Below are 41262 nucleotides of genomic sequence, written 5' to 3'. Positions count from 1 at the left end.
GGGACCGGCCCGACCCGGAGGGACGATGGGACTGACGGGAAACCCCCATACCCCTCCCTGATGCCGCCCGGCCGGCTCCCGCCCCCGAAGCCCCCGCCCAGCCCCGCCCCGCCCCCGCCTCGCCCCCCGCCCCCCGCCCCCGCCTCCCCTCAAGTCCCGGTAGGACACACGCGAGAAACAATTCTGCAATTTCTTGCGCAAGGTATTGCAGGGCTGTTGGTGGGCCCATACGGTCGCCTGCAATCCCCACCTCTCCGCCAGGAGGCCCCACATGCCCAGCACCGCAAGGAACGGCAGAACCCTGCAGAGCGCACGCGCCGTCGTCGCGGGTGCGCTCGCCGCCGCCACCCTCACGGCCGTCGGGCCGCCGGCCGCCGCCGTGCCGCCCGGCGAGAAGGACGTCACCGCCGTCCTCTTCGAGTGGCGCTTCGACTCCGTCGCCAAGGCTTGCACCGATGCGCTGGGACCCGCCGGATACGGGTACGTGCAGGTGTCGCCGCCGCAGGAACATGTGCAGGGCGGGCAGTGGTGGACCTCGTACCAGCCCGTGAGCTACAAGATCGCCGGACGGCTCGGCGACCGGGCCGCCTTCAAAGCCATGGTCGACACCTGTCACGCCGCCGGGGTGAAGGTCGTCGTCGACTCCGTCATCAACCACATGGCCGGTCCGGCGGACGCGGGCGCCACCTTCACCGGGACCGGGGGAACTTCGTACACGAAGTACAACTATCCGGGGCTCTACTCGGGCGCCGACATGGACGACTGCCGGGCCTCGATCTCGAACTACCAGGACCGGGGCAATGTCCAGAACTGCGAGCTCGTGCAGCTCGCCGACCTGGACACCGGCGAGGAGTACGTACGCGGGCGCATCGCCGGGTACCTGAACGACCTGCTCTCGCTCGGCGTGGACGGCCTGCGGATCGACGCCGCCAAGCACATGCCCGCCGCCGACCTCGCCGCCATCAAGTCCCGGCTCACCAAACCCGGTGTGTACTGGAAGCAGGAGGCGATATACGGGGCCGGGGAGGCCGTCTCGCCGAGCGAGTACCTGGGGAACGGCGACGTGCAGGAGTTCCGGTACGCCCGGGACCTCAAGCGGGTCTTCCAGAGCGAGAACCTGGCCTACCTGAAGAACTTCGGCGAGGCCTGGGGGTACATGCCCAGCGGGCAGGCCGGGGTCTTCGTCGACAATCACGACACCGAGCGCGGCGGCGACACCCTCACCTACAAGGACGGGTCCGCCTACACGCTGGCCAGTGTGTTCGCACTGGCCTGGCCCTACGGGGCCCCGGACGTGCACTCCGGCTACGAGTGGAGCGACAAGGACGCCGGTCCGCCCAACCGGGGCACGGTGAACGCCTGTTACTCCGACGGCTGGAAGTGCCAGCACGCCTGGCGGGAGATCTCCTCCATGGTCGGCTTCCGCAACGCGGCCCGCGGTCAGGGCGTCACGAACTGGTGGGACAACGGCGGCGACCAGATCGCCTTCGGGCGCGGCACCAAGGCGTACGTGGCGATCAACCACGAGGGTTCCGCCCTGACCCGGACCTTCCAGACCTCGCTGCCGAGCGGCGACTACTGCGACGTGCAGAGCGGGCGGACCGTCACCGTCGGCTCGGGCGGGCAGTTCACCGCCACGGTCGCCGCCGGGACGGCGGTGGCCCTGCACGCCGGGGCCCGTACCTGCTCCGGCACCCCGGCAGGCTCCGCGGGAGCCTCCTTCGGGGTGACCGCCACCACCGTGCCCGGACAGAACATCTACGTCACCGGTGACCGTGCCGAACTCGGCGGCTGGAACACCGGCGCCGCCCTGAAGCTCGACCCGGCCGCGTACCCCGTCTGGAAGCTCGACGTGACGCTCCCGGCCGGGACCGCGTTCTCGTACAAGTACCTCCGCAAGGACGCCACCGGGAACGTCACCTGGGAGAGCGGAGCCAACCGCACCGCCACCGTCCCCGCGAGCGGCAAGGTCACGCTGACCGACACCTGGCGCAGCTGAGCCACCGCTCCACCGACCAGGGCCGTCCGGCACCATCCTCCCTGCCACGCCGGGCGGCCCTCATCCATGCGACACGTACACAAGGAGACCTGCCTTGATACGCCCTGCCGCAGGAGTGCTCGCCGCCGCCCTGGCCGTGACCTTCCTGCCCGCCCTCCCCGCCGCGGCCGCACCGGCCGGGCCACCCGCCCCACCCTCGGACGCGAAACTGGCCGCCGAACCGGCCCGCCACGACCTGACCCGGGAGCAGTTCTACTTCGTGCTCCCGGACCGGTTCGCGAACGGCGACCCGCGCAACGACCGGGGCGGACTGACCGGCTCGCGCCTGGAGACCGGCCTCGACCCCACGGACAAGGGCTTCTACCAGGGTGGTGACCTCAAGGGACTCACCGACCGGCTCGACTACATCAAGGGGCTCGGCACCACGGCCATCTGGCTGGCGCCGATCTTCAAGAACCAGCCGGTGCAGGGCAAGGGAGCCGATGCCTCCGCCGGCTACCACGGCTACTGGATCACCGACTTCACCCAGGTCGACCCGCACTTCGGGACGAACGCCGACCTGGAACGGCTGATCGACAAGGCGCACGGGAAGGGGATGAAGGTCTTCTTCGACGTCATCACCAACCACACCGCCGATGTCGTGGACTACCGGGAGGCGTCGTACTCGTACCTGTCGAAGGGGGCGTTCCCCTACCTCACCAAGGACGGCGTGCCGTTCGACGACAAGGACTATGCCGACGGGAAGGCGAAGTTCCCGAAGGTCGACGGGGAGTCCTTCCCGCGGACCCCGTTCGTGCCCGACGCGAAGAAGAACCTCAAGGTGCCGGGCTGGCTCAACGACCCGACGATGTACCACAACCGGGGTGACTCCACCTTCGCCGGCGAGTCCTCCGAGCAGGGCGACTTCGTCGGTCTCGACGACCTGTGGACCGAGCGGCCCGAGGTCGTCGACGGGATGGAGAAGATCTACGAGAAGTGGGTGCGGGACTTCCGGATCGACGGCTTCCGGATCGACACGGTCAAGCACGTCAACACCGAGTTCTGGACGCAGTGGGCGACCGCCCTCGACACCTACGCCGCGAAGCGCGGCCGCGACGACTTCTTCATGTTCGGCGAGGTCTACTCCGCCGACACCGCCGTCACCTCCCCGTACGTGACGCGCGGGAAGCTCGACGCCACGCTCGACTTCCCGCTCCAGGACGCGATCCGCGCCTACGCCTCCCAGGGCGCGCCCGCCGGCCGGCTGGCCTCCGTCCTCGGTGACGACTACCGGTACACCTCCGGCAAGGCCAACGCCTACGAGCAGGTGACCTTCCTCGGCAACCACGACATGGGCCGCTTCGCCACCTTCCTGAAGCAGGACCGGCCGGGAGCCGGGGAGCAGGAACTGCTGGAGCGTTACCGGCTGGCCAACGAGCTGATGTTCCTCTCCCGGGGCAATCCGGTGATCTACTCCGGCGACGAGCAGGGCTTCACCGGCGCCGGTGGCGACAAGGACGCCCGACAGCCGCTGTTCGCCACCCGGATCGCCGACTACCTGGACGACGACCAGCTCGGAACGGCGCGTACCCACGCGAGCGACGCCTACGATCCGGGACACCCGCTCTACCGGCAGATCAGTGCTCTCTCGAAGCTGACGAAGGCGCATCCGGCCCTCCGGGACGGCGTCCAGAGCGAACGTTTCTCCGACGGCTCCGTCTACGCCTTCGCCCGCACCGACACCAAGACCCGCACTGAGTACCTGGTCGCCGCCAACAACGCCGCCGACTCCCGCACCGTCGACATCGACGCCCCGGCCGGCGCCCAGTACCGCACCCTGTACGGCGGCACCGCGCTGATCCGCGCCTCGGCGGCCGGCAAGCTCACCGTCCCGGTCCCGGCCCTCGGCTCCGTCGTCCTCCAGGCCGTGACCCCCGCCGCCAAGCCGGCCGTCGAGCCCACCCTGACCCTCAAGGCCCCGGCCCCCGGCGCCTCCGGCACCGTCGAGCTCTCCGCCGACGTCAGCGGCGGCGGCCTGAACCGCGTCGTCTTCGCCGCCCAGACCGGCAACGCCACGTGGCAGGTGCTCGGCTCCGCCGACCACGCCCCCTACAAGGTCACCCAGCACCTCGACGCCACGACCCCGGCCGGCACCGCCCTGCGCTACAAGGCCGTCGTCGTCGACTCCGCCGGCCGCACCACGAGCGCCCTCGCCACCTCCACCACCGGCCAGGCCCCGCCCACCGAGATCCCCACCGCCACCCAGCGCGACCACGCCGTCGTCCACTACAACCGGCCCGACGGCGACTACACGAACTGGCGGCTCTACGCCTGGGGCGACCTCGCCGAGGGCGAGGCCGCTCCGTCGAAGGCACAGCCCGCCGGCCACGACTTCACCGGCCGCGACGCCTACGGCGCCTTCGCGTACGTCAAGCTCAAGCCCGGCGCCTCCTCCGTCGGCTACCTCGTCATCGACAAGGACGGCAACAAGGACGTCGCCGCCGACCGCACCATCGACGTGACGAAGACCGGCGAGATCTGGCTGGAGCAGGGCAAGGAGCCCGCCCGCACCGACCGCCCCGCCTACCCGCCGCAGGACCGGACCAAGGCCGTACTGCACTACCAGCGCCCCGACGGCGCCTACGACGGCTGGGGCCTGCACGTCTGGACCGGAGCCGCGAACCCCACCGACTGGTCCAAGCCGATCCTCCCCACCCGCACCGACTCCTACGGCGCGGTCTACGAGGTCCCCCTCGCGGCCGGCGCCACCAGCCTCAGCTACATCCTCCACAAGGGCGACGAGAAGGACCTCCCCACCGACCAGTCCCTGGACCTGAAGGCCACCGGCCACGAGGTGTGGATGCTGGGCGGCCAGGAGAAGTACCTCCTTCCGCAGCCCGCCGGATCCGCCGCCGCCCTGGACCTCACCAAGTCCCAGGCCGTGTGGATCGACCGGGACACCCTCGCCTGGAACGCCCCCACCGCCGCCGCCTCCGTACAGCTCCTCGCCTCCCGCGAAGGCGCCGTCAAGGCCGAGAACGGCACCCTGACCGGCCACGCCTCATGGCTGCGACTGGGAGCCAGGGCCGAACTGACCGCCGCCCAGAAGCAGAAGTTCCCGCACCTCGCCTCGTACGGCGCCTACCCCGTCGACCCGCGCGACCGCGACCGGGTCCGCGAGGCCCTGCGCGGCCAGCTCGTCGCGAGCGCCCGCGCCGCGAACGGCGCCGTCCTCGCCGCCACGGGCGTCCAGCTCGCCGGCGTCCTCGACGACCTCTACGCGACCACCGCTTCCCTCGGCCCCGTCTTCAAGGACGGCCGCCCCACGCTCTCCGTCTGGGCCCCCACCGCCCAGCAGGTCTCCCTCGAACTGGGCGGCCGCACCGTGGCCATGCGCCGCGACGACGCCACCGGCGTCTGGTCGGTGCGCGGCGAACGCTCCTGGACCGGAAAGCCCTACCGCTTCGACGTCACCGTCTGGGCCCCGAGCACCCGCCAGGTCGTCCGCAACCTCGTCACCGACCCCTACTCCACCGCCCTCACCGCGGATTCCGTCCACAGCCTCGTCGTCGACCTGGCCGACCCCAAGCTCGCCCCGCCCGGTTGGAAGACCCTGCGCAAGCCCGCGCCCGTCCCCTTCACCTCCGCGCAGATCCAGGAGCTGCACGTCCGTGACTTCTCCGTCGCGGACCGCACCACCAGCCACCCCGGCCAGTACCTGGCCTTCACCGACACCGCCTCGGCGGGCATGCGGCACCTGCGCGACCTGGCCGCCGCCGGCACCTCCTACGTCCACCTGCTGCCGGCCTTCGACATCGGCACCATCCCGGAGAAGGCGGCCGACCGCACCGAGCCCGCCTGCGACCTCACGGTGTACGCGCCGGACTCGCAGGAACAGCAGGCCTGCGTGGCCGCCGCGGCCGCCAAGGACGCGTACAACTGGGGCTACGACCCGCTGCACTACACCGTCCCCGAGGGCAGCTACGCCAGCGACCCGAACGGCACGGCCCGCACAGTCGAGTTCCGCAGGATGGTCCAGTCCCTCAACGGGTCCGGGCTGCGGACCGTGATGGACGTGGTCTACAACCACACCGTCGCCGCCGGCCAGGCCGACAAGTCGGTCCTCGACCGCATCGTCCCCGGCTACTACCAGCGCCTGCTGGCCGACGGCAGCGTCGCCACCTCCACCTGCTGCGCCAACACCGCCCCCGAGAACGCCATGATGGGACGCCTGGTCGTCGACTCGATCGTCACCTGGGCGAAGGAGTACAAGGTCGACGGCTTCCGCTTCGACCTGATGGGCCACCACCCGAAGGCCAATATCCTGGCCGTCCGCGCCGCCCTCGACGGACTCACCCTCGCCAAGGACGGGGTCGACGGCAAGAAGATCGTGCTCTACGGGGAGGGCTGGAACTTCGGCGAGATCGCCGACGACGCCCGCTTCGTCCAGGCCACGCAGAAGAACATGGCCGGCACCGGCATCGCCACCTTCTCCGACCGGGCCCGTGACGCCGTCCGCGGCGGCGGCCCCTTCGACGAGGACCCGCGCGTCCAGGGCTTCGCGTCCGGCCTGTTCACCGCCCCGAACGCGTCACCCGCGAACGGCACCGCCGAACAGCAGAAGGCCCGCCTCCTGCACGCCCAGGACCTGATCAAGGTCGGACTCTCCGGCAACCTCGCCTCGTACGCCTTCACCGACACCACCGGCCGCCGCGTCAAGGGCGCCGAACTGGACTACAACGGCGCCCCGGCCGGCTACGCGGCCGCCCCCGGCGACGCCCTCGCCTACGCCGACGCCCACGACAACGAATCCCTCGCCGACGCCCTGACCTACAAGCTCGCGCCCGGCACCAGCCCCCACGACCAGGCCCGCATGCAGGTCCTGGCCATGGCGACGGCCACCCTCTCGCAGGGCCCGGCCCTCTCCCAGGCGGGCACCGACCTGCTGCGCTCCAAGTCCCTGGACCGCAACTCCTACGACAGCGGCGACTGGTTCAACGCCATCCACTGGGACTGCCGGGACGGCAACGGCTTCGGCCGCGGCCTGCCCCCGGCCGCCGACAACGCCTCGAAGTGGCTCTACGCGAAGCCGCTGCTCACGGGACCGGCGCCCAACTGCACGGACATCGGCGCCACCTCGGCCGCCTACCGCGACCTGCTGAGGATCCGCACCACCGAACCGGACTTCGCCCTCACCACCACCGAGGCGGTCCAGTCCCGGCTGTCCTTCCCCCTCTCGGGCAAGGACGAGACCCCGGGCGTCATCACCATGACCCTGGGCGACCTGGTCGTCGTCTTCAACGCGGCCCCCACCGGCCAGGCGCAGCGCGTCCCCGCCCTTTCCGGCACCGCCTACCGCCTGCACCCGATCCAGGCCGCGGGCTCCGACGCCACCGTCAAGCGGTCCACGTACGACGCGAAGACAGGAGAGTTCACCGTCCCCGCCCGCACCGTCTCGGTCTTCACACGCCGGTGAGTCGGTCCAACCGCTTCTCCAGCAGGATCACCCCGTAGGTCCTGCCGTCCTTCCCCTCCTTGTTGGGGAGCTCCCCGACCACCCGGTAGCCCGCACCCCGGTAGTACGCGAGCAGCCGGGGGTTGGTGGAGACGCAGTCCAGCCGAGCCCGTTCCCGACCGGTCCGGGCGGTCCGGCGCTCGGCGTGTTCGAGCAGCCGCCGCCCGGCCCCCGCGGGGGCCACCTCGCGCGCCACCATCAGCCGGTGCACGTAGCCCGCGACGGGCGGCTGGACTCCCCAGGCCTCCTCGTCGGACCACCACAACTCGTAGGCCCCGCACACGCGCCCGTCGGCGTCGCCGGCGAGCCACACCTCACCCTCGCGCATCTTCGATCGGAAGTGCGCGGCGTCCTTCTCGCCGGGCTTCCACTGATCGATCCCGTGCTTGCGCATCCACCGGGCCGCCTGGTCGTACAGCTGCACCAGCGTCCCGGCGTCCTTCTCCTGGGCCGGCCGGAACAGGATCTCGTCGTCAATGATCACGCGGGCATTATCGATGATCATGGGTGGCCGCCACACCCCGTATTCACCGCGGATCCGGTACCTCGGCCGGCACCAGGGCGGCGAGCCGCCCGACCAGCTCCCCGAAGGGCCCGTCGGCGGGTTCGTCGGCCAGGATCCGTACGAGGATCCCCGCCATCTCCGCGTCGTACGCGGCGCTCACGGCGGCCAGCGCCGCGAAGTCGTGCACCAGCTGCAACTCCAGCTCGCTCCGCGGGATCCGGCGCCCGTCCAGCCAGATCAGCGCGGTGGACTCGGCCAGCGACACCCAGGACCGCACCACGAGCTCCATGCGCGCGGGCGTACGGTTCAGCCCGATCCCCAGGTGCGTGAGGATCTGCTCGTACGCCGCCTGCCGGACCTCGTCGATCATCGCGTTCGTGCGGCTGCTGCCGACCGCCGGACCGCCGCGCATCAGCGCCGAGAAGCCCGGCCCGTGGTCGTCGACGAAATCGAAGAAACGCCCCATCACCCGCAGCAGGCGCCCGCCGAGCGGACCCTCCCGGGGCTCCACGAACCGCAGCGCCAGCTCGTCGGCCGCCCGCCGCAGCGCGGCCTCGTACAGACTCAGCTTGCCCGGAAAGTAGTGGTAGACGAGCGGCCGGGATATCCCCGCGGCCGCCGCGATCTCGTCGATCGACACATCGTCGGGCGAGCGGTTGCTGAACAGCTCCAGGGCAACCCCGATCAGCTGCTGCCGCCGCTCCTCGACACCCATCCTGCGTCGCACCCCGGTTGTCATGCGGACACCCTACTGGGGAGCGTTCACAGGTCCAGGACCAGTCGGTCCCCCTTCGCGCGGGACACGCACAGCAGCATCGAGTCCTCGCGCTCCTGGTCCGTGAGCAGCTCGTCGCGGTGGTCCACGCCACCCTCCAGCACCCGGTGTTGGCAGGTCCCGCAGAAACCCTGCTCGCAGGAGTACGGGGTGTCCGGCAGGTCCCGGCGCACCGCGGTCAGCGCGCTCTCGTCCGCCGCCACCTCGACGATCCGGGCCGAGCGGCGCAGTTCGACCGTGAAGGCCCGCGCCGGACCGGGCGCGGCCGACGGCGCGAAGCGCTCCAGGTGCACGGCCGCCGGGTCCTGGGCGGCCTCGATGACGGCCGCCATCAGTGGTTCCGGCCCGCAGCAGTAGACCAGGGTGCCGGGCGCCGAGGCGGCGAGCGGGGTCAGGTCCGGCAGACCCACCTCGTCCTCGGGAAGGACCGTGACCCGGTCGCCGTAGGCCGCGAGGTCGTCCAGGAAGGGCATCGAGTCGAGGGAGCGGCCTCCGTAGAGGAGGGTCCAGTCGGCGCCCGCGGCCGTGGCGGCCCGCAGCATCGGGAGGATCGGCGTGATGCCGATGCCGCCCGCGACGAAGACGTACGAGGCCGCCGGGACCAGCTCGAAGCGGTTGCGCGGCGGGCGCAGCTCCAGCTCGGCGCCCTCGACCAGTTGCGCGTGCGCCTCGCGGGAGCCGCCCCGGCCGTCCTCGATCAGCCGGATCGCGATCGTGTACCGGCCGGCGTCGGCCGGGTCCCCGCACAGCGAGTACTGGCGGACCAGGCCGGAGGGCAGGGTGACGTCCACGTGCGCGCCCGGGGTCCACGTCGGGAGGTCCGGTGACTCCAGGGTCAGCCGCAGCACGCCGTGCGCGGGCTCCGTACGGGAGACGATCAGCGCACGCAGCGCCCGACGTGGGGAGTGGCCCGAGACCGGAGTCTCCAGGGCCGGCAGCGGCCAGAGCGGGGACCTGTCGATGCGGCGCCGCAGGGCGCGCCGGGTCACCCAGGCCGCGCCGGCGACGGCGGTGACGGCGAGGGCGCGCCTCATGCCCGCACCCCGCCGTTCGCGCCGGGGGAGGCGGCCAGATAGGCCACCGCCTGGGCCGTCGAGCCCTCCTGCGAGGGGTGATAGGTGCGGGAGAGGTACTTCGGGATGGACTTCAGCATCGCGCCCGTCGAGGGGAGCACCCCCTGCTGACCGGCCACGAAGAACTTCCCGAAGGAGGCCTTGCCCTCCACCAGATGCGGGTCGTTCTCCATGAAGAAGCGCACGCCGCGCTGCCACAGGAACACCAGCGCCGAGAAGGCGGTCGCCCAGGTGCGGGCCCGGCGACGGTAGTTGCCGTCGACGTGCATGAAGAGGTCGAAGGCCACCGAGCGGTGCTCGACCTCCTCCGCCCCGTGCCAGCGCAGCAGGTCCAGCATGGTGGGGTCGGCACCCCGCCGGTCCAGCGCGTCGGCGTTCAGCACCCAGTCGCCCAGGAACGCCGTGTAGTGCTCGATCGCCGCGATCATCGCGACCCGTTCCATCAGCCACCAGTGGCGGGCCCGGCCCGGCGGCAGGGTCCGGTCGCCGAGGAGCTTCTCGAACAGCCAGTCCACCTGCGCGGTGTAGGGGGTCGGGTCCAGCCCCAGCCGCTTCAGGTGGGGGAGCACGTCGTCGTGCGCGGTGGCGTGCATGGCCTCTTGGCCGATGAAGCCGACGACGTCCGCCCGCAGTCGCTCGTCCTCGATGTACGGGAGCACCTGCTTGTAGACGTGCACGAACCAGCGCTCTCCCGCGGGGAGCAGGAGGTGCAGCACATTGATCATGTGTCCGGCGAAGGGATCGCCGGGCAGCCAGTGGAGTGGGGTGTCCTCCCAGCCGAAGGACACGTTCCGGGGCCTCAGGTCCACGTGTTCCGACGCCACGGGGGCGGGCGCGAGCGGCGTATTAGACATGGCGTCAATGTACTGATGGGTAGATGGCAGGAGAAGCCCCCTGCGCGGACTTCTCCGACATGCCACTGCCCGGGCGCTCGCGCACCCGGGCAGTGTTCGTACCGCTGTCCCGCCGACTACCGCTTGATATGGCCGGTCGAGAGCGCCCACTCACGGTTGAGGGTGCCCAGCGGGATCTTGCGCTCGAAGAGGGGCGTGCCGAACAGTGACAGCTGGAGCTGGAGGTTCCCGCTCAGGTCGAAGCCGCCGTACAGCGCCCACGCGCCGTCCAGGGAGGTCTTGCCGTCGCTGGACGCGGCCGCCTTGATGTCTCCCTCGCCCCGCACGTACGGGGCGAAGTCCGCGGTGACGCCGACGGCCCCGTAGAGACCGACGGAGGCCTCGGCGCCGATCGCGCCCTTGACCTTGCCGGCGGCGGTGACGCTCGCCCGGACCGGCGTGCTCCGCACGTTCGAGGCGCTGACCGGGGTCCAGCCCTTGCCCGTGGCGTAGCTGCCGCCGACCTTGAAGTCGCCCTTGACGTCCTGCTGGACGTCGAGGGTCACGCGACCGTCGGCCTCCACCTGGATGTAGCAGGTCAGGTCGAGGTTGACGACGACCGGCACCGGGCCGACCTGGATGACGGGCGAGCTGTGCAGCTTGGCGAACGGGATCCGCTTGGGCGCCCCGGTGCTCGCGGCGGCGCGGCCCTGGAGCTTCCACTGCGAGGACCAGTCGCCGCTCATGCCGAGGAAGGCGCCACGCGGACCGGGGACGCCGCCGGCGCCGCCGTCGTACGCGAACTCGACCTGCGGGGCGAGCTGGACGAACCCGGACACCGAGGCGCCGGCCGAGGCGGGGGCGTCCGGGGCGGTGTCGACGGAGGCGTTGACGTCGAGCCGCAGGTTGCCGAGCGGCAGCTTCGCGCCCTCGGGGCCGAAGGTCAGGCCCGGACCCTTGGCCCAGGAGAAGGTGACGCCCTTCGTGAGGGGCTCGACGGTGACCGCCGCCGGGTCCACGGGGACCTTGCCGTCGGCCTTGTCGTCGCCGAGTACGGCGGCCAGCGTGGTGGCGGCGGTCTTGACCTCGGTGCCCTTGTCGGTCTTGCCGACGACCTCGGTGACCTTGGCGAGCAGACCCGAGGGGGCGCCGGGGGCCGGTGCGCTGGCGATGACGTCGCCGACGGCGACGGGCTTGTCGGCCTCGGGCGACTTCCCGGCGTCGGGGGACTTCCCGGCCTCCGGGGACTTGCCGGTCTCGGGGGACTTCCCGGTCTCGGACGACTTGCCGGGTGCGGGCGAACGGCCGGGCGTCTGCGCGCCCTTGGCGATGACGGCCCGGCCGGTGGCCTGGTCGTAGGAGGCGACCTTGAGCGCGGTCTTCTCGGTCCTGCCCTTCCCGTCGGCCCGGGCCACGGCCGCGGGCGTGGACGTCCCCTGCGGGGCCGCGGCCACGTCGAGCTGCTGCGAGGTGCCGTCGGACGAGGGGGTGACGGCGGCCGGGGCGGCCGGTTCGGAGGCGCCGGTGTGAGAGGTCGAGCCGCAGCCGGTGGCGGTGAGGGCCAGGGCGGTCAAGCCGGGTATGAGGAGGCGTCGGGCGAGCGTGCGCACGTGGGGTGAACCTTCGGGTGGGGGAGGGGTGTTGGGGGTTACCGCGTGGTAACCGGAATCAGATCATGCCATGTGTCGACTGCGACCGTCATGTCCGGATCCCGCCAACTACCCGACCGTTGCTGACTGTTGAAGCTTCACCCACCCGTGAGGTCCCGAACGACTACCGCAGCACGCCCGCCTTCGTCCCGTCCGTCAACTTGCCCGAAAGGTCCACCTGCGCACCCGCCGGCGCCTTCACCGCCAGCCGGTTGCCGTTCGCCGACCCGCTCACCCCGCCGCCCGACACCGACAGCGAGGCGAACTGCGCGCTGCCCGCCGCCAGGACGTACCACTGGCCGGCCCGGGACTTCCACAGCACGCCCGCCAGCACCCGCGGCTCCCGCGGCCCGCAGGCCGCCGAACCCTCCGACCTCGCCGCCTGCGCCGCCGTCGGGGCACCCGGGGCGAGGAACTGGGCCTGCACCCGGTCCGCCGACCCCTGCCAGGTCTCGGCCCGCGTGCAGAGCCAGGCCGCCGTCCCGTCGCCCTCCGGCAGCGGCTGCTTCGCGTACGTCCACGCGTTGACCGTGCGCACCCCGTGCGAGCGGACCGCCGGCAGCAGGCAGGCGATCCTCGACCAGTCGCCGAGCTCCGCGGCCTCCGTCACATCGCGCTCGGCACCCGGCGCGCCCGACGTCAGCCGGGCGGGGGTCAGTTCACCGAGGTCGGTGATCAGCCGGGTGGCGCCGTCGCCCGTCAGGGCCAGCGCGTTCCAACTCGTACAGTTGCCCGCCGGGGCCGGGCCCGCCACCGGCGGCGTCACCCCGTCCGGGGTCGGCTTCAGCGCCACCACGGGGGCGGTGGGCTTGAGCAGGTCCCGCAGAGCCGTGCCGGTGACCCAGGGCGCGGTGAGGTAGCGGACGTTGCCGTCGACCCGGCTGAGCACCAGCGCGGTGGCGGTGTCCGCCGAGGCGCCGTCGGTCCGGGCGAAGTCGAGCGCGGCGCCCGCGGTCCCGGTCCGCGGTTCGGCGTAGCGCACCACGCGCAGCCCGTCGTACATCAGGACCACGACGGCCTGGTCCACGGCACCCGCGAACAGCAGTTGCGCGGGTCCCATCGGCGGCCCGGCGGGCGTGCCCGGCGTGGCCGAGGTGACCACCGTCGGACCGGGCCGGGCCCACACGGCCAGCGCCCGGCGCAGCAGCTCCGTGTCGCCGGCCCGGTCGCCGCGGGCGGGCCAGGTGGAGTAGTCCGTACGGGAGGACGTGCGCCAGAGGGTGGGCGCGGCCCGGACCAGCTTCCCGGGATCCAGCGCCTGCTCGGCCGCGGCGTTGCGCGAGTACAGCGGGGCGGCGGCCCCGTCCGAGCCCCAGCCCCCACCCGGCAGCGCGAGCAGCGCCCCGCACACGGCGAGGGCGGCCCCGGCGGCCAGCGCGGCCCGCCCCAGCCGACGCCGCCGCAGCAGATCGGTGGGCCGGGCCTGGAGCACGCACGGGTCGAACTCGGGGGAGGAGAACAGGGCGTCGTTCGCCGGATCCCCGGACTCCCGGGCGGCGGCGGCCGGATCCGGGACCCCGGCCTGGTCGAGCACCCGGAGCACCTCCGGCTCGGCCAGCTTCTCCAGGGCCCGCAGGACGCAGGCGGCCCGGCCCGGCCCGTCGAGGGTGGCCAGCCACTGGTCGAGGGCCAGCTCCTCGGCCCCGCCCGAGCGGGGGAACAGCCGCAGCCCCCACACCTGGGGGAGCAGCGGCGGGAGCTGCGCCCGCCTCGGCAGCGCCCGGAAGGTCAGCGGAATCCCCGCCTCCAGCGCGGCGCGCAGCACCCGCAACCGGACGTACGCGTACCCGGAGTCGTCCGCCCCGCCCCGCTGCCCGGGAACCCCGCCCTGGACGGCGGCCGCGGCCGCCGCCGCGTCCCGCCGCCCGCGCGGCAGCGCCCGCTGGACCAGCGAGTGGGCGGTGAGCACCCGCCGGTTGCGGCCGAGGGCGGGCGGCAGCACCAGATAGGCGAGCCGCACCAGCCGGGGGTAGTGCTCGACGATGGCGGCCTCGGCCTGCTCGACGTCCGGCGGCACGGGAGACACGGGAGGCATGGGGCGGGTGGCGGTATCCGGCGCAGTCACGTTCAGCAGAACGAGCGAATCGTCGGATGGTCACCGGTTCGGGCCCCGGCCCCCGTGCCGGGGCGCGGTCGCCGCGCCGGGGTGCGGGTCAGGCCGCCAGACGGGCGCGCAGCGCCTCGACCGTCTCGTCGGCGACGCCGAGTCCCTCACGCACGTACTTCTCCATCGACCCGTACCGCGTCTCGACCTCGTCCAGTGCCGCCCGCAGGTAGGAGGGGAAGACGCCGATCAGCGCGAGCGCGATGTCCGGGTCGCCGCCCGCCGCCGTGAAGCCCTCGATCAGCGGGGCGAAAGCCTGCTTGACCGCGGGATTGACGGACAGATATTCGGCCATCAGCGTCTCGTCGTCCGCGCCCAGCAGCGCCAGGATGATCGTCGCGCCCCAGCCGGTCCGGTCCTTGCCGGCCGTGCAGTGGAACAGCAGCGGGCCCGCGTCGGCGTCGGCGGCCTCGGTGAGCAGCATCCGGTACGCGGCCTGCGCGGAGCCGGAGTGCACGAAGGACCGGTAGGTGTCGGCGAACAGGGCCTGCGCCCGCCCGCCGCCCAGGTGCTTCTCGGCCACGGCCGGGTCCGACAGCAGGTCCTTCAGCTGCGCGGCGGGCACCTTGGCGGAGTTCAGCTTGTCGGCGAGGACGTCGCCGATCAGGACCCGCGCCCCGGCGGGTATCCGATCGGGATGGTCGGCGCGCTCGGCGTCGGTGCGGAAGTCGATGACGGTACGCAGGCCCAGCGCGGCCACCACCGGGTCGGCGTCGAGGTCGAGCCGGTCGAGCTGGCCGGAGCGCAGGACCAGGCCCGGCCGGACGGTGCGGCCGCCGGAGAGCGGGGTGCCGCCGAGGTCGCGGAGGTTGGCGACGGTGGTGGACGGGGTGGCGGTCATCGTGGCAGCTCCTGCTGGGTGTGGTTCATGCAATTTTCTGATGGTTCGCCCCGGAAAGGCAATCGAAGGCGAGCGAGACCCCGATGCCCAGCCCGAGCGCGGCCAGATGCCCGGCGTCCGTGAAGGTCCGCCCGCGCCGCACCAGCGGCGCCGCCGCGAGCGCCAGCAGCCCCACCCGTGCGGCGGTACGGATCGCCCCGCGCGGCAGGGCCGAGGTCAGCGAGCCGAGCACGGCGTTGAACCCGTAGCTCGTCCCCACGTCCACCGCGCGCCGCGTGTGCGGATCGGCGGTCCCGCGCAGGGCGCCGTACACGAGGAGGGTCGCCGCGGCGTGCCCGAACAGGAACACCGCGGCCGCCCACCAGGCCCCGTACGCGTACTCGGCGTACCCGAGGACCGCGACCAGCAGCAGCGCGTACGGCAGCGGCATGGGCTCCTCGACGACGAGGGCGCTGCTCAGCAGCGTCTCCCAGCGTCCGGCGGCGAGATTGTCGACGTTCGTCGAGCAGTCCCGGAGCAGGCGCTCCCGCTCGGCCGCCCCGGTGCGCTCCAGCGCGTAGGCCCCGAACTGCACCCCGCCCGCGTACACCGCTCCCCACGGAATTGGATTCATCTGCTCATGATCGGACAAGCCCCTGGCGGGGACCGAGGCGCCCCGTGCGAACATGTCCCGGCCATGTTCGAATCATTCGCGCCGATGCGCGCCACCCGAGCCGCGATATTCGCGGCGATGTGTGTCGCCCTGGGCGCGATCGGACACTCGGCCATGTCCGGAGCGGACATCCCCCTCTTCGGCCTTCTGGGTGCTTTCGGAGTGACCTGCGGATTCGCCTGGCTCGCCGCCGGGCGGCGGCGGGGCCCCGTCGGCATCACCACCGCGGTGCTCTCCGTACAAGGTGTGCTGCACCTGGTCTTCTCACGGAGCGCGGCCGCCGAGCCCTTCGCCGCTCACGCCCCGATGCACGGCCACCAGCACGTGCCGGGCGCCGAAACCGTCGGCACGGCCGACATCGCCGACATGGCCGGCACCGCGGGGATGGCGGGCATGAGCGGCATGAGCGGCATGGCCGGTCACGGCGCCGGGATGATCGCCGCCCACGTGCTCGCCGGTCTGCTGTGCGCCGCCTGGCTCGCGCGCGGCGAGGCCGCCGTCTTCCGGCTGGCCCGGGTCCTGGCCACCGCCGCGCTCCACGCGGCCCGGCCGCTCGCCCGCGCGCTCGCCCTGGTCCGGGTACGGGTGGCCGCCCTACCGGCCCCGCCCGTCTTCCTCGCCCCGTACGAACGGCCGCGCCGCCTGCGCGGAGCCGTACACGCCCACGCCGTGGTGCGCCGCGGGCCGCCCGGACGCGCTCCGCTCCCGCGTTCCACGGCCCCCGGCCGGCCCGCCCGCGCCTGACCCGGCGAGGCGGCGAGACCTGGGGTCCGCTCCCCATGTCTCCGCCAACCCTGAGGATCCCCATGTCTCTTGACGAGGCTCAAGACGTCCGCACCCCGGACGCCGCACCGGCCGAGCCGGCCAAGAACCGCGGCGGCTGGGCCGCCGTACGCCCGCTGCTCCTGCGCATGCACTTCTACGCGGGCCTGCTCGTCGCCCCGCTGATCTTCCTCGCCGCCGCCACCGGACTGCTCTACGCCGCCTCCTGGCAGGCCGAGAGCATCATCTACTCCGACGAACTGACGGTCGCCCGCGTCGGCGACAGCGCCCTGCCGCTCAGCGCCCAGGTCGACGCGGCGATGGACGCCGCCCCCGAGGGCGATGTCGTGTCCGTGTGGCCCGCCCCCGACACCGAGGCCACCACCCGGGTGATCATGGAGAGCCCGGGCCTCCCCGAGGGGGAGACCCTCACGGTCTTCGTCGACCCGTATACGGCCGAGGTGCGTGGGCAGCTCGCCACCGTCGGCGACGCGCTGCCCCTGCGGGCCTGGCTCAGCGAGTTCCACTCCAGCCTCCAGCTCGGCGAGTTCGGCCGGAACTACAGCGAGCTCGCCGCGAGCTGGATGTGGGTGGTCGCCCTCGGCGGACTCGCCCTGTGGCTGGGTCGCCGCCGTAAGCGCAGGTCGCAGCTGGTCCTCCCGGACCGCAAGGCCACCGGCCGGCGCCGCACCCTCTCCTGGCACGGGGCCGTCGGCCTGTGGGCCGTCGCCGGCCTCGTCGTCCTCTCCGCCACCGGCCTGACCTGGTCGAAGTACGCCGGCGAGAACATCGGGGAGCTCCAGGACAGCCTCGGTGGGGCCACCCCCTCGGTCTCCGCGCAGCTCGGCTCCGGGGCGGACGCCGGCTCCGACGAGCACGCCGGGCACACCATGCCCGACGGCACGCAGATGGCCCCGCCGCCCGCGCCCACCACCGATGTCGGCATCGACAAGGCCGTGGACGCGGCCCGGGCCGCCGGCGTCACCGAGGCGCTCCGCGTGACCCTGCCCGCCGATGGCAAGGGGTACGTCGTCAAGGAGCAGGACAAGCTGGTGCCGGTGCACCTGGACTCGGTCGCCGTCGATCCCGCGGACGCCCGCGTGATGGACGAACTGCGCTTCGCCGACTACCCGGTCCTCGCCCAGATGACCCGCTTCGGCATCGACCTGCACATGGGCACGACCTTCGGGCTCGTCAACCAGATCGCGCTCGCGGCGCTCGCCGTCGCCGTGATGTTCCTCGTCTTCTGGGGCTACCGCATGTGGTGGCTGCGCCGGCCGACGAAGGACCGCACGTTGTCCGTCGGCCGTGCGCAGCCGCGCGGTGCCTGGCGCAAGCTCCCGATCACGGTGCTGCTGCCGGTGGCCGCGGTGACCGCCCTGATCGGCTGGTTCGTCCCGCTGCTCGGGATCAGCCTGGTCGCCTTCCTCGCGGTCGACGTCCTGCTGGGCTTCGTCGCGCGCCGCCGGGCCGAGGCCGTCGCGTAGGACCACGTAGGAGGTGCGTGGCGGGCCCGGTCGGGCGCCGTCACCGACGAGGTGGGCCCGTACTCCCCAGGGGAGTACGGGCCCACCGTCGTCGAGCCGAACCGGCCGCTCAGGGTGCGTACTTGTAGCCGACCCGGCGCACCGTCTGGATCGCGGCGCGGTGGGAGGCACCCAACTTGCGGCGCAGCCGGGCGATGTGGACGTCCACGGTCCGGCCGTCGCCGACGTGCCCGTAGCCCCAGACGGTGGTGACCAACTGGTCCCGGCTGTGCACCCGGTGCGGGTGCTGCACCAGGTGGGCCAGCAGTTCGAACTCCAGGTACGTCAGGTCGAGCACGCGGCCGTCGACCTCGGCGGTGCGCTGCGCCGAGTCGATCCGGACCAGGCCGTCACCCTGCCCGGCCGGGGCGTGGGCGGTGGGGGTCGACGGGACGGCGGCGGCCACCGCCTGCGGGGCGAAGGCGATCGGGGGCTGCTGGTCGGCCGGCACGAGCACCAGGTAGCCGACCATCGGCGGCTGTCCCGGCAGCGTCGGCAGGGTGTGCTGGGGCGCGGGCAGCCAGGTGGCCCCCGGCGGCAAGAGGTCCACGACTCGAGCCACTTCGTCTCGGTCGACGGACCGGAGCCGGTGGCGCGGACTGGGCGGATAGGTCAGGGAAGAGGTCGCAGCGGTGGCGGCGGTGGTGAGGGAGCGGGTGTTCGCCATGAGTGGTCAGCTCTTTCACGCGGAGTGGTCGGCAGGAGACGTGCGTACGTCGTCGATGTCGATACCGCGCAGACCGAAGGCCTCGGGGGAGGTCGGACGGTGGTCCCGGAGGCTTTAGAGGGCCGGCGCGTTCTTCGCGCGGCGACACTCCCGGTCGTAATCGTGATCCTGACGGGACGGCCAGAAAGGCTCGAGGTCGCTGCGACCTGACGAGGTGTGCGAATGGCTGGCCATGGCCCCATTCAAGCAGATGCCATGTCTCCGGGGCAGGCCCCGTCTCACGCTCTGGATCGAAATCTCACATCCCGAACTCGCACCCCTGCCAATCCCGGACAAAGTCGACCCGTGAGCGAGGGGTGGCGGGTCCCCCGCACCACTGACAGCGCCCGCCGGCCCCATGGGGGCGCGGCGGGCGCTGTCAGTGGTCATCGGCCGGACGTGGTCCGGGTGGTGCTGTCCTCGGCTGTGCTGTTCGCGGCTGTGCTTTCCTCGGCTGTGCCGGTTCCGGGACCGGTCCTCAGACCAGGCCGTCCTTCTCCAGGCCCGTGCAGCAGGTGTCCGTGATGAGGCGGGTCACCACGTACGGGTCCACGTTCGCGTTCGGGCGGCGGTCCTCGATGTAGCCCTTGCCGTCCTTCTCCACCTGCCACGGGATGCGGACCGAGGCGCCACGGTCCGAGACGCCGTAGCTGAACTCGTTCCAGGGGGCGGTCTCGTGCAGACCCGTCAGACGCTCGTCGATGCCGGCGCCGTAGTTCTTCACGTGGTCGAGCGGCTTGCTGCCCTCACCCAGCGCCTCGCACGCGGAGATGATCGCGCGGTAGTCCTCGCGCATCGCCTTCGTGGAGAAGTTGGTGTGCGCGCCGGCGCCGTTCCAGTCGCCCTTGACCGGCTTCGGATTCAGCGTCGCCGAGACGTTGAAGTCCTCTGCGGTGCGGTAGAGCAGCCAGCGCGCGATCCACAGCTGGTCCGAGACCTCCAGCGGACCGACGGGACCGACCTGGAACTCCCACTGGCCGGGCATGACCTCGGCGTTGATGCCGGAGATGCTCAGGCCCGCAGCGAGGCAGTGGTCCAGGTGCTTCTCGACGATGTCGCGACCGAAGATCTCGTCCGAGCCGACACCGCAGTAGTAGCCGCCCTGCGCGGCCGGGAAGCCGCCCACGGGGAAGCCGAGCGGACGGATGCCGTCGAAGAAGGTGTACTCCTGCTCGATACCGAAGATCGGCTCCTGGCCGGCGAACTTCTCGGCGATCGGACGCAGCAGCGCGCGGGTGTTCGACTCGTGCGGGGTCATGTCGATGTTCAGGACCTCGCACAGGACGAGGACGTTGTCGCCGCCGCGGATCGGGTCCGGGCAGGAGAAGACCGGGTTGAGCACGCGGTCGGACGCGTGGCCCTCGGCCTGGTTCGTGCTCGATCCGTCGAAGCCCCAGATCGGCAGCGCGTCGCCGTCCCCGATGATCTTCGTCTTGGAGCGAAGCTTCGCCGTCGGCTCGGTGCCGTCGATCCAGATGTACTCAGCCTTGTAGCTCACGGGCCCCATCCTCAGACTCTGCGGGTGCTGCTGGTCGCTGCTTCATCGCTGCGGTGATGACCGCAGCGTGCCCGCCCGCGATTTCTCTTCCGTTGCCCGTGTGTGAACCCCGTGTTACCGAGGTTTGCACCGCAGGTCGGGCGGGTTGTGCGGGTTGGTGACGGCACGCCCGTCCGGGTGGGGCAGACTGACCACGTGAGCATTTCGTCTGATTTGAACTCCGCCGAGGGTCCCGCCGAGAACGCCGCCGCGCGCGTCGCCGACGGTGCCACCGATCAGGCCCCGGCAGGCCGCCGCCCCAGGGTCGGGCTGCTGGGCACCGGCCCCTGGGCGCACCGCACCCATGCCCCCGCCCTCGCCGCGCATGCCGGCTCCGACTTCGTCGGAGTGTGGGGCCGCCGGCCCGAAGCCGCGGCCGAGCTGGCGCACGAGTACGGGGTGAAGGTGTACGAAGACCCCGACGAACTGTTCGCCGAGTGTGATGCCGTGGCCTTCGCCCTGCCGCCCGACGTACAGGCCGCCATGGCCGTCCGCGCCGCCGCCGCGGGATGCCACCTGCTCCTCGACAAGCCCGTCGCCACCACCGTGGAGGACGCCCGGGCCGTCGCCGAAGCGGCCGCGCGCCACCAGGTCGCCTCCGTCGTCTTCCTCACCCTGCGCTTCGCCGAGCCCACCGCGAGCTGGGTCGAGGAACAGGCCGCGCGCTCCGGCTGGTTCACGGCCGCGGCCCACTGGCTCGGCGCCGTCTTCCCGCCCGACGGAACCCCCAGCGCCTACGCCGACTCGCCCTGGCGCAAGGCCAAGGGAGGGCTGTGGGACGTCGGCCCGCACGCCCTCTCCGTCCTGATCCCGGTCCTCGGCGACGTCACCGCGATCAGTGCCACCCGAGGCCCCTCCGACGTGGTCCAACTGGCACTGCGCCACAGCTCCGGCGCGGCCAGCACCGCCGTGCTCAGCCTGGGTGCGCCGCACGCCGCCGCCGGGGTGGGGCTCGAACTGCGCGGCACCGAAGGAGTGCATGAGCTGCCCGGGTGGAGCGACGTGCCGGGCGCCTACGGGCGCGCCCTGGACGCGTTGCTCACCGCGGCCCTGACGGGTGTGCCGGACCCGCGCGGGGCGGAGTTCGGAGCCCGGCTGACGGAGATCCTGGCCGAGGCGGAGGCGCAGCTCCCTACTTGATCACCGCGTTCGCCACGATGATGGCCAGGCCGATCATGGCGTCCGCCATACCGATCGCCAGGGCGGAGCCGAACCGGTGGCCCACGCGGAGCGCGACGAGCGCGCCCCAGGCGAACAGCAAAGCCGTGTTCAGCCCCAGCCCGACGGCGGTCACCGCGTAGGGGTCCCAGCCGAACAGCCCGGCGGCGACCAGCAGCAGGACGGTGGGCAGGGCGGCCACGACCAGCGGCCACTCGTTCCACAGCCCCAGGCCCAGCATCCGCCACCGGTGCCCGGCGGAGTCCCGCAGGTGGGAGGCCATGTGGTGCGAGTAGCCGTGCGCGAGCCCGGCGGTCGCGGCCGTCACGAGCACCCAGCTGGCGTCGTAGTACGGGGTGAACTCCTCGCCCTTCTGGTGCAGCGCGGCCAACAGCGCACTGGCCAGGACGGTCCCGTACACCCCGCCGAACATCCAGTCGGCCCCCCGCCGCCCGGGTCGAGAGCCCGTCTCGGTGGGGAAGCCCGGCTGGGCGGCCTGTACGTGCGGCTGCTGCTCCTCGTTCACCACGGGTCCTTAGGTATGGGTCTTTTGGTCCGATACATCCTCTTTCCTGCTCTGGTCACCCTAGGGGGTGGGAGGTGGGGGTGAGATGAAGAAGGTCGGCGGGCGCGGACCGGCTGGGCCAGGGCCCGCCGACCGTGGGGCTTCAGTGGCTCGACGGGGACCTGCGGTCCAGGCGGGCCGAATGCGCGGTGGTGCCCCGCAGGCCGATGAGGAACGCGGCGACGGGGTCCGCCGCGGCCGGGGCTTCGGCGCGCACGATCCGGTAGCCGTCGACTTCGACGCCGTGGACGGCACGCTGCTGCCACCCCCCTCCCGGGGGCTGTTCCATCCTGTCGGCCTTCCTCTGGTACCGCAGGGAGTCGGCACCGGCGGCGATGACTTCGGCGAGCCGGTTGGCGAAGGTCGCGTTGCACCCGCCGAGACGGACGAAGCCGTGGCCGGCCACCGGCCCGTCGTTGCTCAGGGAGGGCAGCGTCAGGTCCGCCAGCGCGAGCGCCGCCCGAAGGTTGGTGACGGCGTCCACGCCTGCCTGGTAGGCGCTGTCCTGGCGCTGCTTGTACTGGACTCGCTCCGCGTAGGTCAATTCGTACATGCTGCCGACCTTTCGTGATGGGGGTGTGGGGGTGAAGCGCCGGAGCGCGTCGTGCACGCGGTCCGGTGGGGTGTGGCCCTCGCCCGACGCCGCGGGCCTCGTCTTCGGACATGACCGTTCGCCACGGCAGGCGCTCGGCCGCGCCGCGGTGACCGGCCCGCGCGGGGGCGCGGGTGGGTAGACCGTCGGACTGAGTCTGTGTACGGCCCGTGACCATCGGTTTCGATCTTCGTTTCAAGGGTGCAGGCGAGCACCCCTCCGACGTATGGGAAGGACCGGGTTGACCAGGGAGTTGGCGGCTACTACCGCGTTCGCTCTTCGCGGTCGACGCCCGGGGGACGCTCGCCCCTGCTGCGCCGTCGTTCCGACGCCCGGGTGGGACACCGCCACGTGCGTACGAGCGTCATGCGCCGTACCCGAATCCGCGCGTACGGGACGGAGGGCGGACCGTCCTGCCGTCCGCCGCGGGGTAGCCGGGAGGGACGCCGCCCGAGCCACGTCCGGCCGCGGCCGTCTGTCCGAGCGGAACGGACACGGAGGTCGACGGGTTGCGGTGCCGCGGGACGGCCTGGCGAGGCGGTCGCGTGAGGGTGATCTGGCGGACCAGCTGTTGGAAGCAGGCCAGCGCCGCGACCGCGGGCAGGGCGGACGCCGCCCCGGCGGTGATGGTCCTCGGTGCCTCGGCCACGCACAGGAGCGTGGCCAGGGTGGAGAACAGCAGGACGATGGACCAGGAGTGGAGTGCGCGCCGCTGGTGCAGGGCCGATCTGAGGATGGACAGGGAGGCGACCATCCAGGGGCCGTAGATCAGCAGGGGCCACCAGCCGACCACTTCGCGTGCCGTATGGGGCCCGGCGCTGTGGCGCAGGGTGTCGCAGATGGCCAGCCCACTGAGGATGCTCACGAGGGCGGCGATGGCCCCGACCAGCGTGGCGGTGAACAGGCTGCCCGTCTGCAGCAGGGTCAACACGGGCGTCTTCGGGGGGTGTCGGCGGTGTCCTCCAGAGGCGTGCGCGGGCGGCCGCCCGGTGCGGGTGTGCTTCAGTCCTGCGACGAGGCCCAGGGTGGTCGCCGTGTCACCGGTCGTTCCGTAGCCGCCTCGGGTGAGCGGATCCCCCCGCCCGGGTGCGGCGTTCTCCTGGAGAAGGTCGGCGAGTTCCTCCACCGGATCCCGCGGTCGGGGCACCTCGCCGTGCCCGCCGAACGGTTGCCCGGTGGAGGGGGGCTGCGCGTGCTCCGCCGGAACCCAGAACGCGGAGGTATCCGGCCGGGGGTGGGCGACGTCGATGTCCGGGTACCCGTACGGCTCATACACGGGAACTGCCATCCGAACACTCGCCGGCAGCAGCCGTAGCGGCCGCGGCCGTGTGTTCCAACCGCCTGCCGAAGTCGAACTGGATCGTGCTCATCGTCCGGAGGAAGTCCTCGAAGATCGAGGACGAGTAGCTCAGATCGATCTCCAGGCTGTCGTGCTCCAGCGTCGCGTTCTGGGTCACCTCACGGTCGCCTGAGCCCGGGATGAAAGTCCACTTCCCGATCCGGATCGCCCCGGAGTGAATACCGGCTCCCAGTTCGTCTTCCTCCGCAGTCCTGCGGAGGAAGGTGGGGAGCTTTGCTGTTGTCATATTCCATAAACGCTGTCGATGTTGGTCAGGGTATGCGCCATCCGAGTGATGGTCGCCGCTGGGTAAATGTTCGGCCTGCTTAATCGGTTCGGCGAACAGGCCGACCGCACGGTAGGCATGCCCTTTTCGCCTCCCGGACCCGGCGTGATGGATCTGTCTCTGTGACGCGCGGTTCGCCCGGCCGCCCGGCCGGCCGGCCGGCCGGCCGAGCGATCGACCTGCCGTGTGCGCGGGGATGCCTCGCGCGTACCGCCGGCCTTCGGCGCCCCGGGCGGCCGTCCCTGTCTTCCCTCGCGTCGAGCCCCTCGGTGACTCGGTCGACCTCGTCCGGCGGTGGTCGACCGATCATCGGCCGATGCGACGAGATGTCCAGGTCGGTGGATTGCTGCGCATGGCTGCAATCGGAGGACAGGGCGCAACTCGGCATATGCCCCTGCGTTATGCCGGTCGATCGCCGGGGGCTCCGGTCCGACCGCCCCTCGTACTTCAACCTTCGAAAGGACCAGTCGTGGGAGGCATCCTCCTGTGGATCGTACTGATCTCCACCGCGCTGAGCACAGTTTTCGCGGCCTTGGCGTCCTCGGGCACCGCCCGCCTCTGGGGCGTGGACGCCCTTGAACTGAGGCGTCAGCAGCGCTTCAAGAGGGTGCTGTCCCTGCATGTGGACGCCGTGCGGCTCTCTCGCGGCGAAGGCGCGGTGCCGGTGCGGCCGGCGGGGGAGCCCGTCGATGTCTTCGCCTCAGGCTCCTTCATGAGTCATGTCGGTCACCCGTCGCACGAGGTTTTTGCGACAAAATGACACCTTTGCCGGCGGCCGAAGGTGCCCGGCTCGACCTGACGCCTACGGTCCCATCGCCGGGGTGGGCCGTGGCGCGAAGGGCGGGGCGGGGGCCGGGCCGGGGTGCCATTCATTTCTGCACGCCGGTGAGCGAACTGGACGAAAAGAATGATCGATATCGCCGAAAAACCCCGGCAATTCGCACATCGGCGGGTGGGTTCAAAAACCCCGGCAATCCGCCCATTGCTGCTTTCTCTCCACCGCATTGGCTATGTTGAAGCGGCGACGGTCGGTCGCATTCCTGCTCGATTCGCTCCGCGTCGGATATCGAGAGAAAGTAGAAATTTGTCGAAACTGAAAGAATTATCATCGGGTCGGCGTCGGGGCGCTCGCACACCGTCCGCGAGAAGGGTCGCGTGAGGATGCGCCCCCGTGGTGAGCCGGCCGATCATGGCCCATGGGCTGCGGTGAGGCGGCCGGCGTCTTCGGTGCGCGCGGCGCTGACGCGTACGCTCCGCCGCCTGGCCGACATGGGTACGGCCGGCGGAACCGCCCCGCCCCGCACGGGGGTGAGCTCGATGTCGGCACTTCAGGACGAATACAGGGCGGGCTTCTCCCTGTCCCCGCCTCCTCCGATGGGCGCGGAGGGCGACCTCCACGAATGCCCGTGGTGCCGATCCCTCGGAAGACCCGAGCGGAAGGAGCGGCCTTGAAGGAGCCGCCCGAAGCCGGGGACCCCTCACCCCGAGCCGCCCGCCACCTCCGCCAAGGTTGCGAGTGCCCGGCCGAACGCCGAGTCCGGGGGTGCCGCGTAGCCGACCACCAGCCCCTCGCGGGGTGGGGTCGGGTCGGCCGGGTGCCGGTAGGACGAGAGGCCGTCCAGGGCCAGGCCCGCGGTGTGCGCCGCCGCCAGGGCGGGGGACTCCCGGCCCGGAGCGAGCTCCAGTACGGCGTGCAGGCCGGCCGAGATGCCCGTCACCCGGACCTCCGGCGCGCGTGCCGCCAGTACGGCCACCAGTCGGTCGCGGCGGTCCCGGTAGCGCAGGCGCATCCGGCGTACGTGGCGGTCGTACGCCCCGCACTCGATGAAGTCGGCCAGAGCCAGCTGGTCCAAGGTGCTCGCCCAGGACTCCCGCAGGCCCTTCGCGGCCAGGACCTGGTCGCGCAGCCGGTCCGGGAGGACCAGCCAGCCCAGACGCAGCGCGGGGGAGAGGCTCTTGCTCAGCGAGCCCGCGTACACCACGTGTTCGGGGGCCAGACCCTGCAGCGCACCGACCGGTTTGCGGTCGTAGCGGAACTCCCCGTCGTAGTCGTCCTCCACGATCACGGCACCGGTGCCGCGGGCCCATTCCACGGCGGCGGCGCGCCGTGCGGGCAGCAGGCGGCCGCCCGTCGGGAACTGGTGCGCCGGTGTGAGCAGCAACGTAGGTACCCGGGACGGGAGTCCCGTCGTCCGGGCGCCGTCCTCGTCGACCGGGACGGGGTACGGGTGGACCCCGGCGGCTTGGAGGATGCCCTGGTGGAAGGGCAGCCCGTACGCCTCGACGGCCCAGTCGGGGGGCCGGACGGACGTCAGGAGCCGTAGCCCGTTGGCGAAGCCCGAGCAGATCACGATGTTCTCGGGGCCGCAGCGCACGCCCCGCGCCCGGGAGAGGTAGCCGGCCAGGGCCCGCCGCAGCTCGGGGCGGCCTTGCGGATCGCCGGGCCCGAAGGCCTCGGTGGGCGCCCCGGCCAGGGCCCGGCGGGCGCTGGCGGCCCAGGCGGCCCGCGGGAAGGAGGCGGGGTCGGGCTTGCCCTGGAGCAGGTCGTGGCGGGGCCGGTCGGGTACGGGCCCGACCGCGACGGTGGGCGCGCCGGTGGTGGCGACCCCCTCGGCGACGCGGGTGCCGGAACCCTGCCGGGCGGTGAACCAGCCCTCGGCGACCAACTCGGCGTACGCGTCGGCGACGGCGTTGCGGGCCAGCCCGAGGTCGGCGGCCAGCGCCCGGTACGGCGGCAGCAGGGTCCCGCCGGCCAGTCGGCCGCTGCGCACGGCACTGCGCAGGGCCTGGGCGAGGGCGGTCCGCCGGGCGCCCTCGGCGGGGAGTTCCAGGTGCAGGTCGGCACCCCCGGGTCCCGGGTCGGGGGCGGTCATGGGCGCGGCTCCCGTGCGAAGACGGCGTGGGTGGCCGTCAGGAAGCGGCGTACGGTCTCCCGTTCGGCGGGGTCCAAGCCGTCGAGGACCTGGAGCACGCCGTCGATCAGCGGCCCGAAGAACTCCTGGCCCAGGCGGATCGCGGCCGGCTCCACGCGCAGCAGGATCCGGCGCCGGTCGTCGTCGTCGCGGACACGTGCCACGTGGCCGAGTCGTTCGAGGCGGTCGATCAGGGAGGTGGTGCCGGCGGAGTTGAGGCCGAGGCGGGCGCCGAGCAGGCCCGCGGTGGCCGGTTCGTCCGCGCGGGCCGCGTCGAGGAGGCAGATCAGGGCGCGTACGTCGGTGGGGTGCATGTCGTTGCGAGCGGCGAACTCGGCCTGGCGCAGGCCGAACTCCACGGTCACCGCGCGGAGCAGGTGCACCGTTCGAAGGTCGTCGGGTTCCTCGTTCACACAGCCCCCTGGTGGAATCTCTCGCTGAGCGAGATTATCGCTTGGCGAGAGATTTTGGACGAGAGGTTTTCGGGCGAGCGCTGGTGGGCGAGGGGTGGAGGAGACGGTGGATCAGGCATCGGAGCGGGACGTGCGCGGGGCGTCTTCCTTTCGCGTCGCCTACGACGCGGCGCTCGGCCGGTGGCCCGGCCCCGTCGAGCCCGTCGACCTGCCCACCCCCTACGGGGTCACCCACGTCAACCGCTGCGGCCCGGCCGGCGCACCGCCGCTGGTACTGCTGCCCGGCGGCGGGGCCACCTCCACCGTGTGGGGCGCCTGCGTCGCGGCCGGAGCGGCCCGCACCCACCGGGTGCACGCCGTGGACCTGGTGGGCGATCCCGGGCTCAGCGTGCCGGCGGCCGACCGGGCGATCCGGTCCGTCGGAGACCTGATCGGCTGGCTCGATGCCGTCCTCGACGGGCTGGGCGCGCAAGGCCCGGTGACCCTCGCCGGGCACTCGTACGGGGCCTGGATCGCCGCCCACTACGCGGCCCTGCGCCCGGCCCGGCTCGGCCGCCTGGTGCTGCTCGACCCGACCCAGGTCTTCGCGGGGCTGCGCCCGGGCTACGTACTGCGCGCGGTGCCCATGCTGGTGCGGCCCACCCCGGAGCGGGTCCGCTCCTTCCTCGCCTGGGAGACCCGCGGGGCCGCGCTCGATCCGGCCTGGCTGCGGCTGCAGGGGGAGGGCGCAGGCTTTCCCACCGTACGGCCGGTCACCGGCCCGCGCCCGGACCTGGCCGGCCTCGCGCACTTTTCGGGCGGGAACCTGGAGGTCGATGTCCTCTTCGCCGGGCTAGCCCGCTGCCACGACCCCGGCCGCGCGGCCCGGGCGGCGCGCGAGGTGCTGCCGGGTGCGCGTGTCGACGTACTGCCCGGGGTCGCGCACCACGGGCTGCCGCTGACGGCGGCCACGGAGATCGTCAGGCGGCTCGCGATCCGGTAGGGCCGGGTTCGTTCGTGGGTGATCCCGGCCGCCGCCGGACTGTCGCGTGGCCGTCGACGGTGGTGTGCGGGTAGCTGTAGCCGGCGTTCCTACGGGACTTGCGGCCCGCTTGCCGGCCCAGGACCTTGTGTCCGCCGCCGTCGCGGATGCTGCCGAGCTTCTTCATGTCGACGTGCACGAACTCGCCGGGAATCGGATCGCCGTCAACGGGGTTGGTGGGGGACAAACCGTTAGTGGAGGGCCATGCGAGCGATTCAGGTGTACGAAGTGGGCGGTCCCGAGGTGCTGCGGGAGGCCGAGGTGGACCAGCCCCGGCCGGGTCCGGGCGAGGCGGTCGTGGAGGTCGCCGCATCCGGGGTCAACTTCCTCGACGTCTACCACCGGGAAGGCCGGTACAGCCTCCCGCTGCCCTTCACCCCGGGCGCTGAGGGCGCCGGCACGGTCGTCGAGGTGGGACCCGGCGTCGCCGACGTCGCGGTCGGGGACCGGGTCGGTTGGGTGGAGATTCCCGGCACGTATGCCGAGCGGGCCGTCGTGGACTCCTCCCGGCTGGTGCCGCTGCCCGACGACATCGGCTTCGAGACAGCCGCCGCCGTGCTCCTCCAAGGCATGACCGCGCACTATCTCGTCAAGGACGCCTACCCGGTCCAGAGGGGCGACACGGTGCTCGTGCATGCGGCCGCTGGTGGCATGGGGCTGCAGTTGACCCAGCTCATCACCCATCTCGGCGGCAGGGTGATCGGCACGACGTCGACCACGGCGAAGGCCGAGCTGGCCAAGCGTGCCGGGGCCGCCGAGGTGATCCTTTCCTCCGAGGTCGACGATCTCGCGGCCGAGGTCAGGCGACTCAACGGCGGTCAGGGACTGCCGGTCGTCTTCGACGGCGTCGGCGCGCACACCTTCGATGCGAGCCTCGCCAGCCTGCGAACCCGCGGCCATCTCGTGCTCTTCGGCGCGGCAAGTGGTGCCGTGCCGCCGTTCGATCCGATTCGGCTCGCCCACGGCGGTTCGCTGACCCTGATCCGGCCCAGCCTCGGGGACTTCATCGCCGATCGGTCCGAACTGCTCCGACGGGCCGCCGACGTGTTCGAGTGGGTGCGCTCCAAGGCGCTCGAGGTCACCGTGACGGCACGCTACGCATTGTCCGATGCCGCCCAGGCCCACAGCGATCTGGAGGCTCGGCGTACCACCGGCAAGCTGCTCGTCGTACCCTTGCGGCCGCTGTCGGACGCCGCGAGGAGACGCGGAGCTGATCGCGGGTGACGAGGTCGGGGATCTTGGAGGCCGAGATGTCCCAGCGGGTGGGGGCATGGCCGACCGTCATCGCCAAGATCCCCGACAGCGTCAGGCACTCAGCAGGCCAAGATCAAGTTCTGGCGGGTTCCCGGCGTGTCCCCAACCTCACCGGGCAACACACCTAGCCCTTGCGGGACAGGGCCTCGCGGACGGCTTCCTCGGAGCGGCCGACCACGGCCGTGCCGTCCTCGGCGGTGATGATCGGGCGCTGGATGAGCTTCGGGTGGGCGGCGAGGTGGGCGATCCACAGCCCGCGCGCCGCGTCGGTCTCCTCGCGCGGCAGGTCCCTGACGCCGGTCTCCCCGGCGAGCGGGTCCGAGGTGCGCGTGATGTCCCACGGCTCCAGCCCGAGACGGCCGAGCACCTCGCGGATCTCGTCCTCGGAGGGCACGTCCTCCAGGTAGCGACGCACCGTGTAGTCGGCGCCCTCCGCGTCCAGCAGGGTCAGGGCGCTGCGGCACTTGGAACAGGCGGGATTGATCCAGATCTCCATGGCGCCAACCCTACCCAGACCCGGTCCGGCCAGGGGCTTCTGTCAGTGGTCACCGGTAAAATCGAGGGAGAACGACAGGAAGCCAACTACCGTTTGGGAGGCTGTAGATGGCCACTGCCACCACCGTCCAGCACGTCAAGAAGAAGCCGCTGCCGGCGGGACTGCCCCGCGAGTGGTACGAGAGCCACAACCGCCGTCTGAAGGCGATGCGGTTGGCGATATCCCTGCTCGACTCGGGGACGTACGACGCTCGGCGCGCCACCAACCGGAAGATCCGGACGATGGCCGTCCGGACGGGGATCCACCGGCCGTCGAATGTCACCTGCAAGATGGTGCGCGCGTTCATCATGGAGTCGTAGGCGGCAGCCGGCCGCGGGTGTCGGTCGCGGGTCGCCACGGCTCGGCACCCACCGCACGACGAGGGTCCCGACCGGCCGAGCGCCGGCCGGTCGGGGCCGGACCCCGCGGTCCCCCGGACGCGGGCCCGGCCGCGATCCCACAAGATGATCTCCATGCAGCACATCGAGTTCTTCACCTACGCGACCGCCCGCCTGTGGGGCGTCCGCGTCGACGGGGCCGACCTGCGCGTGCACGCCGCGGAGGCCACCCGCCCGCTGTGGCTCCAGGAGGAGAGCGCGTACGAGAGGACGCCGGAGCGCACGGAGGAGTTCCTGCTCAAGCAGTACAGCGGACTGACCGAGGCCGACCTCGGCAACCCGGTGCGCCACTTCCTCGGCGACGCCACCCCGGAACTCCGGCACCCACCGACGGACGCGACCGCGGTCCTGGGCTGCCCCTGCGGGATCTGGGATTGTTGGCCCCTGTTCACCCGCATCACCGCCACCCCCGAGACCGTCACCTGGTCCGGCTTCCGCCAACCCCACCGGCCGGCCTGGGGAGATCTGCCCGTCGGACCGTTCGTCTTTCCCCGGCCCGCTTACGAGCACGCGCTCACGCACGCCGTCCACCACGTCGAGGACCCCCTCACGGCCCTGCCGCCGGCCGGCACGGCCGGCGGGGCGTGACCGCGGACCGCCGGGAACGGCCTACACCGCCGGTTCCCGGCCGTCCAGGGAGAGCAGCAGCAGGGCCACGTCGTCGTTCGGGCCGCCGTTCGTGAAGGCCAACAGGTCCTGCCACACCGCCCCGAGCAGACCCCCCGGATCCCGCGCCAGTACGGGCACGCGGGCGGCCAGCGGGTAGAAGTGCCCCGTCGCGTCGCGGGCCTCCGTCACACCGTCGGTGTGCAGCAGCAGCTGGTCCCCGGGGCGTACCGCCAGCTCCGTCACCTTCGGCGGGCTCGGGCCGGCGAGCCCCAGGCCCAGGGGCGGCCCCGGGTCCACCGCCACCTCCTCCACCTCCGGTCCGCGGACCCGCAGGGCCGAGGGATGCCCGCACGACACGATCCGTACGACGTCCAGCCCGGGTGGGAACTCCAGCAGCACAGCGGTGGCGAACAGCTCCGGATGCTCGACCGAGGCGGCCGCCGCGTCCGCCACCAGCCGACGGTCCAGCCGGGCCGCGACCGCCCCGAGCCCGGCGTCGTCGATCACGGCCTCGCGGAAGGCGCCGAGCAGCGCCCCCACCGTGGCGACCGCCGCCAGCCCGTGCCCCTGTACGTCCCCGACCAGGACCCGCACCCCGTGCGGCCCGGCCCGTACGTCGTACAGGTCGCCGCCGACCAGCGTGCCGCGCTGCGCCGCCCGGTACAGGCCCGAGCAGCGCACCGGACCCACCCGATCGGGCACCGGCGGGAGGACCGCGAGCTGGGCCGCCTCCGCCACCGTCCGTACGCTGACCAGCTGGTCGTCCCGGCGTTGGCGGACCCAGGCGATCACCACGCTGAGCACCCCGACGGCGGCCACCGTGGCCAGGTCCGTACTGCGGGCGTGGCCCACGCCGAGGGACGGCAGGCCCAGGAGCAGCAGGACGATGGCGGCGAAGGACGCGGTCCCGGCCGCCCCGTACGCGAAGGCGGCCACCGGGGGCAGGCCCGCCAGGAAGAACCCGAGCTCCGCGCCAGGGGTCAGCGCCTGGGCGAGGACCAGCGCCACCAAGGCCGCCGCGGGGGCGATCCGGGCCCAACGTGGCGGCGGTTCCCCGCGCAGCCCGCCCGGCTCCTCGCGTCGGCGTCTCACCCCTCCACCCTGGTACGGGGGCCGGGCCGGCGCACCCCGGACCGGCCCGCCGGGTGGCCCCGCGGGCCCCGGGCCGGGACAGTGGGGGCGTGACGGCAGGCGAAGGCGCGGGCAGACGGCCCGGCAAGGCGCACATCGAGGCGCACGGCGAGGGCGACGGATCACAGAGCGCGGAGATCAGCACGCGGCTGAACTGGCTGCGCGCGGGTGTGCTCGGCGCCAACGACGGGATCATCTCCACCGCGGGCCTGGTGGTCGGTATGGCCGGGGCCACCACCTCGCGCTCGGCGATCCTGGCCGCGGGCGTCGCCGGGCTGCTGGCGGGCTCGCTGTCGATGGCGGCGGGGGAGTACGTCTCCGTCAGCTCGCAGCGGGACTCCGAAAAGGCCGCACTCGACCTGGAGCGCTGGGAACTGGCCGAGGAGCCGGAGGCGGAGCTCGACGAACTCACCGACCTGCTCGCCGAGCGGGGGCTCAGCCGGGAGGTGGCCCGGGAGGCCGCCGAGCAGCTGACGGAGCGGGACGCGTTGCGGGCCCACGCCCGGGTGGAGCTGGGGATCAACCCCGACGAGCTGGCCAACCCGTGGCACGCGGCCTTCGCCAGCCTCATCGCCTTCACGGTGGGGGCGCTGCTGCCGCTGCTGGCGATCATCCTGCCGGGGCCGTCGCAGCGGGTGCCGGTGACGGTGGTGGCGGTGCTGGCGGCGCTGACGCTGTGCGGGGTGATCAGCGCGCGGCTGGGCGGTGCGCCGGTGGGGCGGGCGGTGCTGCGCAACGTCGCCGGGGGCGCGCTGGCCATGGCCGTCACCTACGCGGTGGGCACCTGGCTGGGCACGACCGCCTGACCGGGGCCCGCCCGGCCCCGTGGGGGCTCCGCCCCCCACCCCGCGCCTCGATCGCCGGCGGGGCTGATCTTTCAGCCTCGCCGGCGATCGAGGCGCGGGCGCGGAGCGCCGTGCGGTGACGTCCGCGCACGGCGCGCGCCCCGAATCCGCCGAGCACAGCGCAGCGACCCGGCAGGATGGGGGCATGCGCATTGCTGTCACCGGGGCGACCGGGCTCATCGGAAGTGCACTCGTGCGGTCCCTCCGGGCGGACGGGCACGAGGTGGTGCGGTTCGTGCGGCGGGAACCCGTCGGGGCGGACGAGGCGCGGTGGGATCCGGCGCGCGGGTACGTGGACCCCGCCGGGCTGGCCGGCTGCGGGGCCGTCGTGCACCTGGCCGGGGCCGGGGTCGGGGACCACCGGTGGACGGCCGCGTACAAGCGGGAGATCCGCGACAGCCGGGTGCTCGGCACCGCCGCGCTCGCGCACGCCCTCGCCGCCCTCGACGAGCCGCCCGCCGTCCTGGTCAGCGGTTCGGCCGTCGGCTACTACGGGGACACCGGTGACCGGGCCGTCGACGAGGACGCCCCCGCCGGGCAGGGGTTCCTGCCCTCGGTCTGCGTGGAGTGGGAGGCGGCCACCGCCCCCGCCCAGGAGGCCGGGATCCGCACCGCGTTCGCACGCACCGGCTTGGTCGTCGCCCGTGAGGGCGGGGCCTGGGGGCGGATGTTCCCCCTGTTCCGCGCCGGGGTCGGCGGCCGGCTCGGCAACGGCCGCCAGTACTGGCCGTACATCTCCCTCCACGACGAGGTCGCGGCCCTGCGGCACATCATCGACACCCCGGGCCTGTCCGGCCCGGTCAACCTGACCGCCCCGGAGCCGCTGACCAACCGCCAGATCACCGAGGCCATGGCCCGGGTGCTGCGCCGGCCCGCGGTGCTCCCCGTACCGGCCGTGGCCCTGCGCGTGGCGCTGGGGGAGTTCTCCGAGGACGTACTGGGCAGTCAGCGGGCCCGGCCCGCGCGGCTGCTGGGGTCCGGCTTCGTCTTCCGCGACCCCGGTATCGAGCAGGCGATCCGCGCCGCGCTCTGAGATCCGTGTGCGACCACCGTGCGACCGTTTATGACCCGAATGCGACCGCTGTGCGACCGGAGTTGACCGCAATACCCCGCCGAACTCGGGTTCCCCTTTAACCGGTTGGGGGAAGGAGGATCCCCACACAGCCGCGCCGACCTCGGGGAGGGGCACGTGCTCAGCAGCGCACACCATGCCGCACACCATGCGGACGTCGTCATCGTAGGAGCCGGAGTCTCAGGACTCGCGGCAGCGCAGCACCTGATCGCCGCCGGAGTCACGGTCACCGTCCTGGAAGCCGCGGACGACCCCGGCGGGCGGATGGCCACCGAGTCCGTCGACGGATTCCGGCTCGACCGGATCGGCCAACTGCTCAACACCGCGTACCCGGAGCTCGAACGCACCCCGGGCCTGCGGGCCCTGACCCTGCGCCCCTTCACCCCGGGCGTCCTCGTCCACACCGACGGAAAACAGCTGCGGGTCGGGGTCCTCACCCCGGCCCGGGCCCTGGCCAGCCGCTCCCTCGACCAGGCCCGGATCAGCGCCGCCCTCGCCCGGTTCGCCACCCTGCCCGAGGAGAAGCTCCTGGCCCGTCCCGAACGCACCGCCCACGCCGCCCTGCGCTCCCGCGGGCTGCCGACCCGCACCCTGAACGGGGCGCTGCGCCCCCTGCTCGCCACCCTGCTGCGCGACCCGGAGCTCACCACCTCCAGCCGTGTCGCCGACCTCGCCCTGCGCACCTTCGCCCGCGGCCGGCTCGCCGTACCCGAGGGCGGCGCGGCGGCCCTGCCCGACCTGCTCGCCGCCGCCCTGCCGGCCGGCACCGTACGCACCGGGGTCCGGGTCCGATCGGTCGCCACCAACCTGGTCACCACCGAGGAGCACGGCGACTTCCGCTGCCGCTCCGTCCTCCTGGCCACCGGGGCCCGCGCCGCCGCCGAGCTCCTGCCCGGCCTGCGCGTGCCCGCCTTCCACGAGGTCACCGTCCTGCACCACGCCACCACCGCACCCCTGCACCGCGACGGCACGCTGCTCCTGGACGGGGACCCCAACTGGCCCGTCTCCCACACGGCCGTCATGAGCGCGGTCGACCCGACCCGGGCCCCGGCCGGCCGGAGCCTGGTCACCACCACCGTGCTCGGCCCGCCACCACCGGCGCGCACGGTCGCCGCCCGGCTGGCCCGCCTCTACGACACCCCCACCCGCGAGTGGGACCTGCTGGCCGTCCACCACACCCCGGAGGCGGTCCCCGCGATGCCCCCGCCGCACGACCTGCGGCGTCCCGTACGGGTACTGGCCGGGCTGTACGTGTGCGGCGACCACCGCGACACCAACACCGTCCAAGGAGCCCTGCACTCGGCCCGCCGCGCCGCCGGCGCCGTGCTGCGCGACTTCGGAATCCCGCTCCCGGTCGCCCCGGAGCCCGCCCTCCCGGTGGCGGCCTGAGAACACCTGACGACGCCGGCGGGGCCCCGCTCCCGCCTCGCCGGCGTTCCGGGCACGAGATCAGGGGCCCGACCGGCCCCGAGGCCGACCCGCGGAGTCATGCCAGGGCCGCCACCCGGTCCCGATAGGTCCGCACCGCCGAGGCGTCCCGATACGGCTCCAGCCGCCGCTCGAAGTCCCGTACGTACTCCACCGCGCGCACCGACCGCATCTCCATCGCCTGCTGTGCCGCCTCCGCGCCCAGCGCGCACGCCTGGTCCAGCTCGCCCAGCCCCAGCCTGGCCGTCGCCAGCACCACCCGGCAGAACAGTCGGGACCGGGCGTATCCCGGCGCCCTCAGCTGCAGGGACCGCTCCGCGTGCTGCGCCGAGGCCCGGTACTGCTGGAGGTCCCGGTGGCAGTGCCCGAACTCGTCCGCCAGCTGCGCCTCGTCGAAGAACCGCGCCCAGTGCGGTACGTCGTCACCCGGCCGGGCCGCGCCCAGCGCGCGCTCGGCCCGCACCAGGGAGGCGGTCGACGCCCGCACCTCGCCGAGGACCGCGTGTCCGCGCGCCTCCGCCGAGTGGAGCAGCGCCTGCACCACGGGCGGCGGGCCGGAGCCGACGCCCTGCTGGGCCACCCGGGCCAGTTGCACGGCCTCGCGGCCGTGGCCGAGGTAGACCGCCTGCCGGCTCATGGTGACCAGCACGTACGAGCCGTACGGGCGGTCCGCGGCCGCCTGCGCCAGCCGTAGCGCCTGGACGAAGTAGCGCTGGGCCAGCCCGTGCGCGGCGATGTCGTACGAGGTCCAGCCCGCGAGCCGGGTCAGATCGGCGGCGGCCGAGAACAGCCGCCGCCCGGTGGTCTCCCCGTAGGTCCCGCGGAGCATCGGCTCGGCCTCGTGCTCCAGGTACCGCACCAGGGCCTGTCGGGCGTGCCCGCCGCCGTAGGCCTGGTCCAGGGTCCGGAACAGCTCGCTCACCGATCTCAGCGCCGCGATGTCCCCGCTGGTCACCCGCTGCCCGGGGCCGCGGTCGATCTGCCGCTGCCGGGGCACCGAGGCCCGCCCCTGCAGCGGGACGCGGGCCGCGGCGGGTTCCGCGCCCCGGCCGACCCGCTCGTCGGCCCGGCCGATCAACCAGTCCCGGCTCGGCACGACCAGCCCGGCCGGGGTGAAGGCGATCTTCCGAAGTTCGGCGTGCGAGCCGGAGTCCTTGCGCCACAGCCCGCTCGCGATGTCCACGGCCTCTTCCGGGGTGGCCGCGAACTCCAGCCCGGCGTACACGGGCGCGCAGGCGTCCAGGCCCAGGTCCTGGGCCGAGAGGCGGCGACCGAGGCGGCGGGTGAAGACCTCGGCGATCAGCGCCGGGGTGGTGCCGCGGGGCTGCTGCCCGCGCAGCCACCGGGTCACGGAGGTCTTGTCGTACCGCAGGTCGAGACCGTGCTCCAGGCCGAGCTGGTCGACGCGGCGGGCGAGACCGGCATGGGAGAACCCGGCTTCCGCGATCAGCGCCGCGAGTTGCCGGTTGGGGACGCGCTGGGCAGGTCGTTCCGTCATCGGCTCCACGGTTTCCTGACGTGACGGACCGGAGTCCCGGCCCTGTGAACGGCGTGAATGTAGCGGCGAACTTCGCCGATGCCGCCCTCTCTGCCCCACATTCATCCGATCGTGTGCAGAATGCGTAGGGGCCTTTACGGACCGGCTCCCTCCGCCCGCGTACGCTGCGGGCCATGACCCCTCGGCCCCACAGGGCGCACCTCCCCGAGGAGCGAACCGAATCCACCGCCCCGCTGCCCCCGCCCGAACTGACCGAGGCGGAGTGCCGGCGCTGCGGCACCTACATCGCGGGGCTGGACGGCCGGTACGCGTGCGGGGTGTGCGGCTGGGTCAACGACCACTCGGAAGGCCACCGGCGGCTGCCGCGCGCGGACGAGGACCCGGACCGACCGGCCAAGGGGAGGCGTCGGCCGAAGCAGCTGCCGGGGCCCCCGCCGGAGCCGATGCCCGAGGCCGCGCCGGAGCCCGCGCCGGAGCCTTCGCCGGGGCCCTGAAGGGGCTCGCGCGGGCCGCCGTACCCTTGCTCAGTGAGGTACGTGCACACAGCAGGTTCAATGAGGAGGCGCTGCGGTGGCTGAGCTCGGTTTTGTCCATCTGGGCTTCGGACCCGAATCCGTCGAGTACACCCAGGCCTGGGAAGAACAGCGCAGGGTGCACGCGGCCCGCTTCGCGGACGAGATAGAGGACACCTGCCTGCTGCTGGAGCACCTGCCGGTCTACACGGCGGGCCGGCGCACCGACCCCAGCGAGCGCCCGCTCGACGGCACCCCCGTCGTCGACGTGGACCGCGGCGGCAAGATCACCTGGCACGGCCCGGGGCAGCTGGTCGGCTACCCGATCATGAAGCTGCCCCGCCCGGTGGACGTGGTCGCCCACGTCCGCCGCCTGGAGGAGGCCCTGATCCGCACGGCCGCCGAGTTCGGCCTGGAGACCACCCGGGTCGAGGGCCGCTCCGGGGTGTGGGTCCTGGGCGACCCCGTCGAGGAGCGTCCGAAGATCGGCGGGCTGTCGCTGGAGTTCGACCCCCGGCTGCACGACGAGGAGTTCGACGCGCGGCTGAACGGCCCCGAGTACGCCCCGTCCAACGCCGGCCAGCGCCGCGAGGACCGCAAGCTCGCCGCCATCGGCATCCGGGTCGCCAAGGGCGTCACGATGCACGGCTTCGCGATCAACGTGAACCCGGACAGCACCTGGTTCGACCGGATCATCCCCTGCGGGATCCGGGACGCCGGTGTGACCTCGCTCTCGTACGAACTGGGGCGGGAGATCACCATCGCCGAGGTACTTCCGGTGGCCGAACGGCACCTGAGGGACGTCCTGGAGCACGCGGAACCGAAGCCCCGCGAGATCGAGCCGGCACTGGGCTCCTAGCCCCCGGGAATGCGACCGGCCACCCGCAGGTTGGCCGACGTAAGAGCGTACGAAATTACGGGCGTACCCTGGTGGGCGCCCGAACAATCGAAGTCACAGGGAGCCGGTCGTGTCCGCAGTCGCACCCGACGGACGCAAGATGCTGCGCCTGGAGGTCCGTAACGCCCAGACCCCCATCGAGCGCAAGCCCGAGTGGATCAAGACCCGGGCGAAGATGGGTCCCGAGTACACCAAGATGCAGGCCCTGGTGAAGGGCGAAGGACTGCACACGGTGTGCCAGGAAGCCGGTTGTCCGAACATCTACGAATGCTGGGAGGACCGCGAGGCCACCTTCCTCATCGGTGGTGACCAGTGCACCCGGCGTTGTGACTTCTGCCAGATCGACACGGGCAAGCCCGAGGCGCTGGACCGTGACGAGCCGCGGCGCGTCGGCGAGTCCGTGGTCACGATGGACCTGAACTACGCCACCATCACGGGTGTCGCGCGCGACGACCTGGCCGACGGCGGCGCCTGGCTGTACGCGGAGACCGTGCGCCAGATCCACCAGCAGACGGCGGCCCGCGAGACCGGCCACACCAAGGTCGAGTTGCTGGCCCCCGACTTCAACGCGGTCCCGGAGCTGCTGGAGGAGGTCTTCGCCTCCCGCCCCGAGGTCTTCGCGCACAACGTCGAGACCGTGCCCCGCATCTTCAAGCGGATCCGCCCCGGCTTCCGCTACGAGCGCTCGCTCGACGTGATCCGGCAGGCCCGCGCCTACGGCCTGGTCACCAAGTCGAACCTGATCCTCGGCATGGGCGAGGAGCGCGAGGAGGTCTCGCAGGCTCTGAAGGAGCTGCACGAGGCCGGCTGCGAGCTCATCACCATCACCCAGTACCTGCGGCCCTCGCCGCGGCACCACCCCGTCGAGCGCTGGGTGAAGCCGGCCGAGTTCGTCGAGCTGGCGAAGGAGGCCGAGGAGATCGGCTTCTCCGGTGTGATGTCCGGCCCGCTGGTCCGGTCCTCGTACCGCGCGGGTCGTCTGTACCAGCAGGCGATGGAGAAGCGCAGCCGAGTCTGAGCGCGCGTCGGTCCGGTCGGCCGGGTGATCGTCGGCGCGCCGAGCGTGTGAAGTCGCGCACAAAGCGTTACTAGTGGGTAACACCGCATCGACGCGGCCCCTAGGCTCTTTCCTGAGGAAGAGTCCGGCGGGCCGCGTCAGTGTTTGCAACGTGTACATCACATTTGACCGACCGGTCATGCCCTGGTAACACCAGTCAGTGACGCTTGGTCCACGCACCGCACACAACGCTCGCATCACGCCGACGCGAGCATCGTGAAAGGGATCGACACCATGCAGGCCGCGCCCGTACGCGCCATTGCCATCCCGACCTTCTCCGATGCCTTCCGGGGCATCGAGTCCCTGCTGATGAGCGGGGCCCGCCGCAACGCCTGGACGGCCGTCCTGGAGGACCGCAAGAGGGCGAAGGACCGGGTCGAAACCGAACACGTACTTGAGGCCGCGGCTACCCGAACCCCGCAGGCCACGTAAACTTCGCTGTATGGCGAGGAAGTCAAACGCAGAGACTGCTGCGAACCCCGGGCGACTGAAGCAGATCGCCCTGACGTACAAGATGACGCGCAAGGCGGACCCGAAGGTCGGTCTGATCGTCGCAGGCGTGGGCATCGTCACCTTCGGTGTCTTCCTCGCGATCGGCTTCCTGGTCGAGCACGAGCTCTACCTGGGCATCCTGGGATTCCTGGTGGCGTTCCTCGCGATGGCGATCGTCTTCGGGCGACGGGCCGAGCGGGCTGCCTTCGGGCAGATGGAGGGCCAGCCGGGAGCGGCCGCGGCCGTACTGGACAACGTGGGTCGGGGCTGGACGACCACCCCCGCCGTCGCGATGACCCGGCAGCAGGACATCGTCCACCGTGCCGTCGGCAAGGCCGGCGTCGTGCTGATCGCCGAGGGCAACCCGAACCGCGTGAAGCCGCTGCTCGCGAACGAGAAGAAGAAGCTGGCCCGGATCATGCCGGACGTGCCGGTGCACGACTTCATCGTGGGCACGGGCGAGGGCGAGGTGCCGCTCAAGAAGGTGCGCACCACGCTGCTCAAGCTCCCGCGCGTGCTGGCCGGTCCCCAGATCACCGAGATCAACGACAAGCTGCGCGCCATGGGTGACCTCATGAGCAACATGCCGCTGCCGAAGGGCCCCATGCCGAAGGGCATGAAGATGCCGCGCGGCGGAAAGATGCGCTGACCGGGTCAGCTGATTTTCGTATACGACACAGGGGTGGCCCCCCCCCCCCCCGCGGGGGGGGGGCCCCCGGGGGGGGTGGCCCACAAACAAACCCCAAAAGCGGGCCCCGCAGGGGGGGGGCCCGCGGGGGTGGCCGGCGCGC

At 72.6% G+C, this 41262-nt stretch carries 37 protein-coding genes and 1 pseudogene; 18 read left to right on the top strand and 20 right to left on the bottom strand.

All coding sequences use genetic code 11. The features are described from left to right. Nucleotides 1-271 precede the first annotated feature (271 nt). Both ACGFYY_RS03505 and pulA read left to right on the top strand, forming a co-directional pair. Nucleotides 272-1999: a carbohydrate-binding module family 20 domain-containing protein gene (locus ACGFYY_RS03505; RefSeq protein WP_393706801.1), complete on the top strand. Its 1728-nt coding sequence runs from the start codon at nucleotides 272-274 to the stop codon at nucleotides 1997-1999. Between the two features lie 94 nt (nucleotides 2000-2093). Beyond that, nucleotides 2094-7454: a pullulanase-type alpha-1,6-glucosidase gene (pulA, locus tag ACGFYY_RS03500; protein ID WP_393706800.1), complete on the top strand. Its 5361-nt coding sequence runs from the start codon at nucleotides 2094-2096 to the stop codon at nucleotides 7452-7454. On the opposite strand, the gene ACGFYY_RS03495 is transcribed toward pulA, so the two are convergent. The 8 genes from ACGFYY_RS03495 to ACGFYY_RS03460 all read right to left on the bottom strand — a co-directional run bounded on the left by ACGFYY_RS03495 (nucleotide 7441) and on the right by ACGFYY_RS03460 (nucleotide 15886). After that, nucleotides 7441-7977 carry a GNAT family N-acetyltransferase gene (locus ACGFYY_RS03495; RefSeq protein ID WP_365265670.1) on the bottom strand — a complete coding sequence of 179 codons (537 nt, stop codon included), beginning with the start codon at nucleotides 7975-7977 and terminating at the stop codon, nucleotides 7441-7443. The two genes, pulA and ACGFYY_RS03495, sit on opposite strands and share 14 nt — an antisense overlap. 43 nt (nucleotides 7978-8020) lie before the next feature. Then, nucleotides 8021-8737, bottom strand: a complete 717-nt coding sequence (locus tag ACGFYY_RS03490; protein ID WP_365265668.1) for a TetR/AcrR family transcriptional regulator — start codon at nucleotides 8735-8737, stop codon at nucleotides 8021-8023. A 23-nt stretch (nucleotides 8738-8760) separates the two neighbouring features. Then, a complete protein-coding gene (locus ACGFYY_RS03485) occupies nucleotides 8761-9807 on the bottom strand; it encodes a PDR/VanB family oxidoreductase (RefSeq protein ID WP_393706797.1) in 1047 nt (348 codons plus the stop codon). Beyond that, nucleotides 9804-10700 (bottom strand): metal-dependent hydrolase, encoded by an 897-nt coding sequence (locus tag ACGFYY_RS03480; protein ID WP_365265664.1) that lies wholly within the window; start codon nucleotides 10698-10700, stop codon nucleotides 9804-9806. The genes ACGFYY_RS03485 and ACGFYY_RS03480 overlap by 4 nt, the downstream gene beginning before the upstream one ends. 116 nt (nucleotides 10701-10816) lie before the next feature. Further along, nucleotides 10817-12289, bottom strand: a complete 1473-nt coding sequence (locus tag ACGFYY_RS03475) for a hypothetical protein (RefSeq protein ID WP_393706796.1) — start codon at nucleotides 12287-12289, stop codon at nucleotides 10817-10819. 163 nt (nucleotides 12290-12452) lie between these two features. Further along, entirely contained in the window at nucleotides 12453-14363 is a 1911-nt protein-coding gene (locus tag ACGFYY_RS03470; RefSeq protein WP_393706795.1) for a hypothetical protein, read from the bottom strand. A 118-nt stretch (nucleotides 14364-14481) separates the two neighbouring features. Next, on the bottom strand, nucleotides 14482-15273 hold the full coding sequence (locus ACGFYY_RS03465; protein ID WP_393706794.1) for a tyrosine-protein phosphatase: 792 nt from the start codon (nucleotides 15271-15273) through the stop codon (nucleotides 14482-14484). Nucleotides 15274-15298: 25 nt separating this feature from the next. Then, nucleotides 15299-15886, bottom strand: a complete 588-nt coding sequence (locus ACGFYY_RS03460) for a rhomboid-like protein (RefSeq protein ID WP_365265656.1) — start codon at nucleotides 15884-15886, stop codon at nucleotides 15299-15301. Nucleotides 15887-15970: 84 nt separating this feature from the next. Between ACGFYY_RS03460 and ACGFYY_RS03455 the strand changes: the two genes are divergently transcribed. Both ACGFYY_RS03455 and ACGFYY_RS03450 read left to right on the top strand, forming a co-directional pair. Continuing rightward, a complete protein-coding gene (locus ACGFYY_RS03455) occupies nucleotides 15971-16669 on the top strand; it encodes a hypothetical protein (protein ID WP_393706792.1) in 699 nt (232 codons plus the stop codon). Between the two features lie 62 nt (nucleotides 16670-16731). Then, nucleotides 16732-18174, top strand: a complete 1443-nt coding sequence (locus ACGFYY_RS03450; RefSeq protein ID WP_393706791.1) for a PepSY-associated TM helix domain-containing protein — start codon at nucleotides 16732-16734, stop codon at nucleotides 18172-18174. Between the two features lie 109 nt (nucleotides 18175-18283). On the opposite strand, the gene ACGFYY_RS03445 is transcribed toward ACGFYY_RS03450, so the two are convergent. Both ACGFYY_RS03445 and glnII read right to left on the bottom strand, forming a co-directional pair. Continuing rightward, nucleotides 18284-18880 (bottom strand): winged helix-turn-helix domain-containing protein, encoded by a 597-nt coding sequence (locus tag ACGFYY_RS03445; RefSeq protein ID WP_393706789.1) that lies wholly within the window; start codon nucleotides 18878-18880, stop codon nucleotides 18284-18286. 517 nt (nucleotides 18881-19397) lie between these two features. Continuing rightward, a complete protein-coding gene (gene glnII, locus ACGFYY_RS03440) occupies nucleotides 19398-20417 on the bottom strand; it encodes a glutamine synthetase (protein ID WP_393706787.1) in 1020 nt (339 codons plus the stop codon). A gap of 309 nt (nucleotides 20418-20726) precedes the next feature. Here glnII and ACGFYY_RS03435 point away from each other — a divergent pair, with 309 nt between their 5' ends. Further along, nucleotides 20727-21596, top strand: a complete 870-nt coding sequence (locus tag ACGFYY_RS03435; RefSeq protein ID WP_365265757.1) for a Gfo/Idh/MocA family oxidoreductase — start codon at nucleotides 20727-20729, stop codon at nucleotides 21594-21596. On the opposite strand, the gene ACGFYY_RS03430 is transcribed toward ACGFYY_RS03435, so the two are convergent. The 4 genes from ACGFYY_RS03430 to ACGFYY_RS03415 form a co-directional block, all read right to left on the bottom strand. Continuing rightward, nucleotides 21589-22140, bottom strand: a complete 552-nt coding sequence (locus ACGFYY_RS03430; protein WP_393706785.1) for a hypothetical protein — start codon at nucleotides 22138-22140, stop codon at nucleotides 21589-21591. The two genes, ACGFYY_RS03435 and ACGFYY_RS03430, sit on opposite strands and share 8 nt — an antisense overlap. Nucleotides 22141-22282: 142 nt before the next feature. Then, a complete protein-coding gene (locus tag ACGFYY_RS03425; protein ID WP_393706784.1) occupies nucleotides 22283-22732 on the bottom strand; it encodes a hypothetical protein in 450 nt (149 codons plus the stop codon). 403 nt (nucleotides 22733-23135) lie between these two features. Beyond that, a complete protein-coding gene (locus ACGFYY_RS03420; protein ID WP_393706782.1) occupies nucleotides 23136-24059 on the bottom strand; it encodes a hypothetical protein in 924 nt (307 codons plus the stop codon). Further along, a complete protein-coding gene (locus ACGFYY_RS03415; protein WP_393706781.1) occupies nucleotides 24040-24357 on the bottom strand; it encodes a hypothetical protein in 318 nt (105 codons plus the stop codon). The genes ACGFYY_RS03420 and ACGFYY_RS03415 overlap by 20 nt, the downstream gene beginning before the upstream one ends. 508 nt (nucleotides 24358-24865) lie before the next feature. Between ACGFYY_RS03415 and ACGFYY_RS03410 the strand changes: the two genes are divergently transcribed. Continuing rightward, the gene (locus ACGFYY_RS03410) at nucleotides 24866-25156 is read left to right on the top strand and encodes a hypothetical protein (RefSeq protein WP_393706779.1); all 291 of its coding nucleotides are present in this window, start codon (nucleotides 24866-24868) and stop codon (nucleotides 25154-25156) included. Nucleotides 25157-25874: 718 nt separating this feature from the next. Here ACGFYY_RS03410 and ACGFYY_RS03405 read toward each other — a convergent pair. Both ACGFYY_RS03405 and ACGFYY_RS03400 read right to left on the bottom strand, forming a co-directional pair. Next, the gene (locus ACGFYY_RS03405; protein ID WP_393706777.1) at nucleotides 25875-27269 is read right to left on the bottom strand and encodes a PLP-dependent aminotransferase family protein; all 1395 of its coding nucleotides are present in this window, start codon (nucleotides 27267-27269) and stop codon (nucleotides 25875-25877) included. Beyond that, entirely contained in the window at nucleotides 27266-27721 is a 456-nt protein-coding gene (locus ACGFYY_RS03400; RefSeq protein ID WP_393706775.1) for a MarR family winged helix-turn-helix transcriptional regulator, read from the bottom strand. Before ACGFYY_RS03400 ends, ACGFYY_RS03405 begins: the two co-directional genes overlap by 4 nt. Before the next feature lie 106 nt (nucleotides 27722-27827). Between ACGFYY_RS03400 and ACGFYY_RS03395 the strand changes: the two genes are divergently transcribed. Next, entirely contained in the window at nucleotides 27828-28703 is an 876-nt protein-coding gene (locus tag ACGFYY_RS03395) for an alpha/beta fold hydrolase (RefSeq protein WP_393706773.1), read from the top strand. A gap of 43 nt (nucleotides 28704-28746) precedes the next feature. Here the strand turns inward: ACGFYY_RS03395 and ACGFYY_RS03390 are convergent. After that, nucleotides 28747-28893, bottom strand: a pseudogene (locus ACGFYY_RS03390) (IS481 family transposase); the annotation flags it as partial. A 53-nt stretch (nucleotides 28894-28946) separates the two neighbouring features. Between ACGFYY_RS03390 and ACGFYY_RS03385 the strand changes: the two are divergent. Continuing rightward, nucleotides 28947-29966 carry a quinone oxidoreductase family protein gene (locus ACGFYY_RS03385; RefSeq protein ID WP_393706771.1) on the top strand — a complete coding sequence of 340 codons (1020 nt, stop codon included), beginning with the start codon at nucleotides 28947-28949 and terminating at the stop codon, nucleotides 29964-29966. A 154-nt stretch (nucleotides 29967-30120) separates the two neighbouring features. Here ACGFYY_RS03385 and ACGFYY_RS03380 read toward each other — a convergent pair whose 3' ends face one another. Next, nucleotides 30121-30492, bottom strand: a complete 372-nt coding sequence (locus ACGFYY_RS03380) for an ArsC/Spx/MgsR family protein (protein ID WP_365265628.1) — start codon at nucleotides 30490-30492, stop codon at nucleotides 30121-30123. Between the two features lie 107 nt (nucleotides 30493-30599). Between ACGFYY_RS03380 and ACGFYY_RS03375 the strand changes: the two genes are divergently transcribed. Both ACGFYY_RS03375 and ACGFYY_RS03370 read left to right on the top strand, forming a co-directional pair. Continuing rightward, nucleotides 30600-30851, top strand: a complete 252-nt coding sequence (locus ACGFYY_RS03375) for a hypothetical protein (protein WP_030012991.1) — start codon at nucleotides 30600-30602, stop codon at nucleotides 30849-30851. Nucleotides 30852-31004: 153 nt separating this feature from the next. Continuing rightward, nucleotides 31005-31517, top strand: coding sequence for a hypothetical protein (locus tag ACGFYY_RS03370; protein ID WP_393706769.1), 513 nt, complete (start codon nucleotides 31005-31007; stop codon nucleotides 31515-31517). Nucleotides 31518-31538: 21 nt separating this feature from the next. Here ACGFYY_RS03370 and ACGFYY_RS03365 read toward each other — a convergent pair whose 3' ends face one another. Next, nucleotides 31539-32630: a PP2C family protein-serine/threonine phosphatase gene (locus tag ACGFYY_RS03365; protein WP_393706768.1), complete on the bottom strand. Its 1092-nt coding sequence runs from the start codon at nucleotides 32628-32630 to the stop codon at nucleotides 31539-31541. A gap of 89 nt (nucleotides 32631-32719) precedes the next feature. On the opposite strand from ACGFYY_RS03365, the gene ACGFYY_RS03360 reads away from it, so the two are divergent. The 3 genes from ACGFYY_RS03360 to ACGFYY_RS03350 all read left to right on the top strand — a co-directional run bounded on the left by ACGFYY_RS03360 (nucleotide 32720) and on the right by ACGFYY_RS03350 (nucleotide 35975). Continuing rightward, the gene (locus ACGFYY_RS03360; protein WP_393706766.1) at nucleotides 32720-33475 is read left to right on the top strand and encodes a VIT family protein; all 756 of its coding nucleotides are present in this window, start codon (nucleotides 32720-32722) and stop codon (nucleotides 33473-33475) included. 184 nt (nucleotides 33476-33659) lie between these two features. Then, nucleotides 33660-34547 carry a TIGR01777 family oxidoreductase gene (locus ACGFYY_RS03355; RefSeq protein ID WP_365265622.1) on the top strand — a complete coding sequence of 296 codons (888 nt, stop codon included), beginning with the start codon at nucleotides 33660-33662 and terminating at the stop codon, nucleotides 34545-34547. A gap of 156 nt (nucleotides 34548-34703) precedes the next feature. Then, entirely contained in the window at nucleotides 34704-35975 is a 1272-nt protein-coding gene (locus ACGFYY_RS03350) for an NAD(P)/FAD-dependent oxidoreductase (protein ID WP_393706764.1), read from the top strand. A 97-nt stretch (nucleotides 35976-36072) separates the two neighbouring features. Here ACGFYY_RS03350 and ACGFYY_RS03345 read toward each other — a convergent pair whose 3' ends face one another. After that, entirely contained in the window at nucleotides 36073-37512 is a 1440-nt protein-coding gene (locus ACGFYY_RS03345; RefSeq protein WP_365265618.1) for a regulator, read from the bottom strand. A gap of 173 nt (nucleotides 37513-37685) precedes the next feature. On the opposite strand from ACGFYY_RS03345, the gene ACGFYY_RS03340 reads away from it, so the two are divergent. The 5 genes from ACGFYY_RS03340 to ACGFYY_RS03320 all read left to right on the top strand — a co-directional run bounded on the left by ACGFYY_RS03340 (nucleotide 37686) and on the right by ACGFYY_RS03320 (nucleotide 41120). Beyond that, nucleotides 37686-38006, top strand: a complete 321-nt coding sequence (locus ACGFYY_RS03340) for a hypothetical protein (RefSeq protein ID WP_393706761.1) — start codon at nucleotides 37686-37688, stop codon at nucleotides 38004-38006. A gap of 76 nt (nucleotides 38007-38082) precedes the next feature. Continuing rightward, nucleotides 38083-38883, top strand: coding sequence for a lipoyl(octanoyl) transferase LipB (lipB, locus tag ACGFYY_RS03335; protein WP_365265614.1), 801 nt, complete (start codon nucleotides 38083-38085; stop codon nucleotides 38881-38883). A gap of 109 nt (nucleotides 38884-38992) precedes the next feature. Next, nucleotides 38993-39940, top strand: coding sequence for a lipoyl synthase (gene lipA, locus ACGFYY_RS03330; RefSeq protein WP_365265612.1), 948 nt, complete (start codon nucleotides 38993-38995; stop codon nucleotides 39938-39940). 273 nt (nucleotides 39941-40213) lie between these two features. Beyond that, on the top strand, nucleotides 40214-40411 hold the full coding sequence (locus ACGFYY_RS03325; protein ID WP_030389055.1) for a hypothetical protein: 198 nt from the start codon (nucleotides 40214-40216) through the stop codon (nucleotides 40409-40411). Between the two features lie 10 nt (nucleotides 40412-40421). After that, nucleotides 40422-41120, top strand: coding sequence for a DUF4191 domain-containing protein (locus ACGFYY_RS03320; RefSeq protein ID WP_393706759.1), 699 nt, complete (start codon nucleotides 40422-40424; stop codon nucleotides 41118-41120). Nucleotides 41121-41262: the final 142 nt, after the last annotated feature.

Source organism: Streptomyces sp. NPDC048331 (assembly GCF_043201215.1).
GTDB lineage: Bacteria > Actinomycetota > Actinomycetes > Streptomycetales > Streptomycetaceae > Streptomyces.
Note: the sequence above shows the minus strand (reverse complement) of the source record. Positions and strands in the feature narration are given on the sequence as shown.

Coding starts and splice junctions, on each gene's coding strand:
- ACGFYY_RS03505 (WP_393706801.1), top strand. CDS start 272: ATGCCCAGCACCGCAAGGAACGGCAGAACCCTGCAGAGCGCACGCGCC.
- ACGFYY_RS03490 (WP_365265668.1), bottom strand. CDS start 8,737: ATGACAACCGGGGTGCGACGCAGGATGGGTGTCGAGGAGCGGCGGCAG.
- ACGFYY_RS03485 (WP_393706797.1), bottom strand. CDS start 9,807: ATGAGGCGCGCCCTCGCCGTCACCGCCGTCGCCGGCGCGGCCTGGGTG.
- ACGFYY_RS03480 (WP_365265664.1), bottom strand. CDS start 10,700: ATGTCTAATACGCCGCTCGCGCCCGCCCCCGTGGCGTCGGAACACGTG.
- ACGFYY_RS03470 (WP_393706795.1), bottom strand. CDS start 14,363: ATGCCTCCCGTGTCTCCCGTGCCGCCGGACGTCGAGCAGGCCGAGGCC.
- ACGFYY_RS03465 (WP_393706794.1), bottom strand. CDS start 15,273: ATGACCGCCACCCCGTCCACCACCGTCGCCAACCTCCGCGACCTCGGC.
- ACGFYY_RS03460 (WP_365265656.1), bottom strand. CDS start 15,886: ATGAATCCAATTCCGTGGGGAGCGGTGTACGCGGGCGGGGTGCAGTTC.
- ACGFYY_RS03455 (WP_393706792.1), top strand. CDS start 15,971: ATGCGCGCCACCCGAGCCGCGATATTCGCGGCGATGTGTGTCGCCCTG.
- ACGFYY_RS03450 (WP_393706791.1), top strand. CDS start 16,732: ATGTCTCTTGACGAGGCTCAAGACGTCCGCACCCCGGACGCCGCACCG.
- ACGFYY_RS03445 (WP_393706789.1), bottom strand. CDS start 18,880: ATGGCGAACACCCGCTCCCTCACCACCGCCGCCACCGCTGCGACCTCT.
- ACGFYY_RS03425 (WP_393706784.1), bottom strand. CDS start 22,732: ATGTACGAATTGACCTACGCGGAGCGAGTCCAGTACAAGCAGCGCCAG.
- ACGFYY_RS03420 (WP_393706782.1), bottom strand. CDS start 24,059: ATGGCAGTTCCCGTGTATGAGCCGTACGGGTACCCGGACATCGACGTC.
- ACGFYY_RS03415 (WP_393706781.1), bottom strand. CDS start 24,357: ATGACAACAGCAAAGCTCCCCACCTTCCTCCGCAGGACTGCGGAGGAA.
- ACGFYY_RS03405 (WP_393706777.1), bottom strand. CDS start 27,269: ATGACCGCCCCCGACCCGGGACCCGGGGGTGCCGACCTGCACCTGGAA.
- ACGFYY_RS03385 (WP_393706771.1), top strand. CDS start 28,947: ATGCGAGCGATTCAGGTGTACGAAGTGGGCGGTCCCGAGGTGCTGCGG.
- ACGFYY_RS03380 (WP_365265628.1), bottom strand. CDS start 30,492: ATGGAGATCTGGATCAATCCCGCCTGTTCCAAGTGCCGCAGCGCCCTG.
- ACGFYY_RS03375 (WP_030012991.1), top strand. CDS start 30,600: ATGGCCACTGCCACCACCGTCCAGCACGTCAAGAAGAAGCCGCTGCCG.
- ACGFYY_RS03370 (WP_393706769.1), top strand. CDS start 31,005: ATGCAGCACATCGAGTTCTTCACCTACGCGACCGCCCGCCTGTGGGGC.
- ACGFYY_RS03355 (WP_365265622.1), top strand. CDS start 33,660: ATGCGCATTGCTGTCACCGGGGCGACCGGGCTCATCGGAAGTGCACTC.
- ACGFYY_RS03345 (WP_365265618.1), bottom strand. CDS start 37,512: ATGACGGAACGACCTGCCCAGCGCGTCCCCAACCGGCAACTCGCGGCG.
- ACGFYY_RS03340 (WP_393706761.1), top strand. CDS start 37,686: ATGACCCCTCGGCCCCACAGGGCGCACCTCCCCGAGGAGCGAACCGAA.
- ACGFYY_RS03325 (WP_030389055.1), top strand. CDS start 40,214: ATGCAGGCCGCGCCCGTACGCGCCATTGCCATCCCGACCTTCTCCGAT.
- ACGFYY_RS03320 (WP_393706759.1), top strand. CDS start 40,422: ATGGCGAGGAAGTCAAACGCAGAGACTGCTGCGAACCCCGGGCGACTG.